The sequence below is a fragment of the Acidobacteriota bacterium genome (assembly GCA_004299485.1).
In the GTDB taxonomy this organism is placed as follows: domain Bacteria; phylum Acidobacteriota; class Terriglobia; order Terriglobales; family SCQP01; genus SCQP01.
The window spans coordinates 56,324-112,593 of sequence record SCQP01000018.1; the positions used below are offsets into that span (position 1 = coordinate 56,324).

Below are 56,270 nucleotides of genomic sequence, written 5' to 3' on the forward strand. Positions count from 1 at the left end.
ACGATGCGCTCGGGCCGCTCCATGAAGCCGACCTTGCAGCTTTTGATGGTGTTTTCGGCACGGGCGCGGGCGTAGCTGACCATCACCGAGCCGGTCATGACGATGGCGGTGAGCACCACGTAGAGTTCGCGATTGGAGCGCGAGTAGTAGACCAGCAGGCCGAAGTAGAGCGCGAGGTCGGAATAGCGGTCGAGGACGGAATCAAAGAATCCGCCAAATTGGCTGACAGTGTTGGTATAGCGGGCGACACGGCCGTCGACCATGTCGAAAATGCCGGCGCCGATGATCACCAGGCCGGCCTGCCAGAACAGGCCGTAGCCGAATAAGACAGCGGCGATCAGGTTAATGACAAGGCCAATGAAGGTGAGGACGTTGGGGTTGATGCGCGCCAGGGCGAGCGAACGGACGATCTTGTCCAGAATGTATTTGCAACCCACCCCGATGGCGCGCGTGTAGGTCACAGGGTGGAATCTCCGGCTGCTTCGAGTTCGTAAATGGTCTGCAATTTGAGCACTTCGTACTCCCGCACACCGTTAGGAGTTTGGATGCGCACCTCATCGCCGGGCCGTTTGCCCAAAATGCCACGGCCGATAGGCGAAGAAGTGGAAATCCTTCCCTGAGCGACGTCCGCCTCCTCGCTCGTGACCAAACGATACTCTACATCTTCGCCTTTGTCCAAATCATGGAGCAGGACGATGGAGCCGTAGGCGGCACGGTCGCGCGGGATGTTGTCGACGTTGACCAGGGCGAGTTCGGAAAGGCGCTTTTTGAGCTGGCCGAGCCGGGCGTTGACGAATTCCTGCCGCTGTTTGGCCATGTGATATTCGGCGTTCTCGCTCAGGTCGCCCAGGGCGACGGCGCGCTTCAGCTCCGCGGGGAGCTCGATGGCGAGCTCGTGTTCAAGCTGTTTGATTTCGGTTTCCAATTTTGCACGAATATTGACGGCCATCCCTTAGTCCTCTAGTCCTCGATTGCTGGGCTTCCCGACATTTTGTCATACTGGAGCTACAGTTTGCCGTATGAGCGCCCCTCGTTATTTTCAACCCGGTGACCAGGTCGTTTACCCCAACCACGGCGTGGGCGTCATCGAGGCGATCGGGCAGGCGGGCAACGGCGAGGGCGACTACTACCTGCTGACGATAGCCGCGAGCAACCTGCGGGTGATGGTGCCGCAAGCGAATGCCGCTCACGTGGGATTGAGACCGATCAGCGCGGCGGCGGATGCGGCGCAGGTGCTGGGCTATCTGGAAGATGCGGTCCCGGCTCCAGCGGCGTCGCGGCCGGGCGACTGGAAAGCGCGCTTCCGGGAAAACGCGGACAAACTACGGCGGGGATCGCTGGCGGAAGTAGCGGAGGTGCTCAAGGCCCTGGTGCAGCTACACCAGTCGAAGCGGCTATCCTTCCGCGAAAAGAAGATGCTGGACCGCGCCGCGCTGCTACTGGCGAGCGAGCTGGCCTCGGCGCAGGAGCTGAGCTTGGCCGACGCGTTGGCGCGCATTGCAGCCGCACTCGAAAAGGCAGCGCTGGAGCTCCCGCCGCTGGACGAGGACACCGCAATCGCCGGTTGAGGGCGCACCCCGGTTCTGCCAGCTCACCGCACGCCCTTGCAGCCCAGCGCAACTGGCCTTGCTCGAGCGGCCCGGCATGGCCTTGGATTAGCGCTGTTCCTGGGCGAGGCGGACTTTGACGGCGTCCAGCTTTTTCTGAATGTCTTTGCGCTGGGTGGCGTTGGCGGCGTCGGGGTCGCCGTCGAGATCGGCGAGGGCCTGGGTCCAACTGCTGGCGGCCTGTTGCAGTTTACCGTCGCCTTCGTAGGCCTGGGCCAAGTGGTCGAGGATGGCGGGATCGTGGCGGTCGAAATGGACCGCTTGCTCGAGGTTGGTAATGGCGTCGGGCAGGCGCTTCATCTTGTAGTAAATCCAACCCAGGCTGTCGAGATAGGCGCCATTGTGGGCATCCTGCGCGAGCGCCTGCTGCACATAACGCAAGGCTTCGGGTAGGCGGACGCCCTGCTGCGCCAGCACGTACGCAAGAGCGTTGAGGGTGTCGGCATTTTCGGGCTCGAGTGACAGCGACTGACGATAGCTGTGCTCGGCGGCGGCGTAATGAGTTTGTTTGGCCTGGATGAGTCCGATTTGGCGCTCGGCGCGTGCACGGCCGGCCGGAGAGGCGGCCAGCTTGCCGGCCTGCTGAGAATCGCGCAACGCCTGCGGCCACTGCCGCGCCTGCATTTCGATCCCGCCGAGAGCAAGATAGAGATCCCAATCCTGACTGCCTCCGTGCATGAGCTTGCGAACGGCGGCCTGGGCGGCGGCGGTTTGCCCGGTGGCCGCGAGCAGGTTGGCCCGCGTCAACTGCAGAGAGCGAGAGTCGGGCTGCAGCTTCAAGGCGGATTCAGTCGCGGTCAGCGCGGGGGTGAATTCGCGCTGGCCGGCGTAGATCTCGATTTCGAGGCGCAGCGCCTGGTCGCGATAGGCTGAGCCGAGGCCGGCCAACTGCTGCGCATGGGCGAGCGCGGGCGCGTTCTGGCCGAGTTGCATTTCGAGACGCGCCAGTTGCGCCAGAAAAATGCTTTGCGTCGCAGGCTGGGTTTTGCGCTTTATCAGCGCCTGCAGCCCGGCCACCGCCGCCTGATCGTGATGCTGGCTTTGGTCGAGCAGGGCTTTGGCGTAGGCGACCTCGAGGTCACTGCTGGGCAGCAGCTTGGCCGCGGCGTCGAGACTGACGCGAGCGGCGTCGAGCTGACCCATCTGCATCTGGAGCTGGCCGAGGCGCAGGGCGGCGCGGCCGTCTTCGGGCGCTTCCTGGCGCAATTGCGTATAAGCCTTCAATGCCGCGGGATATTCGCCGGCCTCCATGAGCGCGCTGGCCAGGGCTTTTTGCAGATCGGCATCCTGCGGATCGGCGGCGACGGCCTGTTGATAAGCCTTGGCGGCGTCGGCGTAGCGATGGCGGTTGGCGTAGGCATCACCCAGAGTGATGTAGACTTGAGCGCCGCGGGCGACCAGCGGCAGGGCGTCGATTTCCTTTTGCGCCTCGTCGAGGCGGTTCTGGCTGGCAAGGGACTGCACCAGACTGGCGACTGCATCCATATTGGTCGGGGCGATAGCAAGGGCAGCGCGGAATTGCTGCTCGGCGGCGGCGGCATTGCCTTCGGCGCCGTAGAGCTTGCCCAGCACCACAATGTAGGTGGCGTCGTGGGGATCGAGACGGAGCAGATCCTGATAGTTGGCAATGGCGGCCGACATGGCGCCGCCGGAGCTGGCGTCGGTGATGGGCTGCGGGGCCCGGCCCAGCTCGCGCAGGTAGATTTCGCCCAGAGTTTTATGAGCGATGATGCTTTGGGGATGCTGCTGGACGGTCTTTTTCGCCAGCTCCAGGGCCTGGGGGGCGCGGCCGAGGCGGGACAGCAAGTCCGCCAACTGGGAGGCAAGATAGGCGGAACTGGGGTTGGCGGCGATGGCGGCGCGGAAGTGCAGCAGGGCTCCCTCCGCATAATTTTGACCACCGTGGGCTTCGGCTTGGAGCTCGTCCCACTTACCCAGGACAAATTCGGTGCTGCTTTTCAGGCGTGCGGCGCTGGCGGCGTCGGAGGCAGCGGCGGAGGTGGCGGTGGGAGCGGCGGCGGTGTTCTGCTGTTGGCCGACGATCTGAGCGCCCAGGGGCAGCGAGACAGCCAAGGCAAGCGCAGCAACCCACGGAACGCGGGGCAGGAAAACGGACATCTTGTCCAAAGGGTAGCATCATTTATTGGTCGCGGGCGCCCAGCGCGGCTCCGCCGCGCGGCCCGCTCTCTTAGGTCGCCAGACCGCTCCGCTGGGGGCCCCTACGCCCCGGCTCCGCTGCCGCCTTCGCCCTCCACGCGCGGGCGCCCAGCGCGGCTCCGCCGCGCGCCCGCTCTCTAAGGTCGTTAATCCGCTGCGCGTGCGCGGCGAAAGGGACGTGGGTAGCTGATAGGATAGAAGACCGAAATGAAGACGCGCAGTGCCAAACGCGGCAACCTGGAGGCGCCCGAAGCGGCGCCGGCAGCGGTCGGAGAGCGGCCGACGCGGCACCGGGGCGACTACAAGCGGCCCGGGCTACCCTCGATTCTGGAGGAGATCGTACAAGAGCAGCGGGTGCAAAGCGCGCTGCGGCGCACGATGATGCGTGGGACGCATGCACAATTGCGGCAGGCGCTGGCTGGACGCGCGGACCGGCGCCATTTCGTGGTGGCCTTGCGGGAGGCGCGGCGGCCGGCGGTGATTGCCGAGCTGAAGCGGGCGTCGCCGTCGCGTGGACGGATCCGGGAATCGTTTCCGGTGGCGGAGCTGGCGCGGGGCTATGAGAGGGCCGGGGCCACGGCGCTTTCGGTCCTTACCGAGGAAAAGCATTTCGAGGGGCGGCTGGAGTATCTCGAACAAGTCCGGCAGGCGACCTCACTGCCGATTCTGCGCAAGGACTTCATTGTCAGCGATTTTCAGGTCTATGAATCGGCGGCGGCCGGCGCGGATGCGGTGTTGCTGATTGCCGCGATCCAGAACGGCACCATGCTGCATCGGCTGGTGCATGCGGCGAAGAAAGCGGAAATTGCGACCCTGTGCGAGGTGCACAATGAGCGCGAACTAAAGATGGCGATGGGCGCGGGGGTGGATTGTATCGGGGTCAACCACCGCGACCTGCACACGTTTGCCGTCGATCTGGGAGTGGGCGAAGAACTGGGGCCACAGTTGACCCGCGACGTGGTGGGGGTGGCGGAAAGCGGTCTGCGGACGGCGGAAGACCTGGTGCGGATGTCGACGGCGGGATTCCGGGCGTTTTTGATCGGAGAGAGCTTCATGCAAGCGCCGGATCCGGGAGAGGCGCTGGCGCAACTGCTGAGTGGCGTGCAGATGCCGCTGATCAAGATTTGCGGCATCACCAACCGCGACGATGCCCTGCAAGCGGCGGCGGCAGGAGCGAGCGCCGTGGGATTCGTGTTTGCGCCCTCGCCGCGGCGGGTGCGGCGGGAGGTGGTGCGCGATCTGGCGCCGCTGCTGCCGGCGGAGGTGCTGCGCGTCGGCGTCTTTTCCGGCGCACCGCTCGACGAAATTGCGCAAACGGTGGAGGCGTGCGGCCTGCATGCGGTGCAGCTTCACGGCAACTACACGCCTGCTGATGGACGACGGTTGCGGGATCGCGCCCAGGTGGCGGTGTGGCGGGCGGTGAGCATGCCCAAAGGCGCCGAGGCGGGGCTGGAGTGGGCCGATGTCGCCGAGCGTTTTCTGCTGGATCACGCCGGCAAGGATGGCGTCTCCGGCGGCAGCGGACAGAGCTTCGATTGGGCGCAGGCGCGGGTGTTCGCGCGCGAGCTGGCGGCGCGCGTGCGAACGGGCGCGCCGGTTCCGGGCATCGTGATTGCCGGCGGACTGAAAGCGAAAAATGTCGCCGAAGCCTTGCGGAAGTCGGGAGCCGAGGGCGCCGATACGTCGTCGGGCGTGGAGAGCAAGGCCGGAAAGAAAGATCCGGAGGCGGTGCAGGCGTTCTGTCACGCGGCGCGGGGCGTGCTGCTGCTGCGTCGCAATGCCGTGCCGGTGCCGGCAAATACTTCCGGCGCGGCGGGAGCGGCGCCGGGGCGGTTCGGCCGCTACGGCGGACGCTATGTGCCGGAAACGCTGGTGCATCCGCTGGACGAGCTGGTGTCGGCCTACGAAGAGGCCAAGCGCGACCCTTCCTTTACCGCCGAGCTGAACGAGCTGCTGCAGAAATTCGCCGGGCGGCCGACACCGCTGACGTTTGCGCCCCGCCTGACGGCGGAGCTGGGCGGCGCCCGGATCTATCTCAAGCGCGAAGACCTGCTGCACACCGGCGCGCACAAGATCAACAACTGCCTGGGGCAGGCGCTGCTGGCGCGGCGGATGGGCAAGCGGCGCATCATTGCCGAGACCGGCGCGGGCCAGCACGGCGTGGCGACGGCAACGGTGTGCGCGCATTTCGGGATGGAATGCGTCGTGTACATGGGCGCCGACGACATGGCGCGGCAGGCGCTGAACGTGGCGCGCATGCGGCTGCTGGGGGCGGAAGTGCGGGCGGTGAACTCAGGAAGCCGCACGCTCAAGGACGCAATCAATGAGGCCATGCGCGACTGGGTGAGCCGCTGCACGGACACACATTACTTGTTGGGGTCGGTGCTGGGCGCACATCCGTATCCGGCCATGGTGCGGGATTTTCACATCTGCATCGGGCGGGAGGCGCGGCAGCAGATTCTGGCGGCGGAGGGACGGCTGCCGGCGGCGCTGATCGCCTGCGTGGGCGGAGGGTCAAACGCCATCGGGCTGTTTCACGCGTTTCTCAACGACCCCGGCGTAGCGCTGATTGGTGTGGAAGCAGGCGGCCGGGGGACGGCCTTGGGCCAGCATGCCGCGCGCTTTCAGGCAGGTGAGGGCGGCGGGACGCCGGGCGTGCTGCAAGGGACATTCTCCTACCTGCTGCAGGATGCCTACGGACAGGTGGCGCCGACACACTCGATATCGGCGGGCCTGGATTATCCTTCGGTGGGGCCGGAGCACGCGGAGCTGCACGACCGGCGGCGCGCGGAGTACGTGGCTGCGGATGATGCCGCAGCGCTCGAAGCGTGTCAGCGATTGTCACGGTTGGAAGGCATCATTCCGGCGCTGGAATCGGCCCATGCGGTGGCCGAGGCCTGCCGGCGCGCGCCACAGATGGAACTGGACAGCGCGATGATCATCAATATCTCCGGGCGCGGCGATAAGGACATGGACATTCTCACGCGGGAGCTCAAACTGAACGCATGAGCCGGCTGGAGCGTATCTTTGCCGAAAGCCAGACGCAACCGCGGGCGCTGATCCCCTACCTGACGATCGGCGATCCGACGCTCGACGCCAGCCGCGCGATTGCGCTGGCGCTGGCGGAAGCGGGCGCCGACATTATCGAGCTGGGCGTGCCCTTCAGCGACCCGGTGGCGGATGGGCCGGTGATTCAGGCCGCAAGCCAGCGCGCGCTGGCACAGGGCGTGCATTTGAGCGACGTGCTGGCGACGGCGCGCGCGATCCGCGATCGATCCAAGGTAGGACTGCTGCTGTTCAGCTATTACAACCCCATCCTGCGCTATGGCCTGGAGCCGTTCGCACGGGATGCGGCGGCAGCCGGATGCGACGGCGTGCTGGTGACGGATTTAATTCCCGAGGAAGCCGGCGATTACCGCCGCATTCTGCAGGCGGCGGGACTGGACACGGTCTTTCTGGTGGCGCCGACTTCGCCGCCGGAGCGGCTGGGAGCGATCGCGGCGGCGAGCAGCGGATTCATCTACGCGGTTTCGCGGCTGGGAGTAACCGGCGGCAGCACCAGTGCCGGCAGCAGCCGGGATTTGATTGCGGAGCTGCGGCGGCATACCAAGCTGCCGGTCGCGGTTGGGTTTGGCATCGCCAGCGCGGAACAGGTGAGCGCGGTCGCGGCATATGCGGATGGCGCGGTAGTGGGTTCGGCGCTGGTGAGCGCGATCGCCGCAGCGGCGCCGGGAACCGAGGCGGCGGCGGCGGCGCGGTTCTTGAAAGGCCTGAGAAATGGACATCGCTGAATGGCGCAAGCAAATTGACACGCTGGATCAGCAACTGGTGGCGCTGCTGAACCAGCGCTGTCGCTGCGCCCTGGCGATCGGCGAGCTGAAGCAGGCGCAGGGCCTGCCGATTGCCGAGCAGGAACGCGAAGAACGGGTGCTGGCCAATATCCGGGCGGCCAACCGGGATTGCGGCGGGCCGATCGATGATGCCGCGCTGGAACGCATCTTTAACTGCATCATGGCGGAAATGCGGCGCTTGCAAGGGACGGGAAGCTAGCGCGCGAGCGCCGCGAGCAAAGCCCCAACCACCAGGGCCAGGGCACCGATGAGGAAGATGGGCTCGTAGCGGCTGGCGTGGGCGTAGATGCCGGAAAAGGCCATGGCGGCGGCGGCGTAGGCGCTGGAAAAGGCGAGCGTCATCACGCCCCAGGCGCGGGTGCGGCGGGCAGGCGGGGTCAGCTCGACCGTGCGCGCGGCAAATAGGGTGGTGGCGCCCATGCCGGCGGCGCCGACTAGCAGCGAGGAAATCACCAGCGGACCGGTCGTGGTCGCCCAGAGCGGCAGCGCCAAGCCCAGCGCCTCGATGACCATGCCGGCTGCGAGACTGCGGCGGACACCGAACCGGTCACCCAGCCAGCCGGCGGCGAGCGGACCGAAGGTGACGCCGATGCCAAATAAGAGGTAATCGTGACCACCGGCCTGCAAGCCGCGACTGAGCTGGCGGGCGATGAAATCGACCCAAAAGAGCGAGTGCGGAGCAAAGCCGACGGCGTTGCAGCAGTAGGCGGCGAACAGCCATACGAACGCCCAGGCGCCGGCGTCGCGCACTCGCGCTCCCCCGGGCATTGACTGGCGCCTGGCACCGAGTGGTGGAGGCGGGGCAACCTCAGCCGGGGCAACCGCCATTACGCTCCAACCGCTCCAGACGATGGCGGTGAGCACAAAGCCGAGTAGTGCGAGCAAGAGCCAGGCGGCGGGCAAGCCCAGACGCACAAGCGCCGGGATGGCTTCGCCGGAAAAAATCATGCCCACGCCGACCCCGCCGAAGATCAAGCCGCCGACTACGCCGCGGGTGCGCGCCGGCACGAGAGCCAGAATGCTGGGCACCGCCAACACCATGAGCACGCCAGCGGCAACGCCGGCCAGCAGGCGCCAAACGGCGTACCAGGCAAATCCCCAATTCAGGGAGCAGGCGGCAAGGCTTCCGGAAGCCACCAGCATGGCCGCGCGCAGCCAGGGAGCGGGAGCACGATGGGCCAGCCAAGTGCCGGTGATGACCGCGCCAATGAGATAGCCCACCAGGTTGACAGAGGCCAGAAAGTCCGCAACCCCGGGCGTGAACCAGCGCGCGTGCACCAACGCGGGAATCAACGGAGAGTAGCCAAAACGGGCAATGCCGAGACCTACGAACAGGGCCACCGCACCCAGCATTGCAGTCCGCCAGGGGGAGAGAATGGGCGCGGTCAGGCGCGAGGTGGGTTCCGGCATGAGGAATCTCATTTTCCCATGCGCGGCTGCCTACTCTGCGATACAGTGGCGCCTGAGGAACCAGATATGCGCCGTTATTTACCGTTTTTGCTGCTGAGCGTGATTGCCGTTGTCGCCTGCTCGTCGGCCGGATCGAAAGCCGCCAAGCCGGATCCGCGCCTGACCGGAGCGTATATGAGGCCGGCGCAGCAAGGCTGGTATTTTGTGCATCTGCAAGGGCCGCCGGGCACGATCGGCTACCAGAACGGCTATTTACTGGCGCCGCGAATTGAGGATTTGCTGCAGGTGGTAGAGCTGGAACAGACGCACGACAGCCACCGGCCCTGGAGTTTTTTCCGGACCGAAGCGAAAGCAGAGATGTGGCCGCACATCGAGGCGGAATACCAGCAGGAGTTGCAAGGAATTGCCGACGGCGTGAACGCCCACGGCGGGCACGTGGACGTGTGGGATATCACGGCCCTGAACGCGCTGGAGGAGTGGAGCTACTTCATTGAGCAGTGGGACAAGAACCATCCGCAACAGAAAGTGGCGCAGGCGCAGCACCGGACTGGGGCTACGGGCCCCCAGCCCGGTGCGGGCATAAGCGGGTCGCTCGGCGCAGCCGAGCGCGGCCCCGCGCCAATCAAAGCCCACTATCCCGGTGCGGGCGAACACTGCAGCGCCTTTGTGGCGACGGGCGCGTATACGAAAGACGGCAAGATCGTGCTTGCCCATAACGACTGGGCCAATTACCTGGACGGGGAACGCTGGAACATCATCTACGACATCGCGCCGGAGCACGGCTATCACTTCGTCATGGACGGGCTGCCAGGCGTCATTCACAGCGCCGACGATTTCGGCGAAAACGCCGGCGGCATCATCATCACCGAAACCACCATCAGCGATTTTCATGGTTACGCGTTCAACAAGATTCCGGAATTCGTGCGGGCACGCAAGGCGATGCAGTACGCCTCGTCGATCCAGCAGTTTGCCCAGATCATGGAGGGCGGCAACAACGGCGGCTACGCCAACAACTGGCTGGTGGGCGACACCAAGACGAACGAGATTGCCGATTTGGAGCTGGGACTGAAGGTGGTGACGCTGTCTACGTCGAAGAGCGGCTTCTTCGTGGGCTCGAATTTCCCGGTCAGCCCCAAGCTGGCCAGGGAAGAGACGACCTTCAACCGGAAGGATCCGGCCAACAGCGAAAACGCGCGGCATACGCGCTGGCTGCAGTTGATGAAGCAGTACAAGGGCAAGATCGACGTCGCAGATGCGAAGAAGTTTGAGAGCGATCACTACGACGCGATTTTGCACAAAATCAACCCGGACTACCGGACACTGTGCGGACACGGAGAAGGGCAACCGACCGGGGACATTCCTCTGGATATGGGAGCGGTCGAAGGCAAGGCCACGGACGCGGCGCTGGCGGCCAATTTGTCGTTCTGGGCGGTGGAGGGGCGGCCGTGCGGCGAAAGTTTTGTGGCGGCCACGTTTTTGAAGACCCACCCGCAATTTGCCTGGGAAGCGCCGGAGCTGCACGACATGCCTGGCCATGCCTGGATCGAAATTAAAACCGGCGGAAAATAGCCGCTTTTTTCGTGGTGCGGCCTTGCGGGTTCGGGGTATAGTGGCGGCTGAGGAGCGAGATATGCGCCGTTACCTACCCTTATTGCTACTGGGAGTGATTGCCGTCGTGGCCTGCTCGTCGGCAGGTTCGAAAGCGGCCAAGCCGGATCCGCGCCTGGCCGGGGCGTACATGAAACCGGCGCAGGATGGCTGGTATCTGGTCCACCTGCAGGGCACGCCCAGCGACATTGGCTTCCAGAACGGCTATTTGCTCGCCCCGCGCATCGAGGATTTCCTGCAAGTGGTCGAGCTGGAGCAGACGCATAACGGTCATCGGCCCTGGAGCTTTTTCCGCACCGAAGCCAAGCAGGTGATGTGGCCCTATATTGAGCCGGAATATCAGCAGGAGCTGCAAGGCATCGCCGACGGCGTCGATGCGCACGGCGGCCACGTGGACGTGTGGGATATCACGGCCATGAACGCGTTCGAGGAGTGGAGCTACTTCCTGGAGCAGTGGGACAAAGATCATCCGCAACAGAAGGTTGCCAAGCTGGATTATCCCGATGTGGGCGATCACTGCAGCGCCTTTGTCGCTACCGGCGCCTATACCAGCGACGGCAAAATCGTGCTGGCGCACAACAACTGGTCACCCTACATGCAGGGCTCACGCTGGAACATTATTTATGACATTACGCCGCAGCACGGCTATCACTTTGCGATGGACGGACTGCCGGGCGTGATTCACAGCGCCGACGATTTCGGCATCAATTCCGCCGGCATCATCATCACCGAGACCACCATCAGCGACTTCCATGGCTACAACTTCAACGGCGTGCCTGAGTTTGAGCGCGCGCGCAAGGCGATGCAGTATGCGTCGTCGATCAAGCAGTTCGCGCAGATCATGGAAGACGGCAACAACGGCGGTTATGCCAACAACTGGCTGGTGGGCGACACCAAGAACAACGAGATTGCCGACCTGGAACTGGGGCTGAAGGTGGTGACGCTGTCTACGTCCAAGAACGGCTTCTTCGTGGGCTCGAATTTTCCGGTCAGCCCCAAGCTGGCGAAGGAAGAAACGACCTTTAACCTGAAAGACCCGGCCAATAGCGCCGACGCCCGGCATACGCGCTGGCTGGAGTTGATGAAGCAGTACAAGGGCAAGATCAACGTCGCCGCGGCGGAAAAGTTTGAGAGCGATCACTACGACGTGATTCTGAAGAAGATCAACCCGGATTCCCGCTCGCTATGCGGGCATGGCGACACCCATCCGCCGTTCCATGATTCCGGCGCGGTCGAGGGCAAAGTGACGGACGCGGCGCTGGCGAACCATCTGTCGTTCTGGGCGGTGCAGGGGCACCCGTGCGGGGAGAGCTTCAACGCGGCGGCGTATCTGAAGGCACATCCGCAGTACGACTGGCAGGCGCCGGAACTGCGCGACATGCCGGGGCACTCCTGGACGGAATTCACGCTGGGCCTCAAGAGCAACTGACGCTCAGCCGCGGATGCGGCACTTGCCCCACTGAGCAAAGTGATGGTCGTAAGTAAACGCCTCCTGGATGTTTTGTACCTCCAGCAAGGCGAAACTCATCGCATCACACAGTGACCAGTCTTTATCGCGGTAGCGTGCCAGGATGGAGCGCGCCCTCTCTTCTTCTCCACGGGTCAGGCGCACCACCGTCAATGGGCGCCGCTGCAGCCAGGCCCATGCGGCATTCCGGCCAAGCCGCGACAGCAGAAGTGCATGCGCTTCCGCCTCGATATAATTCGTGATGATCCCTGCCCGACGCTCTGAAGCCAGAGCACCGGATGCTGCCATAGCCGCGGCATGGTGCTCATCGTCCGCATCAAGCCACGCCAGAATCGCGCTCGAGTCCCAGAGGACAGAAGGCGTCATTTCCAATGTGGCTGCCCGAGGATGGCGTATTTATCGCCCGAGCCCGGTCCCTTGCCTCCGCTGCGGTACTTGCCCAGCAGCTCGAACATCGGGTTATCGAAAGTAAACGGCGGCAGGTTGGCAAACCTTAGGTCCACACGGGAGCGGGGGCGCCGCACTGCGGAGGCGGGGATGCGGCGGCGGCCATGCGTACGGACACTTCTCAAACTACCGCGTTGCAACATGCGGTAAACCGTGGCGCGAGACACGCCCAGCCGGCGGCCGGCCTCTTCCACGCTCAACAACTCCTGCGCCATAGGCTTACTGTATCATGCGACACTCGAATTCTCATTTTTCTCACACCTATTCCGCGCGCAGGGCGGTGAGGGGATCGGTGCGGGTGGCGCGATGGGCGGGCCAGAGGCAGGCGATCACGGCCGCGGCAATGACCGCGGCGGCGACCACGGCCAGCACGAGTGGGCTGGCGGGGCTGACGTTGAACAGGAAGGAAGCGAGCAGGCGGCCGGCGAGCAGGGCGACGATCAGGCCCGCGACCACGCCGGCGAGGACGGGCGCGAGGGCCTGGCGCACGACGAGGCCCCAAATATCGCCGCCGCCAGCACCCATAGTCATGCGGATGGCCAGCTCCTTGCTGCGCTGCGCCACGTTATGCGACACCAGCGCGTACACGCCGATGGCGGCGAGGATAAGCGCCATGATGGCGAACAGCAGCAGCAGCGAAAACTGGTAATGCTGCGGCGCGACAGCCTGGGTCGTGAGCGCCGCGAGCGGACGAATTTTGGGCACGGGCGCCAGCGGGGCGACACTCGCGATGGCCTGGCGCAACGCGGCATCGAGCGAAGCTGCGGGCAGCGTGGTGCGGACCACCAGCGCGACCGAGCCGAGCGGAAAGCCGCCCACGATGGGAGCGTAGAGCACCGCCGGGGGCTTGGTCTTGAGTGACGCCCGGACATCGCCGACCACGCCTACGATCTGGGCGGGGTGGTCATTGTGAATCAGCGCGCGTCCGACCGCAGCCGCCGGATCGCGGGTGAGATCAGGCCAGAGCGCTCGCACTGCAGCGAGGGAGAGGATAACAGGCTCAATCTTGTTGTCGTCATGGTCGTCCGGAGCGATATCGCGGCCGCGCAGCAACGGAATGCCGGCGGCGGCGAAATAGCCGGGGCTGACGAAACGGACGTTCACCGTCGGCTGTGTGCCGGGTGCATAGGTTTGGCCGATGACGCCCATGCTGTCGATCCAGGTCTCGCCGCTGAGCGGCAGATGCGAGGTTTCGGCCGCGACGCTAACCCCGGGAATCGCCGCCGCCGCGGCGGGCAGGCGGGCGAAAATCTGCTCCCGCTGCTGGCTGCTGTACGCGCTCATCACCACGTCGGCGGCGACGGCGTGACTGGCGTCAAAGCCGGTCGGCTGATGAATCAGTTTGTAAAAGCTGAGACCGAGCAGGCCGACGGCGACGAGCAGGATGGTCGAAAGCGCCGCCTGCACGGCGATCAGGCTCTGGCGCGAGCGCAGGCTGGAACGGTCGGCAGTGGTGGCGGCACCGGAGGCCTTGAGGTAGCTGTGGGGATCGGAACGGGCAAGGCGCAAGGCAGGCACCAGGCCGGTGAGGAGACCGGCAACGACAGAAAGTGCCAGGCCAAAGGCGATGACGCGCCAGTCGAGATGAACCTGATCGAGACGCGGAATATCGGCGGGCGCCACGGCGATTAGGAAGCGCAGCGAGAGAGCGGCACAAACAATGCCCAGAATGCCGCCAAGGAGGGCCAGCAGAATGCTCTCCTGCAGCACCTGTCGGACGAGCCGGCCGGGCGCGGCGCCGAGGGCGATGCGGATGGACCAATCGCGCCGGCGGTCGGCAATGCGGGTGACCCACAGACCCCCCAGGTTGACACAGACCACCAGCAGGACGGCGAGCACGCCGGCGAGGAGAATCCAAAGCTGCTGCTGGGCCTCGGCCACGGTATAGTCGCGCAGGGTGGTGATTTTGGCGATCAGGGTGAGATTGCCCTGATGCGCGGCGCGGGCGACATCAGCCTGGATGGTATTCAGTTGCGCCAGCGCCATGGCAGGCGTGACGCCCGGCTTGAGGCGGCCGACGACGCTGAAGTTGAAGTTGCTGAAGGGATCAGTGAACGAACCATAGAGCTTGAACGCCTGAAAGTACTGAACCGGCTCGGCGGCGGTCATGGTGCCAAGCGAGCGGCCGTCCACGTGGAAGCTGGACGGCAGCACGCCGATGATGAGGGCGGGATGACTGAGTGAGCCGACGGTGCGGCCAATGACATCGGGGTTAGCGGCAAACTGCGTGCGCCAGACCTGATCGGTAATGACGGTGGGATTGAGATTGCTGTTCGCATCTGCCGCAATGAAGTTGCGGCCCAGCTCGGGATGAACTTCAAGCATGGAGAAAAAATTGGGCGTGACCGCGGCGCCGTGCAGCAGCAGGGGGCGACCGCTCTGCTGCAGCGCCATGGAGCGGCCTTGCAGAGCGGAAAGCGCCTGAAAATCGGTGGCTTGGGCCGTCCAGGCGTTAAATGAGGCAGGCGTGCAGAGCCACGCGAGATCGAGTGCGGCGGCCTGCGGGACATTCGGAATCGCCTCGCCGAGCATCACCAACTGGCCGGGGCGCGGCAAGCGCAAAGGCGTCAGCAGCACGCCGTTGACGACCGAAAACATGGCCGTGGTGGCGCCGATGCCGAGGGCCATGAGCAGGATCATCGTCCAGGCCAGGCCGGAGCCAAAAGAGCCCTTTCGAAGTCGCATAAATCCTTATACTGCCGCGGCAAGCAAAAGTTTCAGGGATTTTTCGTCTGCAGTTTAGGAATGCCGAGGTTGCCCCCCAACTGCGTCAGCTCGTGCGGCGTAATCGCGCCGACGATATTGACCACAGTGAGCTCGTAAGGCTCGCGGCAGAGGATGGCCATGCCCAGAATGCTTCCGTCGTTGGCGGTAGAGACGTAGACTTCGGTGTTCTGGTGGTCGCGGTCGCGGCCGGTGGTGCGAACCGTGGCGATGCGCGTCCAGCCGGGGGCGCGTAACTGCTTGCGAATGCCCGCTAGCGCCGGATCGGTGAGGCGCGGAGCATGATCGAACTCGAAGCTTTTGACATAGATGCCCTTGAGCTTGGAGAGCATGGCGCGATCCTCGGCGTTGAGGCCACCCTCGCCGTGATTCAGAAACGCCAGGCCCAGCTTGAGCACCGTGCCATCGAGAGTCACGTCGCTGACCTGACTGGCGCGCGCGGCGAGACCGGGAAGATTCATTTGCAGGCGCGGCTGCTGCGCCCTAAGGGGCAGCAGCCAAATGGGGAGCAGGAGCAACCAAAGGGAGCGTCGCATATTTGCCTTCACACGGAACATACGCACCGGCGCTTAGGGCGCACGCACCACTTTCGCGCGCACGGCAGCCAGTTCGCTGGACGCCAGGTGGAGGGCGGCAACGAGCTGTTGAGCGGCGGTTCGGGCGCGCTGATGCTGCACCCGCTGATAGCGGAAGAGGCCGAAAGCAGCAAAGATTACGACAACCGCGAGCGCAGTGCGCAGACGCCAGGGGCCAGGGGCCAGGGACCAGGGGCGCTTCGGCGAGGCTGGCGGTAGGGCGCGCAGGCGGGCCAGAACTTTAGGCGCCAGATCCTCGCGCGGAGGCTGGCGGCGGAGGGCAGCTTGGAGTTCGTCATCGAGGTTCATGAGATGACGATCCTTTCTACTGGGCGCGCATCGAGCTCAGCACGGAGACGGCGCAGGGCGCGCTGGAGCTGGCTCTTGACGGTAAACAACGGCCGCCGCAGCACGCGGGCAATTTCGGCCGGGTCGAGGCCTTCCTGATAGCGCAGTACGACCACGGCCCGCTGATGCGCCGGCAGGCGGGCGACGGCGGCGCGGAGCGCCTGAGTGCGCCAGGGATCGGATGCGTGAGGCAGAACCGAAGGTTCGGGAGCATCCTCCAGGCCGAGGCGCGGACGTAGCTTGCGGCGGCGGTAACGATCGAGCGCCTGGCGTGTGGCCACCTGGCGCAGCCAAAACAATACGTGGCGGTCGGATTCCAGCTCCCGGCCGTGCTGGAACAGTTTGCAGAACACTTCTTGCGCCACCTCCTCGGCGTCGGCCTCATCCCCCAAAAGGCGCCGCGCCAGGCTGACAACCATCGCCTGGTGCTCGCGCACCAGGGCCGTAAAACGCTCTGGATCGCTCGTCAGGTCCAAGGCAGGGGTTCCCTGCTCGTTATATACGCGCCGGTCGCTAACCGCGAGTGCATAATTTTGAGCTACACTGATGCGCATGAAGAAGCTGCTGGCACTTGTGGCGTTCTTGTCGGCGTTCGGCATGGTCTTGACGGCGCTGGCGCAACAGAAACCGCTAAGCCCTCCCGAGCAGGCGCAGGTGACGGTCGGGGGCAAGACGATCTCCATCAAATATTCTGCGCCCTCGGTGCGCGGGCGCAAGATCTTTGGACCGGGCGGGTTGCTGTCGCATGATCCGACCTACCCGGTGTGGCGGGCGGGAGCCAATGCCGCCACGGCGTTCCACACGGACGCAAACCTGAAGCTGGGTAACCTGAACGTGCCGGCGGGAAATTACACGCTGTACGTGCTGGTGAAGGATCCCGATCACTGGCAGCTCATCGTCAACAAGCAGACCGGACAGTGGGGACTGACCTATAAGCCAAACCAGGACCTGGGGCGCATTCCCATGGAGATGAGCGTGCCCGGCCAGGTGATTGAACGGCTGCGCTACGTCCTCAGTCCGGCGAAGCTGACGCTGGAATGGGACAAGCACATCGCCTCAGTGCCCATGCAGATCCGCTAACGCAGTTTTAGCATCACTGTAGCCCGCGCCAACCATCCCGCACCACGGTAAACGACGCACGTGCCGTCGTTCGTACGGGTGGCAAGCCACATTTGCTATGCTGAAGCGGTGAAGCAGTTGCGGCATTGGCTGGCGGTCACAGTTGCCATAGGGGTTCTGGCTCCGGTGCTTTGTTTGGCGCTCACGTGCCAAACGCCGGGCCCCGGCGCGATGGCGGCGATGAATTGCTGCCGGAAAATGCATAGCTCCTGTATGCGAGGCGAGCTCGCGGGCACGGAATCGTGCTGCCGGAAGGTAGAGGCGCAGCCGCTGGCAGCATTGCACGCGGCCAACGCCGAGTATGGCGCCCCGGCCCTGATGCCGCTTACCGCAGCCATGCCGGCGGTGGTCGCAGTACCGCCGTGCGGGTGCATGCCGGAGGCGAACGTTTCCCCGACACCACCCGTTTCGCTGTACGCGCTGCACGCCAGCCTGCAGATCTAAAGCCACAACCCCGCAACCTTCCTATTCACCGTTCTCAACGGGAGGAGATCCCATGCGTGTGTTTTGGCTTTTTTGCGCCCTGAGCGTAGCCGCTCTGGGGCAAGCGCCCATTCCGCTGGCGCAACTGCAGGCGGAGGCACGGGCGCACAATCCGGGATTGCAAGCGGCGCGGCAGCAGTGGCGGGCGGCGCAGGCGGCGATTGCGCCCGCGGGCGCGCTGCCCGACCCCAGCGCCGTGGTGCAGCAAATGACGGTCGCGGTGCCGGCGCCGTTTACCGGCCTGCGGGGCAATATGATGTCGGCGATCGGGGTGGGGGCGATGCAGGCGCTTCCCTACCCCGGCAAGTTGAAGCTGCGGGCGGGCGTGGCCCGCGGTCAAGCGCAGGCGCAGCGGCAGCACTGGGAACAGGCCGCGCGGCAGCTCGACCTGCAGGTCGCCGGCGCCTATATCGGGTTGCAGCAGTCGCGGGCACTCGAGACGGTGCTGCGGCAGCAGCAGCAGGTGCTGGCGCTGGCGGAAAAGCTGGCAGAGGTCCATTACCGTACCGCGCAGGGCCCGCAGGCGGATGTGCTGGAAGCACAACTGCAGCAGACCACGCTGCTGCGGGATCTGGACAGCAATCAGGAAATGCAGCAGGCGGCACAGGCGGAGCTGCAGGCGCTGCTGAACCGGCCGGCAAGTACCCCGGCGATCGTGCCGGAACCGCTGCATGAGACGCGGTTGCCAGCCGCGGCGGCGCAGCTCGCTGCGGCGCTGGCGGCCAGCCCGGCGCAGGCGGCGCAACGGGCGCGCCTGCAGGGAGCGGAGACGGCAGTGGCGCTGGCGCGCAAGAACTTCAAGCCGGACTTCACAGTGCAATACATGTTCGAGGAAACGGCGTCGGGTTTTCCTGACCGGTACGAGCTGTCGCTGGGGATGACGTTGCCGTGGTTTCACCGCCGTAGCCGGCAGGAGCCGGAACTGGAGCAAGCCGCAGCCGAGCGGCTGGCGGCACAGGCCGGGCTGGAAGAGCTCGCGCAGCAGCAGCGTTACCAGCTCACGCGGGCGCTGCTGGAGGCGCAGAACGAAACGCGCCTGCTCACCATCGACCAGCAGGGCGCGCTGCCGCAGGCGCAGGCGGCAGCGCAAGCCACGCTGACGGCCTATGGCAGTGGAAAGTCCGACTTCAACAGTTACCTCACGGCATGGCGGGAAACGCTGGCCGTCGAGCAGCAGTACTGGAACACCCTCGCAGCGCACGAGACGGCGCTCGCGACGGTGACGGAATTGACGGGGGTGAAGCATGAATAACGGAAAGCGGTTTTTGCTGCTGCTGGGACTGTTCGCTTTGGCGGCGGGCGCGCAGCAGCGGGTGCAGGCGATTGGGACCCCTACCGCCGTAGTGCGGGTACAGGCGCTGGCGAATCCGATAAGCACGGTGGCGACGGTGGCCACGGACGAAGCGACGATCACCACCGTCACGGCACGCTTTAGCGGCTGGATCGTGAGCATGAACGCCAACACGCGCTATCAGCACGTGAACCGGGGGGAGGTGCTGTGCACCATCTATAGCCCGGAAATCTACGCCGCCGAGCGGGACTATCTGTTCGCGGCGCAGAATGCGCAGACGCTGGCGGCGAGTCCGGTGGCGGGCGTGGCTGCGGGAGCCAAAGCGCTGGTAGCCGATGCCCGCGAGCGGTTGGCGCAGTTGCAGGTGCCGGGACAGGAGATCGCGCGGCTGGAACGCACGGGCGTGGCCAAGCAGCGTTTTGCGCTGCGGGCGCCGGAGACAGGGATTGTGAGCGAGCGGGAGGCACTGCCGAACGAACAGGTGACGGCAGGAATGCGGCTGTACACGCTGACGGCGCTGCAGCCAATTTGGGTGAATGCACAGGTAGAAGAAAGCGCCCTGGGGCGCATTCACGCGGGGCAGCGGGCGACAGTGCGGATGGACGCCTATCCGGGCCGGACCTTTACAGGACGCGTCGACTTCATCAATCCGCAGGTAAACGAGACGAGCCGGACCGCCAGCGTGCGCCTGGTGCTGCCGAACGCAAGCCAGGAACTGACGCCGGGCATGTACGGCAGCGCGACGGTCGAGGTGCCGCTGGGACGGCGGCTGGTGGTACCGGCGAGCGCCGTCCTGCAGACCGGAACCGGGGCGCTGGCGTTTGTGGCGGAAGGCGGCGGGCGGTTTGACCCGCGGCCGGTGGAAACGGGACCGCAGGTGGGGCAGCAGATCGTCATCCGCAAGGGCTTGCGGGCGGGCGAACGGGTGGCGACCGGGGCGAACTTTCTGATCGCTTCGGAAGCGCAGTTGTCGGCGGCGGCGGGCAGCTACGCGCCCCCGCCGCCGGGCGTCAGCGGGTCGGGGGCCAGCGGTCAGGGGACCAGCAACGCAGCACAGGTCGCGCTGACGAGCGATCCCAGCCCGGCGCGCAAGGGCGCCAACACCTTTCGCGCGCTGCTGACCACCGCGGCCGGCCGGCCCATCACGGGCGCCCAGGTGGAGCTGACGCTGAGCATGCCGGCCATGCCGGCAATGGGCATGGCAGGGATGACCGTGCGCGTGGCGATGCAGGAAGTCGGCGGCGGGCGCTATCGCGGCCAGGGCACGCTGGGCAGCGGTGGCAATTGGCACGTGAGCCTTGTGGCCCGCAAGAACGGCAAGATTGTGGCCCAGGCGCAAACCTCGCTGCGCGCCGGAGGTGGAATGTGATCGAGCGGCTAATCGCTGTCTGCGCCCGCAACCGCTTCCTGGTTCTGGCGATTGCGGTACTGCTGTTGCTGGCGGGGACTTACTCCATCGGGCGGATTCCGCTGGATGCGCTGCCCGACATCAGCGATGTGCAGGTGGTGGTGCATACGCAATGGCTGGGCGAGCCTCCCAACGTGATTGAAGACCAGGTCACCTATCCGCTGGTGACCGCGATGCTGGGCACGCCGAAGGTGACCGACGTGCGGGCGCAAACTATGGAAGGCGACTCCTATGTGACGGTTGTGTTCCAGGACGGCACCGACCTGTATTGGGCGCGGGCGCGGGTGCTGGAGTCGCTCGAGCGCGAGCAGGCGCTGCTGCCGCCGGACGTCCACCCAGCGCTGGGGCCGGATGCCACCGGCGCGGGATGGGTGTACGAGTACGCCCTGGTCGACCGGACGCACCCGCAGAGCCTAGCGGATCTGCGGGCGCTGCAGGATTGGTTTCTGCGCTACCAACTGGAGACGGTGCCGGGCGTGGCCGAGGTGGCGACCATCGGCGGGTTCGAGCGCCAGTATCAGGTGAACCTGATGCCGGACAAGCTACGGCAGTACGGGGTAAGCCTGGAACAGGTGATTGCGGCGGTGCGCGCCAGTACGAATGAAGTGGGCGGCAGCACGCTGGAGCTGAGCGGGGCGCGCTACATGGTGCGCGGACTCGGCTACGTCCACTCGCTGAGCGATTTGCGGGCGGTATCGGTCGGCGAGCGCGGCGGCGTGCCCATCACCCTGGCGCAGCTCGGGACGGTGGCGTTCGGGCCGGAACCGCGCACCGGCATCGCCGACTGGAATGGCGCAGGCGAGACCGTCGGCGGCATCGTGATGGCGCGCTCGGGCAGCAACGCGCTGGAGGTGATTCAGGGGGTCAAGGCGAAACTGCAGGCGCTGGCGCCATCACTGCCCGCGGGCGTGCAAGTCGAATCCGGCTATGACCGCTCGGGGCTGATCAATCAATCGGTAACGACGCTGCGTGACGCACTGATTGAGGAAGTGATCGTGGTCAGTTTGGTGATTATTTTCTTCCTGTGGCATTTCCGCTCGGCGCTGGTCGCGGTGCTGACCCTGCCGGTGGTGCTGGTGGTGACGTTTTTGCCGATGGCGTATCTGCACGTAAGCGCCAACATCATGAGCCTGGGCGGGCTGGCGCTGGCCATCGGAGAACTGGTGGACGCCGCCATTGTGATGGTGGAGAACGGGCACCGGCGGCTGGCGGATCATCCCGAGGCGCAAGGGCGCGAGCGCGCGCGCATCCTGCTGGAAGCAGCGCAACAGGTGGGGCCGGCGCTGTTTTTCTCGCTGCTCATCATCGTGGCGTCGTTTCTGCCGGTGTTTCTGCTGGGTTCGCAGGCGGGGCGGCTGTTCCGGCCGCTGGCGTGGACGAAAACGCTGGCCATCGCCATCTCGTCGATTCTGGCAGTCACGCTGGTGCCGGTGCTGATGCCGCTGCTGATCCGGGGCAAGCTGCGGCCGGAGAGCCGCAACCCCATCTCGCGGGCTACGCAGGCCGTGTATCATCCCACGCTGCGCTGGTGCCTGCGGCATCCGGCGTGGACCATTCTCTTCAACGTGATCTTCTTTGCCGCCACGTTGCCGTTGGCGTTCCATCTGGGCAGCCAGTTCATGCCGCCGCTGTTTGAAGGCTCCAGCGTCTACATGCCCACCGGACTGCCGGGGCTGGGGGTGACGCCGGCGGCGCGGCTGCTGCAAGCGCAGGATCAGATCATCCGCGGCTTCCCCGAGGTCAAAAGCGTATTTGGAACCGCGGGCCGTTCCAACAGCGCCACCGACAACGCCCCGCTGTCGATGTACGACACCACCATCACGCTCAAGCCGCGTTCAAGCTGGCCCGCGGACATGACCTATAGCAAGCTGATCGCGGCGATGGACGCTAAGCTGCAGTTCCCGGGACTGACCAACAACTGGACCATGCCCGTGGCCAACCGCATGGATATGGAGCTCACCGGAATCAAGACACCGGTGGGGATGAAGATCTACGGCCCCAGCCTCGATGGCATTCAGGCGCTGGGAGTGAAAATCGAGGGCATTCTGGCGGGCGTGCCGGGCGTGACTTCGACATTTGCCGAACACGTGGCGGATGGGCTATACATCAACATCACGCCGCGGCGGGCGCAGATTGCCCGCTTTGGCCTGAGCGTCGCGGCGGTGCAGCAGGCGGTGACGAGTGCCATTGGCGGCATGGACGTGGCGGAGACGCTGGACGGAAGGCAGGTGATTCCGATCAACGTCCGCTATGCACGCGACTTTCGCAGTGATCTGCCGGCGCTTCAGCAGGTGCAGATCGCGACGCCCAGCGGGGCGCAGATTCCGCTGGCGCAGGTAGCGCAGATCAGCTTTAACCGCGGGCCGGCGATGATCCGGGATGAAAACGGCGTGCTGACGGGATATTTATACCTGGACGTGGCCGGACATGATTACGGCGGCCTGGTAGCGCGCGCCAACCAGGCCTTGCAGGCCGGGCTGAAGCTGCCGGCGGGCTACAGCTACACGTGGTCGGGTGAATATGCGTTTCAGCAGCGCGCCGACCGGCGGCTGGAGATGGTGGTCCCGATCGTGTTTTTCATCATCTTCCTGCTGTTGTACATGATCTTTCACTCGGTGATGGAGTCGGTGATGCTGATGATTCCCACCTTCTATGCGCTCAGCGGCGGCTTGCTGCTGCAGTGGTGGCTGGGGTATGAGTTCAGCGTGGCGGTGTGGGTAGGCTACATTGCGCTGTTCGGTATAGCGGTCGAGACCGCGGTGGTGATGCTGGTCTATTTGCGCGAGGCCTGGGAAGAGCGGCGGAAGACCGGCCAAGGGAGCCTGGAAGATGCGGTGATGGCAGGCGCGGTGCTGCGGCTGCGGCCCAAACTGATGACCGTGGCGGCGGTGCTGGCGAGCCTGATTCCGATTCTGGCGTCGTCGGGCATCGGCTCGGACGTGATGAAGCCAATTGCCGCGCCGATTGTGGGTGGCATGGCGACGTCGGCGGTCAATGTACTGATTCTGGTGCCGCTGCTGTACGCGATGCTGAAGCGGTGGGAAGAACGGCGAGAGTTGCGGTCACGCTGAGCGTGCCCTTAAGGGAGTCCTGCCAAAGCAGGAGCGTCGGCCTGCGCTAAGGTAAAGGAACGTGACGCCTGTAGGCTTGCAGCCGCTGCTCAGCCTGTTTCTGCTGTTTGTCGCCGCCAAGATCGGCGAGGAGGTATTCGAGCGTCTGCGGCAGCCGGGGCTGATCGGGCAGATCGTCGCCGGTTTCCTCATTGGCCCGGGACTGATGCACTGGGTGCAGCCGTCGGCAACGCTGGACTTCATGGCGGAAGTGGGCGTCATTTTTCTGCTGTTCGAGACGGGCCTGAAAACGCAGCCGGAAGAGATGACCGAGCACGGCTTCGTCAGCGTGGGCGTGGGGTTTTTTGGCGTGATCACGCCGCTGGCGCTGGGCTGGGCGTTTGCCGCTTCGATTGGCGAGAATGCCGTTACCGCGCGCTTTGTGGGCACGCTGCTGGTGGCCACCAGCATCGGGATTACCGCCAAGATCCTGACGGATTTTGGCGCGCTGAACACGACCTTCGGGCGCGTCATTCTGGGCGCGGCCGTGCTGGACGACATTCTCGGCCTGCTGGCGCTCTCGATGCTCACCAGCTTCAGCAGCACGCAGTCGCACTGGCTGAACCTGCTGCTGACGGTGGTATTCGTGGCGTTGTTTTTCGTGGTGGTGCTGTTTTTGCGGCGGCAGGCGTTTCCGCACCTGCGGCCGCGGCTGGGGAAATTACGCACGGCGGCGCCGCAATGGACGTTTGCGCTCATCATCCTGCTGGGCTTTTCGGCGATGTCAGCCTATATCGGCCTGGCCGCCATCATCGGATCGTTTCTGGCCGGCCTGTTCGTGAGTGAGTCGGAAGAGATTGCGCCGGCGCTGCGCGCCAAGGCGGAAGCGGTGAGCAGCTTTGTGGTGCCGTTCTTTCTGGCTAACATCGGCCTCAAACTCAGTCCGTCGGCGTTGACGCGGCCGCACGATCTGGAGCTGATCGCCGCGCTCACGCTGATCGCCATCGTCACCAAACTGTTCGCCTGCGGCATCGCGGCGCTGCCGCTGGGGCGGCGCTCGGCGCTGCTGGTGGGACTGGGAATGATTCCGCGCGGCGAGGTGGGCATCGTGGTCGCCAACGAGAGCCTGCGGATTCCGGCGATTCCGAATGCGTATTACTCGATCGGCATTGCCATGGCGGTGCTGACCAGCCTGATCGGGCCGCTGTTGCTGCGGCTGGTGCTGCGGCCCGAGCGGCCGCTGGCGGAGGCCGAGGCGGTCAAGCCGGCGGCGGGTTAGGTCAAGCCGCCGGACGCGTGCAACGGACGTACATGCTGGCTGAGATCGGGCGCTTTGCGCGCCAGCAGCTTCAGGAGGCGGCTATCAGCAGTGACATAGGCAGCACCGGAGTCGACAGCGAGAGCGAGATAGAAGCAATCGTACGCCGGGTGATCCAGGCGACAGGCGATTCGGGTTGCTGCCGCGATCAGTGGCCGAGAGGGAATGATCTCAACTTCCACGAGGAGCAGAAGTTCGACCGCAAGCGCGGCCTCCTTACTGCTGAGTTCGCCGCGATGGTGCTTTTTCCAAATAGAGTTCGCGCACTCCGGAAGTAGCAAATCAGGCGCAACCAGTTGGTTCGGAAGCAATTCCAGCGCCGCGTCCGCATCCACTTCCGGCACGATCCACTTGATGGCGACGCTGGCGTCAACTACGAGCCGTCTCATCGTTCACGGCGCGATTCGCGCAACAACTGTTCGGAAGGCGTGTGATGGCGACCGGCGAGGCGGCGGCGAAACGCGCGTGCCAGATCTTCAAAGGAAGATGAGGTTGACCCCAGCGCCTGGCGGAGGATTTCGCGGTGTTCGGCCTCGGCGGAGCGGCCGTGACGGGCGGCGCGCAGCTTGAGACGCTTCACCAGATCCTCGTCGAGATTGCGGACGTGCAGGCTCGCCATACCCCAATGCTAGCATTGCTGGCATTGCTGGCATTTTGGGGTCAAGAATACGCCGGCCCGGCAAAGGCGCCGTTGTTACTCGCCTTTGACGCCGGAAGACCCGCCGTGTTCACGGCTGTTGAAGATGCGTGCGGGATAGCCGCCCCACGCGAGCATATGCAGCAACGCATCCCGCAATGGTCCCCGCTGCATAGTGCCCGAGTGGATCAGCGCCGCGACCATGTCCAGCGCGCGGTCCGGCTCCGCGGCGAGGAAGGCGGTCATTAGGGTGCGGTCCTGGTACGCATGGCGCATGGCGCGCGCCATGTTGGGCCAGATCCCCAGTTGCAAATTGATGGCGCTGGGGTTGTTCACGAAACGGCTATTCAAACCCCGCCCCCCGGCGCCGCACCAAAACCATATAATGTCGCCATTCGGCCGGATGTAACAGCCGTGCAGCACGCTGCCCGACAACGCATGAAAATACTCCGTGCGTGCCAGGAACGTAGTCAGCGTCCCGTTCCCGCCGAAGGTACGCCGCGGCCGGCTGAGCTCGACCTGGTCCCGTCCCGAAGTCAGCACCCCATGGCCGATGCGCCGCTGCAAGGTGTCCGCCTCGACCTCGTGGCGCAGGTCCTCCAGCACGCCGGGGAACAATGAAACATCGGCGCCGCCCGCCATCATGCTGCCCGCCCACGTCGCCATCATGTGCGGCATGGACGACAACCGGCCGCGCACGAACTCCGGCGAAGTTCCGGTCATCTCCGCAATCCGATATATATTGCCGGCATTCGTGGCCACCAGATAGAAATGAGCGTCTGGAGGACCGTTGTACAGCCCCGGGTTAACCACGCCGGTCACAATTCCCCCTTCCTCCAGGGAATATTGCTGCGCCAGTCTTTCCACGTCGCCTATTTGAATCCCCAATTGCGGGCATTCCGGCGCCGTCTGCGGGTCGAAACCGAACTCCCTCATGATCGTCGGCGGTAGCTGACTGGGCTGATCCGATCCAAAAATATATGCGAAGATGCCGACTACGGCTACACCCACCGCCGCGACCGCCGCCAGGGTGTTGAAGTTGCGCCGCTGGTTACCCCCTCTACCGCTGCCTTGCCCGCCACCGTGCCACTGCCGGCGCGGTGGCTGAATCTGAAGCTGCCGGGGATTGAAGCGCGGGGACGGCGGGACATACCTGATGGGCGGGGGCGGGAGATATATGATCGGCGGGGGCGGGGGCGGGAACCATGCCGGCTGCGGAATTCGCAGGCGCAGCCGGACGGCAAACCCGCGAAAGAATCCGAATTGCAAGAACGACACTTCTGCCTCCAGTCTCAACTGACCATGACATAACAGCACCGGAAAACAAACCGACTATAACACCCCGATCCGCTTCAGGAACAGGTTAGGGAGCGAGTAACACGCCGGCGCCGGCGATGGCGTCGTTTTTCAAGGCCGCAAGAGCTTCGTTCGCCTGGGCGAAGGGGAAGGTGCGGGTGCGGCTGGTGACGCCGGCGCGATGGGCTTCGGCGAGGAAGTCACGGCCGTCCGCGCGGGTGTTGTTGGCGACGCTGCGGATGACACGCTCGCGGTACAGCCAGTCGTAGTTGAGGGCGGGAATCGGGCTCATGTGAATGCCGCCAAGGACGAGCGTGGCCCCGGGGGCGAGGGCGCGCAGCGCGGGGGGGACGAGCTCGCCGGCGGGAGCAAACATGAGGGCGGCGTCGAGCGGCGCCGGCGGCGCGGCGGCAGCATCGCCGACCCAGACGGCGCCCAGCTCGCGCGCCAGCTTCTGGTGGCGCTCGTGATCGCGGGTGCAGACGTAAACTTCGGCGCCGCGAGCGCGGGCGATCTGGATGGCAATGTGGCCCGCCGCGCCAAAGCCGTAAATGCCGAGACGCGCGCCCGGCCAGGCGTCGGCAGCGATGCCGCTGAGACGCAGGCAACGGTAGCCAATGATGCCGGCGCAAAGGAGCGGGGCGGCTTGCATGTCATCCAGGGCGTCGGGGATCGGGTAGACGAAATCTGCGGAGGCGAGGAGAGCCTCGGCGTAGCCGCCCGGAACCGTCCAGCCCGTAAACTCAGCGTGTTCGCAGAGATTTTCGCGGCCGCTGCGGCAGAACGGACAGGTGCCGTCGGTGTGGTGTAACCAGGCGACACCGACCCGCTGGCCAGTCCGGAGGTTCGAGACGCCCGAACCCAAAACCGCAATTTCACCGACAACCTGATGGCCGGGTGTGATGTTGGGACGGCGAACGGGCAGCTCGCCCTCGACGACATGCAGGTCGGTGCGGCAGATTCCACAGACATGAACCCGCACCAGAACTTCACCCGCGCCGGGCGTGGGCTCCGGCACCTCGGCGAGTTGCAACGGGTGTTGGCCGATGGGCTGCGGATGTGGCAATATCCAAGCTTGCACTCTGAAACGCCCCTCTCAGCCATCGTAACGCGGGGGTCGCGCCGTTTGCCCCCAAGGCAGAACCGGCGCGGCAAGGCCGCGAAACTCGGCAAGCCAGCTCGCCCCAGTGGAACGAAGAGGCGCGGCCCCGGCGGGGCTGGGCCGCGGGCCCCAGCCCTGCCGAGCGTAAGCGGGTCGCTCGGCGCAGCCGAGCGCGGCCCCGCGCCAGTCAATGAAGCCCGCTTCCAGCGCGTCGTCGAGATCATGCGCCGGCTGCGCGCGCCCAACGGCTGCCCCTGGGACCGCGAGCAGACCTTTGACAGCATCCGGGCGAATACGCTGGAGGAAGCCTACGAGGTGCTGGAGGCGATTGGCGAGCGCGACTGGGAAGGCCTCCGCGAAGAGCTCGGGGATTTGCTGCTGCAGGTGGTGTTCTACGCCGAAATGGCCGAGGAGGAAGGCAAGTTCACGATTGCCGGCGTGCTGGAAGAGCTAGCTGACAAGCTGGTGCGGCGGCATCCACACGTGTTCGGGAAAGAGAAAGCGGCCAACGCCGACGCCGCGCTGGCGCGCTGGAATGCAGCCAAGGCGGCGGAAGGCAAGCGCGAAGACCGCTCGGCGCTGGCGGGCATTCCCCGGGCGCTGCCGGGACTGGCAGAAGCGCAAAAGATGGGGCAGCGGGCGGCGCGGCAGGGCTTTGACTGGGACAATGTCGAGGGCGTGTGGCGGAAGCTGGACGAAGAGTTGGCCGAACTGCGGACCGCGGAAACGCGGGAAACGCGGGAAGAAGAAATGGGCGACGTATTGTTTACGGCCGCCAATCTCGCCCGGCACATGGGCGTGGATCCGGAAGCGGCGCTGAAGCACGCCAACCAGAAGTTCGCCCGCCGCTATCGGGCGATGGAAGCGCTGGCGCCGGATGCGCGCGGGCGCACAGCACAACAGTGGGAGGAACTATGGCAACGGGCGAAGCGCGCGGAAGCGCAGGAGTAGAACCAGAGACAGTCATCCGGGAGCTGGAAACCCCGGCGGAAATGGAAGCCTGCGTGGAACTGCAGCGCCAGGCCTGGGGGTTCAGCGACCTCGACTTGATCCCGCGACGGGTGTTTGTAGTGGCGCGCAAGATCGGAGGGCAGATGCTGGGGGCGTGGGAAGGCGAGCATCTGGTGGGATTTTCGATGGCGCTGCCCGGCCATCGGCCGGGGCAGTCGTTCTGGCATTCGCACATGCTGGCGGTGGCGGCCTCGCACCGCAACCGGGGACTGGGACGGCGGCTGAAGCTGAAGCAGCGGGAGACGGCGCTGGCGGTGGGCATTGAGGTGCTGGAATGGACCTTTGACCCGCTGGAGATCAAGAACTGTTACTTCAATCTGGCGGTACTGGGGGCGATCGCACGGCGCTATCACCCCAACTTGTATGGCATGACGAGCAGCAAGTTTCAAGCGGACCTGCCCAGCGACCGGTTGACGGCGGAGTGGTGGCTGCGTTCGGCGCGCGCGGAAGCGGCCGCCAAAGGCGAATCCCTGCCGGCGGCCGAAGTCAGCAGCGAAGTGGTGGTCCCCGGCGAGATTGACGCCTGGAAGCAGCAGCGCGACGAGCGCGCCGCAGCGACACAAGCGCGGGTGCGGGAAGCGCTCACGGCCGCCTTCGCCAATGGCCAGGCGGTGGTGGGCTACCGCGTCGAAGCGGGCGAGGGCCGGTTTCTGCTGGGCGCGGCCATGCAGGCGGGAGTAGCCGCATGAAGATCGAACAAATTACACTGCGGGAAATCCGGATGCCGCTGGTCACGTTTTTTGAGACCAGCTTTGCACGCATGCGCGAGCGGCGGATTCTGCTAGTCGAAGTGCGTGTCGATGGCGTCGTGGGCTGGGGCGAGTGCACCTGCGGCGAAGCTCCCTATTACAACCACGAAAGCACCGACATTGCGGCCGTGGTGCTGAAGGAGTTTGCGATTCCGCTGGTGCTGGGCAAGGAGTTCGCCACGCCGGGCGAAGTGGGGCAGGCGATGGAGCGCATCCGGGGACACCGGATGGCGCGGGCGGCGATCGAGGATGCCGTCTGGGCGGCGCAGGCCGAGCGCGAAAGCAAGCCGCTGTGGCAACTACTGGGCGGTACGCAGCGCGAGATTGCCTGCGGGGTTTCGATTGGGATTAAAGACTCGGTGGAAGAGCTGCTGGAAACCATCGCCAAGGAACTCGCGGCCGGTTACCAGCGGGTGAAGATCAAGATCAAGCCGGGCTGGGATGCGGCGGTGGTCGAGCAGGTGCGGGAACGATTTCCCGGCATCGCGCTGACCGCCGACGCCAACTCGGCGTATACGCTGGCCGATGCCGCCATGCTCCGCGGCCTGGACCGGTTTCACCTGATGCTGCTGGAGCAGCCGCTCTGGCACGACGACATCCGGCTGCATGCGCAGTTGCAGCGGGAAATGACGACCCCGCTGTGCCTCGACGAGAGCATTCACCATGCGCGCGACGTGGAGACGGCGGCGGCGCTGGGGGCCTGCCGCATCATCAACATCAAGCTCGGGCGCGTGGGCGGGTTCAGCTCAGCGATCGCGGTACACGACGCCGCGCAGAAGGCCGGAATGCCGGTGTGGTGTGGCGGCATGCTGGAGTCGGGCGTGGGGCGGGCGCACAACATTGCGCTCTCCACGCTGCCGAATTTTTCGCTGCCGGGAGACGTGAGCGCCAGCCAGCGGTACTGGACGGAAGACATTATCGAGCCGGAAGTCACGGTGACGGCGCGAGGAACCATCGCGGTTCCGGACCGCGCGGGAACGGGCTACGCCGTGCGGCGGGAGCGGGTGGAGAAGTTGACCGCCTGGAAAGAGAACTTCAAGGCCTGAGAGGCCCTGCTTCGCGCTGACGCGCTTCGCAGGGCGGCCGAAAGCAAAATCAGCATCGCTGTGGCCCGGCGGATCGAACCGCCTGCGGCTTTGACATCAGGAAAAGCCGCACGCCTCAGCCCGATGCGGGATACGCCAACGCTGATTTTGCTTTAGCGGCGCAGCCGCTAGGCCGGGGGCAGGGTTTTCCAGCCCTGGAAAGAGCGGCCAGCGGTCGAGCCACGCTGGGCTTGTTCGGGATAGACGGTCTCGGGACGGGGGCCGGGCTTGATTTTGGCAAGGACGTCGGCGACGAGCTTTTCCAGCTTGTGATTGAAGCGGAAGCGCGTCGTGGCGTCGATCTCGTAGGGCAGGGTGATGAGCTGGTCCTGCGGATTGTAAGGGCTGAGGACTTTGTGGATCACCAGACCCTTGAGGTCCAGCCACGTTGTGGGCTGGCCGTAGGCGGTGGCAAAGGCCTCGGCGGTGAGCCGGTCGTCGGGATGCTCGTGAAACCAGCGCGAGATTTTCTTGAGGGCCGGATGCGTGGTCAGAAAATTATCCAGCGAAATCCAGTCCATGCGTTCGTATTGCCCGGATTCGTCCATCGTTCTCAGTCTAGAGGAAGTTAGACTAGAACAGCAACATGGCCGAGTTTATTCCACCATTTTCTCTGGCACGCCAAGCCACTACAGTCGGCCCCGCCGTAGCGGCGGCCGTGGAACGCGTGCTCGCCTCCGGGCGTTATGTGCAAGGGCCGGAATGCGCGGCCTTCGAGGCCGAGGTGGCCGCGGCGGAGTTGGGTGGGCCGCCGACCGCAGCCGTGACCTGCTCGAGCGGCACCGATGCCCTCCATTTGGCGCTGCGGGCGGCAGGTGTGGGCGCGGGGGACGTGGTGTTGACGACGGCCTTCAGCTTTTTTGCCACCGCGGGCGCGATTCTGCTGGCGGGCGCGCGACCGGAGTTCGTGGACATTGATCCGGTCAGTTTCAATCTCGACCCCGAGGCACTGCGCGAGGCACTGGCAAGGAAGCGGACGGGGCGCGTGGCCGCTATTTTGCCGGTACACCTCTACGGGCGCGTGGCGGACATGCCCGCGATCCTGGCCCTGGCGGCCAAGCAGGGAATTCCGGTAGTCGAGGATGCGGCGCAGGCACTCGGCTCGTCGCTGGATGGACGTCCGGCGGGGACGTGGGGGGCAGCAGCCAGCTTCAGTTTCTACCCCACCAAGAATTTGGGTGCGATGGGCGAGGGCGGGCTGGTGAGCGCAAGCGATACGGAGATTCTCGACCGGCTGCGGCTGTTGCGCGCGCACGGCAGCCGCAAGCGCTACGAGCACGAAACCATGGGCTGGAATGGACGCATGCACGAGCTGCAGGCGGCGATTCTGCGGACGAAGTTGCCGCACTTGCGTGACTGGATCGCGGCACGGCGGCAGGTAGCGGCACAGTATGAAGCCGGCTTACGCGGACTGAAGACAGTGACGCTGCCCGAGCGGGTGGCCGGGCACGGATTTCATCAGTACGTCATCCGCGTGCCCGAACGCGACCGCGTGCGCAAGGCGCTGGCCAACCGCCAGATTGGAACCGAAGTCTATTACCCGATTCCGCTGCACCAGCAGCCGGCGCTGCGGGCGTACGCTCCGGCCGAACCGCTGCCGGAGTCGGAGCGTGCCAGCCGCGAGGTGCTGGCGCTGCCCATGTATCCGGAATTGTCGGCGGCGGAAATCGAGCGCGTGGTCACAGCCTTGCGCGCGTGCTGCGAGTAAGATCATGCCGGGCATGATTAATCGCATGATTGTCTCGAACCTGCGGCGGCGGCCGATGCGCAGCCTGGTCAGCGTGCTCGCCGTGGCGATCGAGGTGATCCTGATTCTGATGGTGGTGGGGCTGGTGAACGGCATGATCAACGACCAGCGCGCGCGGGTACACGGCATCGGCGCCGACATCATCGTCTACAGCGGCTCCGGATCGATCATCACCCAGCTCACCGGCAACACGCTGCCGCTGAAAATGGGCGAAGTGTTCGCCCGGGTTCCCGGCGTCGAGGCGGTCGCGCCGGTGGCGTACATGCTCAACCAGGCGACGCAGACGATTGGCGGAGTAAACCTGGAGCAGTTCCGGGCGGTGAGCGGCGGCTTCCGGTTTCTGCACGGACACGCCTTCCAGCCCGATAGTCACGAAATGATTGTGGACGATCTGGAAGCCGCGTCGCGGCATTACCACATTGGCGAGCAGGTAGAGCTCCTGGGCCAGACGTTCACGCTGACCGGCATCTTTGAGCACGGCATGGGCTCGCGGACCTTCGTGCCGTTGCAAACCCTGGATAAGCTTGCGGGTTCCCCGAACCGTGCGGCGACGTTTTACATCAAAGTTACGCCGGGCGTGCCGGTGGCAACCGTGGTCGAGCGGTTGCGGAAGCTGGCGCCGGCCGTGAAGGTCGATTCGCTGCAGCAATATCTGTCCCTGTTTACGGCCAATACCATTTCGCCGGTCATCGACGTGTTCCAACGCGTGATTGTAGGCATTGCGATGGCGATCGGCTTCCTGGTGATCTTTCTTTCCCTCTACACCACGGTACTGGAACGCACGCGGGAAATCGGCATTCTGAAGGCGTTGGGGGCCTCGCGCAGCTACATCGTCAAGGTGATTCTGCGGGAAAGCGAGCTGCTGGCCATTGTGGGCATCGTTGCCGGCGTGATTCTCGCCTACGGATTGTGGCGCTTTCTCGAGTATGCCTATCCCACGCTGAGCATGCAGATGTCCTGGCCCTGGGTGATTTACGCGGCGGCGGTTTCCCTCGTCTCCAGCGCGCTGGGGGCGCTGTATCCGGCGGTCAAGGCCGCGGGGCAGGACGCGATTGCTGCCTTGGCGTATGAGTAAGCGCTATTTCGGCACCGACGGCATCCGGGGAGTGGCGGGCGAGCCGCCGCTCGATGCGGCGACCGTGTACGCCATCGGGCTGGCGCTGGGGGATGATTTGCAGGGCGGCACGGTGGTGCTGGGCGAAGATACGCGGGAAAGCAGCCCGGCCATTGCGGCGCAGTTAGCCGCCGGGTTGTCGGCACGCGGCGTCGAAGTAGCCCACGCGGGAGTGCTGCCGACGCCGGGCGTGGCCTTTCTGGCGGCAACGGGGAAATTTCGCGCTGGAGTGATGATCTCGGCGTCGCATAATCCCTGGCAGGACAATGGCATCAAGATCTTTGGCGCGAGCGGCTACAAACTGCCCGACGAGGAAGAAGCGGCCATCGAAGCCGCAATTGAGAAGTATCGGCCTCTGCCCGCGGCCGCACCCGAGCGCTTGCGCACGTCGCCGGAATTGCGCGCCGCCTACGCCACCTCGCTGGCGGAGCGGTTCCGGGACACCAACTTTCGCGGCTTGCGCTTCGTCATCGACTGCGGCAACGGGGCCGCCAGCAGCGTGGTGGGCGAGCTGTGCGCGCGGCTGAACATCCGGGCGGAGATCATCGCGGCCACGCCGGATGGACGCAACATCAACGCCGGGGTGGGCGCGCTCCATCCGCAGGCAATGACCGAACAGGTGCGCCAGAGCGGAGCGGATGCGGGGGTGGCGCTGGATGGCGACGCCGACCGCGCCATCCTCGCGGATGCCCAGGGCGGACAGATCGACGGCGATTGCGTGCTCTGGATGATGGCGCACGAGCTGCACCTGCCGCACGTTGTCGGTACCGTGATGACCAATCTGGGACTGGAGCTGGCGCTGCGGCGCGACGGCATCGCACTGGAGCGGACGCAGGTCGGCGACAAATATGTGTTGGAGCGAATGCAGCAGCGCGGTGTCGCTTTGGGCGGCGAGCCCAGCGGCCATGTGATTTTTGCCAACGAGGCGACCACTGGCGATGGCTTGCGCACCGCGCTCCACTGCTTTGCCTTGATGGCACGGAAGCGGCAACCGCTGCGGGCGCTGTGCGCGGGCTGGCAGGCGCTGCCACAAAAAATCGTGAATGTGCGCGTGGACAGGAAGCAGCCGCTGGAGGAACTGCGCGGTACACAAGCTGCCATTCACACCGCCGAGCGGGAATTCAACGGCGCCGGGCGCGTGCTGGTGCGCTACTCGGGGACGGAAATGCTGGCGCGGGTGATGGTGGAAGCGGCCGATGGCGGTCTGGTCGAGCGGCACGCGCAAGCCATCGCGCTGGCGCTGCAGCACGACTTGCGTGACCGCAATGCGGTGAGCGGCTAGCGAAGCGGCGCGGCCTTACGCCGAAGTCTTAAGGCCGTACTTACGCCGGAAGCGTTCGACGCGGCCGGCCGTATCCACGAGATGCTGCTTGCCGGTGTAGAAGGGATGGCACTGGGAGCAGATTTCCACGTGGATGTCGCCTTTGTGGGTCGAGCGGGTGGCAAAGGTATGGCCGCAGGCGCAGACGACGCGCACCGGGTTGTAGGCGGGATGGATCTTGTCCTTCATGCTGAGCTCTTAATTATACTGAGGTTTTCGATGGCGGCGCAAGGCACGCAGCCCCACGTGCAAAAAGCCGAAGACGAGGCCAATGGCGCAGTAGAGCAGGCCGTTTTCCACCGTAGACCAGAGCGCCAGGCGGCCCATAGTGCTCTGCGAGGCGCCCCCGGCGAGCATGAGATGGACCGAGGCCGGCCAGAGGCGCAGCCAGGTCTGGGCATCCACACGGAAATGGGTAAACAGCGACAGGATCAGCAGGAAGGCAACCAGTATGCCGGCGATGGCGAACCAGAACCCCCACTGCACGATGGTGACAATGGCCTGGGCCCGCGACGAGAGCTCCGGGACCACCGGTTCAGCCTCCAGCAGCCTGTAGTGGCGGCGCTTTTTGCGCATGCAGAATTTTAATACGCCTGAGAGGCGGCTTGCCTTTTCGTTGCGACCAACGGGAGCGACCAGGGCAAATGGCGAGCCAACCACGGTGGGCGGAGATTCAGAAGTAGTTGGTGAGCTCGGGCAGACGATGGAGGACCAGGAATTGGCAGCCGGCGGCGCAGGCCGAGTTGAGTTCTTCGTGTTCGAGGACCCAGGTGTGAGGGTGGGGGATGAGGACGGCGTTCATGCCGGCGGCGAGGGCGGGGTTGATATCGGATTTGGGGCTGTTGCCGATCATCCAGCAGGAGGCGGGCGCTACGGCGAGAGATTGCAAGCGCGCTTCATAGGCGGCGAGGTTTTTTTCGGCGAGCACGTGCACCTGTTCGAACAGAGCCGTGATGCCGGAGAGAGCGACTTTGCGGCTTTGCTCGGCATAATCGCCTTTCGTAAGCAGGAAGAGGCGATGACGAGGCGCGAGATAGGCGAGCGTTTCGAGCGCGCCGGGAAGAAATTCGATGGGCTCACTGGCGATAGCGGCGGTCAAATCGGCAATGGCCGCGGCCGCGGTTGGACTCCAGTTTTGCGGGGCAAGCGTCTGGAAGGCGCGCTCCAGGGCGAGCTGGAAAGTGGCGAGCCCGTAGCCAATTTCAGTAACGACCCGGCGCTCCTGGCGGTTGATTTCAGCGCGCGCGGCGATGCGGTCGCTGCAGGCCGGGGCGACCAGGTCGTAAAACCGCTCAATCGCCCGCTCGAAGTAGATATTGTTCTCCCAGAGCGTGTCGTCGGCGTCGAGAAAGAGTACCTGCCGGGTCATGACTGCAGCAGCTTTTCGATGCCGGCTTCGTCGAGGATGGGGATGCCGAGGGCGCGGGCTTTGTCGAGTTTGGAGCCGGCTTCCTCGCCGGCGACGACGTAGTCGGTTTTGGTGCTGACCGAACCGGAGACCTTGCCGCCGGCAGCTTCGATGCGGGCTTTCATTTCTTCGCGGGAGAAATGTGGGAGCGTGCCAGTAAGGACGAACTTCTTTCCCGCGAGCGGTTGCGGGCCGGTGCTGCGCGCCTGCTGCCGCGGATCAAGACCGAGCTTGCGCAGGCGCTCGACCAGGGCGCGGTTGGCGGCTTCGGCGAAAAAGTCGTGAATGGACTGGGCAATGCGCGGGCCAACTTCTTCGACCTGCTCCAGCTCGGCAGGATTGCGCTGCGCCGCCTCCATTAGAGCGCTCATAGAGCCAAAATGCTGGGCCAGGAGCTGGGCGGTGCGCTCCCCCACCATGCGGATGCCGAGGCCGTAGAGCAGGCGCCAGAGGTCATTCGAACGGCTGCGCTCGATCTGCGCGAGCAGGTTGCGGGCCGAGGTGGCGCCCATGCGCTCCAGCGCCGACAGATTTTCCTGGTTGAGGTTTTCGTAAATGTCGGCCAGATTTTTGACCAGCCCGGCAGCGGTCACTTGCTCGATCAGCGCCGGGCCGAGACCGCCGATGTTCATGACGCTGCGATGGCCGAAGTGGCGGAGTGATTCCTTGAGCTTCGCCGGACAATTCGCGTTGACGCAGCGCAGCACGACTTCGCCGGGTTCGCGATGGACGCCGCTGCCGCAGACGGGGCAATGCGTCGGCGCGATATAGGGTGCGCGGTGTTCGTGCTCAGCGTCGGGAACCACCCCCAGGACCTTGGGAATGACATCGCCGCTGCGCTCGATGCGGACGTTGTCGCCAATGCGAACATCGAGGCGGCCGATTTCGTCGAGATTGTGCAGCGTCGAGCGGCTGACGGTGACGCCGCCCAAGGCCACCGGATCCAGGTAGGCCGTGGGCGTCAGGGCGCCGGTGCGGCCGACGCTCATGACGATGTCGCGCAGGCGCGTCACCGCCTGGCGGGCGGGGAACTTGTAGGCGACCGCCCAGCGGGGAAATTTGTTGGTTGAGCCCAGGCGCTGGCGCAGGGCCTCGTCATCGACTTTGATCACCACCCCGTCGATTTCAAAGGGCAGGGCGTCGCGGTCGTGCTCGCAGTGCTGGATGAAGGCGCTCACGGCCTCAAAATCGGGGCAGAGCTGCCAGGGGCCGATTTTGAAGCTCAGTTTTTTCAGGGCCTCAAGCGTGACGGCCTGCGTGGCGTGAACGGACTGGCCGCCGGCGAGCAGGCTGTAGGCGTAAAAATCCAAACGCCGGGCGGCCGTGATGCGGGGATCAAGCACGCGCACCGCGCCCGCGGCGGCGTTGCGCGGGTTGGCAAAGCGGGGCTCGCCCTCGTCTTCGCGGTCCTGGTTCAACTTCTGGAAGGCGGCGCGCGGCAGCAGCACTTCCCCGCGCACTTCAAAATCACCGCCTCCAGCAACGGCCAGCGGCAGCGACCGGATGGTGCGGAGATTGTCGGTTACGTCTTCGCCCACCTGGCCGTCGCCGCGCGTCAGGCCCTGGGCGAGGTGGCCGTTTTCATACCGGATGGCCATGCTCAGGCCATCGAATTTCAGCTCGGCCACATAGCGCACCGGCTCGCCGCCAGCCGCCGCGCGCACGCGGCGGTCAAAATCAGCGAGTTCGGCGGCGTTATAGGCGTTGTCCAGGCTCTGCAGGGGCGAGCTGTGGCGGGCTTTGGCCAGACCGGCACGGGGCTCGCCGCCGACGCGCTGGCTGGGCGAGTCCGGCGTGACCCAATCCGGATGCGCTTGCTCCAGCGCCTGTAGGCGGCGCATGAGAAGATCGAAATCGGCGTCGCTAACCTCCGGGCGATCCTCGACGTAATAGAGGTGTTCGTGGCGGCGGATGTCGGCACGCAGGCGTTCCAGTTCGTCGCGCTCGTTGGATGTCCGCTGCGTCATTTCTTTACAATTGGGGCCAAGCCCTATGGATATTGTTACCAATACGCTGGTCGGCATTGCGCTGTCGCGCGTTTTTTTCAAGAAACGGGTGGCTTACGCCGCGCTGGGGCTGGTCGTAGCGGTCAACCTGCCCGATCTGGATGTGATCTACAGTTGGCCGGGAATCCGCTACGTGCAATTTCATGGTGGCATTCTGCACTCGGTCTGGATGCTGCCCCTCTGGGCGCTTCTGATCGCTTACGGCCTGCGGCGGCTGGCGCAATGGCGGAAGCGGCCGGTGCCGGGATGGGTGGCCGGATGGGCTCTGGGCGCGGTTGGCGTGGGCGCGCACCTCATTTTAGATTGGTGCGGCATCTACGGGGTGCGGCTGCTGGCGCCCTTCAGCCAGCACCGTTTCGCACTCGACTGGCTGCCCAGCTATGACCCCTGGCTGTTATTTATTCTGGCCGCGTTCCTGGGCTTTCCGATGCTGCTGGACCTGGTGACCGCTGAGGTGGGCGTGCAGCAGCGCTCGGCCCACCGCGTAAGCGCGCTGATCGCGCTGGTGCTCGCGGCGGGATGGATCGGACTGCGGGCGCGGCAACATCAGGCCGCGACCTCGATTCTGAACACCAAAGACATGGCGGAGATGTACGAGAGCCAGAAGCCGGCGAGCTGGGCGGCGTTTCCGATCGCCAACACGCCGTTTGCATGGAGTGCTGTAGTGGACCTGCCGCAAAATTATTTGATTGCCGCGGTCGCGGCGCCCTGGGACACCAATCAGACCGTGGTCAAGCCCATGCGCAGCTACATCAAGCCGCCGCAATCGCCGGCCATCGCGCGCGCGGCGGCTTCGCACACCGGCAAGATCTTTCTGGCCTTTGCCCAGTTTCCGTTTGCGAGCGATCAGCAGGAAGCGAACCTGTCGCTGATTTCGATGACCGACATGCGCTACGCGCAAGGCTACGACCAGCCCGGCCTGCACGCCGACATCACCCTGAACGACGCGATGAAGGTGGTCGGGCAGAGTTTCAGTTGGTAGCCCCGCGCCGGAGACGACGGGGAGCCGACCAGCGGGGTGAACGACGCAGCGCGTCGTTCACCGGGGCGCAGCCCCGAGTAAAGGCGGCGCGAGCCGCTATTCGCCGGGCTTGGCGGCCTTGGGTTCGTAGCCTTCAATGAGGCCGTCCTTCATGACCAGCATGAAGGGCTGGGACTCGTAGGCACTGGCGACGCCCTTAACCGTGACCTGCTGGCCGACCTTGGGCCGGCGTGCCTTCAGCGGCGAAAACAGATTCACCCGCACATCGCCCTGAGTGGCCGATGCGTCTTTGGCATACGCCGCAATCTCGATCGTTTTGGCCGTAATTTTGGTGACGATGCCGGGCAGCTCATACCCGACGCCTTTGACATTTTTCCATTCGGCGGCGGCGAGATTGGGCTTTTCCAGACGCGCCTTGATGCCCGGGAAACTGTCGGCCGGCGGCAAGGCGTTGGCCAACTCTTCCTTTTTCTTCTCGTAGGCCGCCATTTCCTGGCCGTACTGCACGTCGGACTTGCTCAGGACTTTGAAACCAGCCGGCGGAGCAGCGTTGCTCTTGGCGGTGGCAATCACATCCTGCAAGCCGTCGTTGGAGCCGTGGAAGCTGGTGTAGACGGTGTTCAGGTAGCTGGAAATCGCGCCGGTGCTGGGCGCCAGGACCGAGGCCTTGGCCAGGTCAAAAATGCCGGCATTGAAGTCGGGCGTGGTCTTGGTGACTTCGGCAATGCCCATCCAGTAGTAGGGCAGCGGGTCCTTGGGATTGTCCTGAGCCACCTTGCTGAGGGTAGTAATGGCAGCGTCGTACTGCTTCAGGTTCAACTGCGCGAAGCCCTTGGCCTTGGACAAAATAGCGGCAAACGCGGGCTGCTGAGCGGCCGAGGCGGCAGTCGGCAGCAACTGTTCGCCGCAGCCTGCGATGGCCAGCAGCTTATTGCTCTCCTCCTGCGCGCTGGGATCGGTCGATTTGATGAGGTTGGGCTGCAGGTAGGCAATGATCACGTCCGCCGACATGAGCTGGCTGGCGTTGGCGCCCGAGGTTTGGAGCAGTCCTTCGGCCGTCTTGACGGCTTCGGGCTGAAGCGAGGGCACGCCCGATTGGGCCTGCATTTCGACCTGAAGCGCCGTGATCTTGTAGTCGGAGTCGGGATATTTCTGCACGAATTCAGCCGCCAGCTTGGCCTGCTCGGCGCCGGTGGCCTTAGCGGCGGCGGTGAAGGCGTCGTATTCGGGCCGCCCATGTTTCCAGGATTTCTTGGCTTCCGTGCTCGCGGGCGTGGGGCAGGCCGCGCCCTGAAAGGCAGCAGCGGACGCCAAGGGAGCGGCCCCAGGGGCCGGCGGAACCGCGGCCCAACTGGAAACCGCAAGGGTTGCCGCGACAGCGAGGGTGGTAGACAGCTTCATGGTCTCTCCTTAAACAGGGCTCTACTTGATCGCAGGATTATAAAATAGTCAGAGGTCCCCGGGAAACGCAAAGTTTATCTTGAATTTGGATGCCCGGCAAGCCTATTGGTCGCACTATGCCAGATTCCCTATTGCAAGAGCAAGTGGCAATTGTTACCGGAGCCAGCCAGGGGGTGGGTCGGGCGATTGCCGTCCGGCTGGCCGATCTGGGGGCCAGTGTGGTCCTGGCCGCCCGCAGCCAGGCGCGCTTAGCCGAGGTCACGGCCGCCATTGAAGCCCAAAAAGGCCGGGCGCAAGCCGTGCCAACCGATGTGCGGAGCCAAGCCTCGATCGAGGCGCTGGTGCGGACCACCCTGGCCGCTTTCGGGCGAGTGGATATTTTGGTCAACAACGCGGGCATTGGCCGCTACGGCGCGCCGTTGCACGAAACCCCACCCGAGGTTTGGGCGGCCACCATGGAAACCAATGTCCGCTCGGTTTACTTTGCCATCCAGGCGGTGGCGCCGCATATGATTCAGCATCGGCGCGGGCAAATCGTCAACATTGCGTCGCTGGCGGCACACAATCCCTTCCCCGGAGGCGCGGTGTATGCGGCCAGCAAGGCGGCGCTGCATCAGTTGTCGGTTTCGGCCGCCGAGGAACTGCGCGGCTTGGGCATCCGGGTCAGCCTGATTTGCCCGGGTTCGGTAGATACCGATCTGTCGCCGGACATGGTGGGCAAAAAGGACCGCAGCAAGATGCTGCGGCCCGAAGACGTGGCCAACGTGGTCGCGATGCTGGTGACGCAGGGCCCGCAGTGCTTTGTCAGCGAAGTGCAGATGCGGCCGACGCAAAAGCCGTAGGCGCGGCTTTTCCGGGCGGGCACCAGCGCGGCTCCGCCGCGCGAGCCCCAACCCGGCGCTGCGCCTCCACCCCGGTCTAGGCTACACTCGCGGGCGTGGAAGTCTTGCTGGGAATTGACGGCGGGGGGACGAAGACCGAGCTGGTGGCGACGGCGCGGTGGGGCGGCGCGGTAGCGCGAGCGCGAGTGGGCGCCACCAGCCTGAGCCGGAAGGGCGCGGAAGCGGTGGGCGCGGAGCTGGAGCGGGGGTGCGGCGAGGTCCTGAGAGCGCTGGGCGCGGGCGCGGAAGAGTGCGCCGCCGTCTGCGCAGGGTTTGCGTCGGCCGGCCGCAATCAGGCGCAGTATGATGCCATGCTGGCGAAGCTGCTGCCGCGCGCACGGGTGCGGGTGATGACCGACGCCGAGCTGGCACTCTGGGCGGCGGTGGGCGAGGGCGACGGGATTGTGGTCATTGCCGGGACGGGATCAATCGCCTGGGGGCGGTACGAGGGCCGCGTGGCGCGCGCCGGCGGCACCGAGCCGGGCAATGACCCCGGGAGTGGGGACTGGATACGGCGCGAACTGGCTAGCGGCCAGGCATCGCCGGAGATCATTTACGAACGCGCCGGGACGGCGTTGGCTGAGCTGTTGCTGGCCTGCGCACGGGAGCTGCGCTGGAGCGCGCCGGCGGCGTTCTACACCGGCGGGGTGCTGACGCATGAGCCGCTGGTGCGGGCGGCGCTGGCGGCGGCCTGGCCGCATGCGCTGGCGGCGCTTCCCTATCCCCCGGCCGAAGCCGCTCTGGAACTGGCGCGGCGCGAGCTGGCCCGATAAACTACTTGCGCCATGCTGCATCCGCTGGACCTGTGGGTGATCGGGATCTACCTGGCCGCGATCACCGCATTCGGGATCGCGCTGCGGCGGCCGAACCCCTCGCTGCACGATTACTTTCTCGCCGGCGGACAGCTCCCCTGGTGGGCGATTTCGCTTTCCATCGTCGCCGCCGAAACCAGCGTACTCACCATCATCAGCACGCCAGGGCTGGCGTTTACGGGCGATCTGGGATTTCTGCAGCTCGTCTTCGGGTATCTCGTGGCGCGCGTGCTGATTAGCCTGATTCTGATTCCAGCCTATTTTCGCGGCAAGCTGCTGACGGCGTATGAACTGATCCAGCAGCGCTTTGGCTCGCGGGCGCGGACGGTGGCGGGGCTGATTTTTCTGGGCGGACGGTCGATGGCGGAAGGCGTGCGGCTGTACGCCGTGGCGATTGTTGTCGAGGTGATCTTGAACGGCCTGCCGGCAGGCTGGCATCTGCATCTCAGCCCGATTGCCGTCCTGGCGCTGGTCGCTGTGTTGACCCTGCTGTACACGCTCGAGGGCGGCCTGCGGGCCGTGGTCTGGACGGACTTCATCCAGATCTGCATCTATGTCGCCGGCGCGGTGCTCAGCCTGGTGCTATTGCTGCATGCCCTGCCCGGCGGCTGGCACACGGTCACCGCCATGGCCGCGAACCACGGCAACAAGCTGCGCATCTTTCATTTCAATTTTTCCTGGACCGAGACCTACACCTTCTGGTCGGGTCTGCTGGGCGGGACCTTCCTGACCATGGCGACCGACGGCACCGATCAGCTCATGGTGCAGCGCCTGCTGGCGGCGCGCAATCAGCGCGAGAGCACGGTGGCGCTGATGTCGAGCTGGCTGGTGATCTTTTTTCAGTTCGTGCTGTTTCTGGTGATTGGCGTTTCCCTCTACGCCTTCTATCAGACGCATGCCCTGCATTTGGCGGCGGGCGCCTTTGGGCGCTATGACAGCCTCTATCCGCAGTTTGTGGCGGATCACTTGCCGGTGGGCATCGCCGGGCTGGTGCTGGCCGCAATTCTGGCGGCCTCGATGTCGAACCTGAGCGCGGCGCTGAACGCGCTCAGCTCCAGCACCATCATTGACTTTTACCGGCCGATGTTTGGCGCCGACAAGAGCGAGCAGCACCTGATGTGGATGTCGCGGCTGGCCACGGTCGGGTGGCTGGTGGTGATGGGCTTTGTCGCCTATGCGAGCCGGCACTCCCGCTCGGTGCTGGAATCCGGCCTGGCGATTATTTCCTACCCCTTCAGCGGGCTGCTGGGCATGTTCCTGCTGGGAACGCTGACGAAGCGTGCCACCCAAACCGGCGCGATTGTGGGCCTGGTGACCGGCATTGCCGTCACCCTGGAGCTGTCGCACCTGGGGGTGGCCTACACCTGGTTTGTGGTGGCGGGCACAATCGTGACGTTTGCGGTAGGGTATGGTATCAGTTGCTTCGATCACCCAAGGCCCCATGAACACGCCCTCAAGCAGTCCACGTTTAGCGGCAGCTAGCGCCACCAGCGACGGCTTAGTCCGCGCGCTGGGCCCGTGGCAGAGCCTCGCCATGGTGGTGGGAACGCTGATCGGCACCGGAATCTTCTTCGTCAGCCAGGAGATGATCCAGGAAGTCCACAGCATCGGCTGGATCCTGCTGGCCTGGGTGGTGGGCGGATTTTTGTCGCTGGCGGGGGCGCTGGCTTACGCCGAGTTGGGTACGCTGCGGCCGCAGGCAGGCGGCGAATACGCCTACATGCGCGACGGCCTGGGGCCCCTGTTCGGCTTTCTGTTCGGCTGGGGGATGTTCTGGATCGTGCGGCCGGTTTCGGTCGCCACCATCGGAGCAGGCTTTGCGCTGGCGGCGGAAACGCTCTGGCCGGCGCTGCAGCAGCCGGTAATCGGCAGCTCGGGCGTGTTTACCGGCCTGCATCTCGTAGCGGCCGGGGTAATCGCGCTGGTCACGCTGATCAATTTTTATGGCGTGCGCCATGGCGGCCAGGTGCAGGCGTTGTTCACGGCGCTCAAGCTCGTCCTGGTGGCGGGGCTGACGAGCGCGGCTTTCGCGTGGGGCCAGGGGAGCTGGTCACACTTTTCGCAGCAGTTGCCGGCTTCTCTGGGCGCCAGCGGCGGGTTTGCCGCGGCGCTGGTGGCCGCGCTGTGGGCCTACGACGGCTGGAATGACCTGACCCTGGCGGGCAGTGAAATCCGTGATCCGGGCAAGACGATTCCGCGCGCCATGATCGGCGGCATTGCTGTAGTTTTCGTCTTTTATGCCGGTATCAACCTGGCGTACCTGTACGTGCTGACGCCGGCGCAGATTGCCGCTTCGGGCAACGTCGCCTCCAGCATGGTGGCGCATTTCTGGGGCAGTGCCGGCGGCGCCCTGGTCGCCATCGCCATCATGGTGAGCGCCTTTGCGACGCTTAACAGCTCGATTCTGTCGGGGGCGCGGGTGCCGTTTGCCATGGCGCATGACGGCCTGTTTTTCAAGCGCCTGGCGCACGTGCACCCGCAGCATCGCACCCCCGACGTTTCGCTGCTGATTCAGGCGCTGTTTGCCATGGGCTTCGCGCTGGCCGCTTCCTTCAAATCGCTGTTCACGCTCACCATCTTTGCGGAGTGGCTGTTCTACATGCTGGCCATCGCTTCCCTGTTCGTCTTCCGGCGGCGGGGCGAACGCGCGCCGTATGCAAGTTGGGGTTACCCGGTGCTGCCTGGCATTTTCATCGCGGCGGCGGCGGTGATTCTGGTGCAGACCTACTGGCAGAACCTGGCCTACTCCAGCCTGGGATTAGCGATTATTCTGGCGGGCGTGCCCGCCTACTTCTACTTCGCGCGGCGCAAGCGTGAGGGGCAAACGCGAATGCTATCGTAACGCCGCGGCGGCGCGCTATACTTTGTTCGACCCCCGGGCATGCAAAAAGGGCGTGGAGCAACCGGAACAAGAGACAGCCAGTTCGACGCGCAAACGCTGCCACGTGCGAGACACGTTACACGTGCGCGTGCGTGAGGCTGAGGTCGAGATGTGGCAGGAGCGCCTCGACCAACGGCGTGCTGAGCTGGCCGAGGGCAGGCAGCTGAGCGCCGGACCAGGACAAGGGCCGGCTCGGCGGCGCTACTTGTACCTACTGGAAGAGTACCTCCGCCACATTCAGAAACACCGCTGTTGAACCTCAAGCGCCGGCCACCGTGGCGGCAGCGCGCACGTGCGCCAGCGGGAGGGTGAAATGGAAGAGCGAACCGCCGCCGGGGCGGGGCGCAGCCCAGATGCGGCCGCCGTGATGCTGACAGATTTCGCGGCAGATGGCCAAGCCCAAGCCGGCGCCTACGGGTTTCCCGGCGACGGCCTCGCCGCGCTGGTGGAACTTGTCGAAAATGCGCTCGGCATCGCCCGGAGGGAAACCGGCGCCGGTATCGGCCACGGTGATGAGCATTTCGCCTTTCTGAAGAGCCGCCGTAATTTCGATGCGGCCAGCGGCGGTGAACTTGAAGGCGTTGCTCAACAGGTTGGTGAAGACCTGGCGCAGGCGGTCAGGATCGGCCCAAACCCGCGGCAGATCGTCGGGCAGCGCGTAGCGTAGCTCCAGGCCCTGCTGCATGGCTAGAATCTGAAAGAGCTCGCTGGTTTCGTGAACCAGTTCGGGCAAGGCCACCGGCTGAGGGTGCAGTTGCAGATGTCCGGCCTCAATTTTGGCCAGATCCAGGACTTCGTCAATCAACCGCATCAGGCGGTCGCTCTCATTGCTGATAATGCTCAAAAATTCGGCGCGCGTCGCCGGATCCTCGTCGGGGTAGTGGAGCAAGAGCTCGGAAAAGGAGCGGATGGAGGTCAGCGGGGTGCGCAGCTCGTGGCTGACGTTGGCCAGAAAACTGGATTTCAGCTCGTTCAGCCGGCGCAGATCCGCATTGATGCCGCGCAAATCCTGGGTGGCGTGCTCGAGATCGACGGTGCGCTCGCGCACCAGATCCTCGAGATGATCGCGATGCATGCGCAGCTCCTCGGTGGTCGCCTGCAGGCGGTGATTGACCGCCTGCAGCGCCTCGGTCTGCCGCCGCAGCATGCGGGAGAACTGAGCCATGCTCAGGCCGGCGATGACAAACACCAGTACGCCGACGATGACCAGCGCGACCATCGCCACGATCGCCACGGGCGGCTGCAGCAGGCCGGCGCCCACCCCCACCAGGAACGCGAACCCGGCGGCCGCGAGCGCCGCCAGCAGCAGCGCCAGCCGGCGCGGCAGCACCATGTTGGCGTGCAGGATGGTGACCACGTAGAACAGCAGCGCCAGCCAGTGAAAGCCGGCGGGCAGGCAGTCGGCAATGGCGGTGATCAGGGCGAGCTCCGCCAGGAAGTACAAGCCCGCGGTCCAATAGAGCCGGCGTTCGCTGGAAGCGCGGACGCCAATCTGGACGAAGCCGCAAGCCAGCAGGAACCAGACGCCGAACAGCACCAGCGCGATATCGGGCAAGTGCCGGCCGAGGACGCGGGAACTCAGCAGCAGAATAAACAGCACGCCCAGCACCAGCTCGCGGTACTGGTTGATATAAGCGAGCCGCTGGCGGGCGTCGGCGAGGCCGAGGGGCATGCCTCAGCCCTCCGGGGCGGCAGGGCCGGCGGCGGCGGGGTCGTGGATCTTGACGGTCATCTTTTCGGCGGGATCGCGGAAGCGGTAGCCCACGCCGTAGACGGATTCCAGCCAGTCGGGCGGCTCGCCCGCCTGTTCGAGGAGTTTGATCTTGAGGCGGCTCATGTGGGCATCAATGGCGCGGTGATAGCCTTCGAAGGCAACGCCCCAGACCTGGGTGAGCAGATTCTCGCGGGTGAAGACCCGGCCGGGCGAGTTCATCAGCAGGCGCAGGATCTTCAGCTCCTTGGGGGTGAGGCGCACGACGGCGCCGCCGATCGTCAACTGATATTTGGTGCAGTCCAGCACCATGCCGCCCGCGGCAATGGGTTCGGGTTCAAAACTGCCGGTGCGGCGGCGCAGGGCCCGCACGCGGGCTTCGAGCTCCGCCGGGCTGAAGGGCTTGGCGACGTAGTCGTCGGCGCCCAGGCCCAGGCCGGTGATCTTGTCGATGTCGGAGCCGCGCGCGGAGATGATGATGATGGGCAGATCTTTGCGGCTCTGGCGCAGTTGCTTACAAACGGTAAAGCCGTCGAGCTTGGGAAGCATGAGATCGAGGATGACGACGCAGTAGTTGTGCTTAAGCGCCTCCTCCAGGCCGGCCTCGCCATCCGCGCAGCACGTGACACGATAGCCCTGGCGATGGAACTGATAGACGATGCTGCGGCGGATGTGGGCATCATCCTCGATGAGGAGAACGGGAGCGGCGTCGGCCACCTGCGTCGGTTCTCCCGCGGCCAGCAGCGCCTCGAGATCGCCAAAGGTTGAAGCAAAATACGCCATGGCTCTTTACTTTCCACGACCTCCGCAGGGCGGAGGGTCGCGTGTCTAGGTTAGAGTAGTCCCGAATGAGGAGGGTTGTAAAATCCCTCGTCTGGGGGTGACTCAACAGAGAGGGTTACAAGTCAGGCTCCGGGATAAAGGGTAAGAAATGCCAGTTCGGGAGGGGCACCCACGCGCATAGGCAGGATGACCTTGCCCAGACCGCGCGAAACATACATCTGCGTGGCCTCCAGGCTAAGGAAGCCGGCCGGAAGGAAGCGCTGGTAGAGGGGTTCAGCAAAGGCGAATTTGATCTGCCCTCCGTGGGTATGGCCGGAGAGCACCAAATCCACCCCGCAGCGCGCGGCGGCGCCCAGTTCCATGGGATTATGCGCCAGCAGGAGGGTGAAGCGGCTGGCGGTCGGGCCCAGCGAGGCAGCCAGGTTGGGGTGCTGGCGGGAGTCGTCAATGCCGGCAATCTGGAAGGCGGCGCCGCGGTGGCGCACCAGCCGGTGCTGGTTGCGCAGCACCTTAAGGCCCTGCTGGCGCAGCACGTGGGTGAGCTGGTCGGCGCCGGCGCGGAAGTCGTGATTGCCGAGGACGGCATACACCCCCAGCGGGGCATGTAACCGGCCCAGCATTTCCCCCACCGGGTCGATAAAGACGGGTGACTGCGTCACAAAGTCGCCCGTAATACAGATGAGGTCGGGCCGCTGCGCCTGGGTAAGATCGAGAACCCGCAACAGCGACTCTCGGGATAGAAACAGGCCGTAGTGGATGTCCGACAGGTGGGCGATGCGCAGGCCGCTGAGCGAGACCGGAAGCCGGGGCAGCGGCACCTCGAGATGGCTGATCTGGGGATCGCGCGCCTGGCGGCGGCGCTCGTAGAGGATGGTCTGCACCCGCCGCCAGGAGTTTTGGCGGAGCAGGTGGGCGCGCTGGCGCGCGGTACCATGGCGGGCGGTCTTCACCGCGCCGGTACCGCCGAGCGTTCGCGTAGATAGGTGGCAGGATCGGGCAGCGGGGGCGTGCGGCCCGCAAATAGATCATTGAAGGCGGCGAGCAGCGTGGGATGCAAGCGGCCGTTGCTGGCCAGGATCTCGGGACTGTGGAGCTGGTGCGCGGCGCCGCGCATGTCGCTCACCCGGCCACCGGCTTCGGTGACGATCAGGGAGCCGGCCGCCACGTCCCACGGCTTGAGGCCAAACTCCCAATAGCCGCCGAAGCGGCCGCAGGCGGTGTAGCAGAGGTCGAGCGCGGCGGCGCCCAGGCGGCGCATGCCGTGGCTGTGCAGGCTGAAGTACTGGTAGAAGAGGATATTGGGGCTGGAATGGCGCTTGTGCGAGGGGAAACCCGTGGCCAGCAGGGCTTCGGCGATGTCGGCCGTCGCGGAGACGTGAATCGGATCGTGGTTCAGCCAGGCCCCGCGACCGCGCAATGCAGTGAACATTTCGTCGAGCGGAGGATTGTAGACAACCGCGGCGACAATCTGACCGGCGCGTTCGAGGCCGAGCGAGACGGCGAAGAACGGCAGGCCGTGGGCGAAATTGGTGGTGCCATCGAGCGGGTCCACGTACCAGACGGCGCCGCTGCGGCCCTCGGTGCGCGTGCCCTCTTCGGCGATGACGGCGTGATCGGGAAAAGCGGCGTGCAGGCGGGCAGCAATCAGCTTTTCACTGGCGCGGTCGGCGGCCGTGACCAGGTCGGCTTCGCCTTTGTATTCGATGCCGACGCGGCCGCGATGGTCGAGCAGCAGGCGGCCCGCTTCGCGCGCAATGCTCTCGGTCTCGGCGAGCAGGACTTCATCGGTGATCTCAGCCGGCATGAGACTCCGCCGTGCTCTTGCCGGCTTTGGCTCCGGCCGCCTCTGTTTCCAACGCGGCTAAGGTGCGCTTGAGGCGGCGCTGGCGCGCGGCCAGCGTGAACACGTACACCATCAGCACTACCCAGGCCACCGTATATGCGGCCACCAGACTTCCCATACCTTAAACCTCCTCCGCCAGCAGTTGGTGCTGGCGCAGTTTGACGAGACGATTGCGCGTCAGTTCCTGGTGATAGCGCAACCACACCAGGCAGCCCATCAGCGCCAAAAACGCCACCATCGAAATCAGAAAGGCGATCAACATGCGCGGCGCCAAGCCCGAATTCGGGCCGCCCATGAGCACCGGCGCCGGATGCTGCGTCCGCCACCAGCGGATGGCCATGTAATCAATGGGCACATCCACGGCAAAGAAGACCGAGAGCGCCGCGGCCAGACGCGGCTGCAGCGAACCGGGCGGCGTAAGCTGGCGCAGGATCAAATAGCTGGCGAACATCACCCACAACGCCAGCGTCAACGTCAGGCGCGGCCCCCACACCCACCACACGCCCCAGACCGGATGCGCCCAGATGGGTCCGGTGATCAGGTTAATCGTCAGAAACGCCAGGCCAACTTCGGCACAGGACACCGCCAGCGCATCGGCTGGCTCGGAGCGGCGAACCAGATAGGCAATGCTGGCGATGGCGTTGATGATGAAGGCGACAAAAGCGGTGAGCGCCGCGGGAGCGTGATAGTAGAAGATCCGCTGGATGGTGCCCATGGTGGATTCCGTGGGCGCACCCACCAGCGCCCACCACAGGGCGACAAGCAGCAGCGCCAGCGTTGCGGCGAAGACCCAACTCGAGCGGGCGCGCAAGAACGAAGAATCAGAAGGCATGCTACTCAATTTCCAGTACCGTATCCGCCAGCAGAAGGCCGAGGCAGGAGAAAACCACGTCGTAGCCGATCAGCAGCTTCAACCAATAGTTTGCCACGCCTGAGCCGGCGAGAAAAACCTGCGTGGCTTCCACCATGGCCAGAATCGCCGGGATGGAAATGGGCAATAGCAAGAGTGGCAGCAGCAGGCCGCGCTGGCGCGAGTGCGCGCTCATGGCGGAAAAATAGGTGCCATTGGCGGCCAGCGCCCAGGTACCCAGCACGCACGTGGCAGCAATGCCCCACCACTCGGTACGCGGCGGCGCGTTGAACAGAATGGCGAACAACGGCACCAGGATGACCTCGAGCGCGAGAATGACCGCGAGGCTGGCGAAGAACTTGCCGGCCAGCATCGCCGAGCGCGAGGCGGGGCTGATTTGCAGGCCCATCAAGCTGGCCTCGCCGGTCTCGCGCAGGAACGCACGATCGAGCGCTACCAGCGCGGCAAACAGAAAGGCGATCCACAGCAGCGCGCCGCCGGCGCGGAGGGTGAGCGCGGCATCGGCATTGAAGGCGAAGCTGAAAACCACGATCACCAGCAGTGCATAGAAGCCCATGGCGAGCAGGGCTTCGCGGGTGCGCAGCTCGATGCGCAGGTCGCGCGCGGCGACGGCGGCGGCGATCTTGAGGGAGTTAGCCAACCGCAACTCCTTGCCGCCCGGCCACGGTCAACCGGCCGCGCGCGAGCGTCAGTTCGCCATCGGCCAGGCCGGCGACCTGCTCGGGATTGTGGCTGCTGAGCAGCAGGGTCATGCCGCCGTCGCGCAGTTCGGTGAGGCAGGCACGCATTTCCGCCACCGTCTGCTGGTCCAGACTGGCGAAGGGTTCGTCCAGCAGCAGCAGCGCGGGTTGATGCAGCAGGCAGCGGGCGAGCGCGGCTTTCTGGCGCATGCCCTGGGAGAGTTCGGCCACGCGGCGCGGACCGAGCGCGGGGCCGCGCACCTGATCAAGGGCGCGGACGACGGCGGCATCGCCGTCCGAAAGGCCATAAAGGGTAGCGTAAAAGCGCAGGTTCTCGGCTACGGTGAGATGAGGATGCAGCAGGCTCTGATGCGAGAGAAACCCGGTCTGGCGGCGCGCCGCGGCGGAACCGGCGCCCGCGCCCTCGACGGTCACGCTGCCGTCGGTCGGCCGCAGCGCGCCCGCCAGGATGCGCAGCAAGGTCGATTTGCCCGCGCCGTTGGCGCCCCAGAGGGTAAGCAGACGGCCGCGCTCACAGGAAAAGCTGACGTGGCGCAAGACCACGGCGTCGCCAAAAAAGCGGCTGACGCGGTTGCATTCTAAAAACGGCACACGAGGACTATAGGTTAATTCATCATGCCCGCGCTGGTGCGCGGCGCGCGGCCCGCGGCGCGCGCGTACTTGGGCTCATACTTCGAGGCGCACTTCGCCTGCACGCCGGAGGCGCGGAAGGTTCCGTCCGCCAGCCAGCGGCCCGAGGCGACGGCTTGGGCATTGTTCACGAAGGTGTCGGGCAGCGGATCGGTGCCCACATAAGCGACCGGCAGGACATGACCGCCCTGGCTGATCTCAAACGTGGTCTGCAGCATGCCCTGGCGCATGATGTCTTTGCGGATGCTGCCCGGAACCACATCGCCGGAAACGCGGAGATTGACCGCATGCGCCTGCGCCGGCGGCATCTGCTCCAACTCGGTGACGGTAACGAAGTAGGCCTTGGTGTCGCGCACCGCGGTAAACGCCAGCCAGGCGATTGCCGCCAGCATGATGGCGATCAGCAGTCCGAATTTCCAGGTGACCTTGCGCATCCGAGTACCTTTCAGTATAGCTAGCGGCGGGCGAGCGTGTCCATGCGGGCGTTGAGGGCGGCGCGGGACTGGGCGTATTCGGCGTCGGAAATGTGGCCGGTGTGGTGGCGGACTTCGAGCAGGAAGAGGTCGTCCTTTAGGCGTGCCAGCTCATCACCCATGGGCGGCGCCGAGGGTGAAGGCGCTGCTGCGGCGGGCGCGACGCCGGCGGCTGCGACTACGGGCTGTTTTTCCGAGCGCGAAAGCAGTATGCCGAAGCCGGCGGCGGCGAGGAGGGCGAGGACGATGAAGACCGTCCATTTGTTGCGCTCCAGCAGCGTCGGCATCGGAACGGCGCCGGAAGCCGCTGCGGGCACGGGCGCGGCGGCCGCTTCCGGTCCAGTGCTCGCCGAGCTTGCCGGAGGCGCGGCGCCCGCGGAGGAGCCATTGGTCACCTCGCTGGGCAGGGGTGCGTTGCCGGAGACAGCAAAGCTGACGGATTTGGGTACCGCCGCGGCTGTGACGCCGTAGACGTTATAACCCTGCTGCGCGCCGACCTGCACGAAGCCCGCGCCCGAGAACTGCATGGGCTGGGGGACGTAGACCTCGAAATGCGCCGGCACGAAAACCGGTGCCTCGGTGATCGCGGCTTTGGCGCCGGCGTAAGGGATGCGGTAGGAGATTTGAATTTTGGTCTCGCCGGGCCGCAGCGGCGTATCCACACTGTAGACGCTGTGATCGGCCGTGGGCAGCGCGGAGTGGGCCAGCGGCATTTCATTGGGCGCCACCACGCGGACCATGTCCACATGCGCGCCGGCGGGCACGCGGAAGCGGAACATGCCGCCCTTGGCCGCCAGCGTGCGCATGGGCTGCAAGCCATTTTCGACGCGATATTCGTTCACCACGGCAAGCTGGCCCTGATCGGGCTGCAAGACCATGATTTCCGCATCCACGCGCAGCAGCGTCGCGTCGCTGCTGACGCTGTAGACGCTGACGTTGGTTTCCGACTGGCCGGTGGCGACCTTGGCGAAGTAGGGCACGCCCTGATAGTCGACGCGCACCATGAACGGTCCGGGGATGTTTTCGCTGAAGCGATAGTGGCCGGAAGCGCCGGTGGTGGTCTGGCCGACGTTGTTCATGTTGCCCTGGAGCTGAACCAGCGTGACCTTGGCGTTGGCGAGCGGCGAGCCGGTGGTGAGGTTGAGGACCGTACCCACCACATTCTGGCCGGCCTGCGCGGCCGCAGCTATGGCCAAGGCGAAAAAGAGAAAAACCAGCTTACGCATTTTTGAGAGCCGTGGTGACATCGGCGGCTTCGCGTTCGAGCATGGCGCGGCTGCGCTGGAAGTCGGCATCGGAGAGCTTGCCCGCCAGGTGTTCGAAGTGCAAATCCTTGAGATTTTCGTAAACCGCCTTCTTGCGCTCTTCCAGCGCCTGGCGCATGGCTTCGCGCGGGCCGCCATCGGGCGCGTCGGGCTGGGCGGTAAAGATCCAGTAGCCTACGGCCAAGGTCAGAATGAGGCAACAGGCGGCAATCAGGGGCATTTACGGCTTCCCGATCTCGCGCTCCAGCTCGGCCGCCACCTGCGCCCGAATGCCGGCGGTGTCCGGAGCCGGTGGTTCGGCGGGCGCGGGCGCGGTTTGCTGCCGCACGCGAAAGCGATTGATGAAAAACAGCACCAGCACCAGGCCCACGGCAAGGATGATCCAGGGCATCACCCACGCGGTCTCGTTAAAGCCCTGATGTGTCGGGTTGGCCAGCACCTCGGTGCCGTACTCCTGCACGAAGGATTGCAGCACCAGCGAATCGGCTTCGGGCAGCAGCGAACGCTGGCGGACTTCCGCCTGCATCTGGAGCTTGACGGTGCAGTTGAGGGTGGTGCAGACGAGTGCGCCCTGCTGGCAGCTGCAGGTGCAGATCAACTGCTTGCCGATGCGCTCAGCACGGGGAGAAAACGTGCCGTCGCCGCGCAGCGCGACGCTGCCGGCAAACAAGAAAAGCACCACAAAAAGGACCGAACATTTACTGCGCAAGCGACACCTCGCGAGGCTCGGCGTCCGGCTCGGGTTGATCAACGCGATCGAGCGCGCGCACGGGCTCGGGGCGTGTGCCGGAATCGGATTTGCGGCTGGGCAGCAAAGCGATCAGGGTTCCGAAGATCACGACGATGGTTCCGACCCAGATCCACATGATCAGCGGACGGATGTAGGCGTGCAGGATGGGCACGTGGGTATTGGGATCGTCGCCGGCATAGACCAGGTAAAGGTCGCCGGAGGGTTCCGAGCGGATGGCCACCATGGACTGCGCCTGATTGCTGGCCTTGTAGAAGCGGCGCGAGGGATACAGGGTATCGACCACGCGGCCGTTCTGGCGGACCTGAATGATTTCGGCTTCGGTCGAGTAGTTGGGGTTGTCGTCCTGCGTGTAGGATTCGGAGACGAGCTGGTAAGAGCCGATCTGAATTTTTCCCTGGTACGGCATGGGCGCCTCGACGCTCTGGTTGAAGGCCGCGCCGGTGATGCCGATCGCCATCAGGATGATGCCGATGTGAATGATGTAGCCGCCGTAGCGGCGGGTGTTGCGCGAAGTCAGGTGCACGACGGCGCCGGGCCACGATCGGCCGCGTTTGACCAGCACGCGCGCCCCCCGGCCAAATTCCATGGCGATGGTCACGAGCACGAAGGCGCAGAGGCCGAACGCGACCAGCGGGTAAGGATCGTGCAGGCCCTTCAGGACCAGCACAATCGCGGTGGCCACGCCGCACAACGCGGGGTTCAGGAAGTTGCGGCGCAGGCTGCCGAGCGAAGTCCGCCGCCAGGCCAGCAGCGGCCCGACGCCGGTGAGGAAGAGCAAAAACAGGAACAGCGGAATGTTGATGCGGTCGAAGAACTCCCGGCCGACGGTGATCTTTTCGCCCTGGATCGCCTCCGAAAGCACCGGGAAGATGGTGCCCCAAAGAATCGCCAGCGCCGCCACCAGCAGCACGAAGTTATTGAACAGGAAGCCGCTCTCGCGCGAAACCGTGGATTCAAGCTGATTGTCGCCGCCCAGCGCCGAACGGTTGCGGAAGAAGACGTACAGACACACGACCGCAATCGCGACCAGAAAGACGACGAAGTAGTTGCCAATCGCCGATTGCGCGAAGGCGTGTACGGAGCTGACGATGCCGCTGCGCACCAGAAAATCGCCGAAGATGGTCAGGAAGAAAGTAAGGAAGATGAGGCCGATGTTCCAGACCTTCAGCATGCCGCGCTTCTCCTGCATCATCACCGAGTGCAGGAAGGCGGTGCCGGTGAGCCAGGGCAGGAAGGCGGCGTTTTCAACCGGATCCCACTCCCAATAGCCCCCCCACCCCAGAACTTTGTAGGCCCAGTAGCCGCCGAGGACGATGCCCACGGTGAGGAACGCCCAGGCGATCATGGTCCACAGGCGGGTAACGCGAATCCAGCGGTCGCCGGGCATGCGCTTGATGAGCGCGGCGAGCGCGAAGGCAAACGGGATCGCAAAGCCGATGTAGCCGAGATACAGGATGGGCGGATGCACATCCATCTGGGAGTATTGCAGCAGTGGGTTGAGGCCGCTGCCGTCGGCGGGCGTGCCCACGGGCAGGGTGGTGAAGGGCGAGGCGACGAAATTGTTCAGCAGCAGGAAGAACGAGGTGATGGCGGCCAGGATGACCGCGACCGTGGGGCGCAGTTGCGGATGCTTGCGGCCGCTGGTGAGCAGCGCCACGAAGCCGTAGCCGCTGAGCAGCATGGACCAGAACAGCAGCGAGCCTTCCTGGCCGGACCAGAGCACGGCAAACTTGTAGTACAGCGGCAGGGCGCGGTTGCTGTGCTCGGCGACGTAGGCGACGCTGAAAGTGTCGTGAAAAATCAGGCCCAGCAGGCAGATGACGGCGGCCAGCACCGCCGGGAAAATCATCAGGTAGGCGCGCTCGGCGCTGGCGATCATGCGCGGCCGGTGCGAACTGAGGCCAACCACGCCGGCGAGCACGGCATAGCAGGCGAGCACGAAGGC

55 protein-coding genes (2 of these 55 running past the window's edge) are annotated in these 56,270 nt (G+C 65.1%); 23 read left to right on the forward strand and 32 right to left on the reverse strand.

Annotated elements, in window-relative coordinates:
* Positions 1-461 carry the 5' portion of a CDP-alcohol phosphatidyltransferase family protein gene (locus tag EPN33_13710; protein ID TAN20837.1) on the reverse strand. The gene continues 163 nt to the left of window position 1, outside the view, so 461 of the gene's 624 nt are visible here — the first part of the coding sequence; its start codon is at positions 459-461; its stop codon lies beyond the left edge, outside the window.
* Positions 458-949 (reverse strand): transcription elongation factor GreA, encoded by a 492-nt coding sequence (locus tag EPN33_13715; GenBank protein ID TAN20838.1) that lies wholly within the window; start codon positions 947-949, stop codon positions 458-460. The genes EPN33_13710 and EPN33_13715 overlap by 4 nt, the downstream gene beginning before the upstream one ends.
* 70 nt (positions 950-1,019) lie before the next feature.
* On the opposite strand from EPN33_13715, the gene EPN33_13720 reads away from it, so the two are divergent.
* Positions 1,020-1,568, forward strand: coding sequence for a CarD family transcriptional regulator (locus EPN33_13720; protein TAN20839.1), 549 nt, complete (start codon positions 1,020-1,022; stop codon positions 1,566-1,568).
* 87 nt (positions 1,569-1,655) lie between these two features.
* On the opposite strand, the gene EPN33_13725 is transcribed toward EPN33_13720, so the two are convergent.
* The gene (locus EPN33_13725) at positions 1,656-3,725 is read right to left on the reverse strand and encodes a tetratricopeptide repeat protein (protein TAN20840.1); all 2,070 of its coding nucleotides are present in this window, start codon (positions 3,723-3,725) and stop codon (positions 1,656-1,658) included.
* Positions 3,726-3,971: 246 nt separating this feature from the next.
* Here EPN33_13725 and trpB point away from each other — a divergent pair, with 246 nt between their 5' ends.
* Genes trpB through EPN33_13740 form a run of 3 tightly spaced genes read left to right on the forward strand, consistent with a single transcriptional unit; the run spans position 3,972 to position 7,814 of the window.
* The gene (gene trpB / locus EPN33_13730) at positions 3,972-6,773 is read left to right on the forward strand and encodes a tryptophan synthase subunit beta (protein ID TAN20841.1); all 2,802 of its coding nucleotides are present in this window, start codon (positions 3,972-3,974) and stop codon (positions 6,771-6,773) included.
* Positions 6,770-7,555, forward strand: coding sequence for a tryptophan synthase subunit alpha (locus EPN33_13735; protein ID TAN20842.1), 786 nt, complete (start codon positions 6,770-6,772; stop codon positions 7,553-7,555). The genes trpB and EPN33_13735 overlap by 4 nt, the downstream gene beginning before the upstream one ends.
* The gene (locus EPN33_13740; GenBank protein TAN20843.1) at positions 7,542-7,814 is read left to right on the forward strand and encodes a chorismate mutase; all 273 of its coding nucleotides are present in this window, start codon (positions 7,542-7,544) and stop codon (positions 7,812-7,814) included. The genes EPN33_13735 and EPN33_13740 overlap by 14 nt, the downstream gene beginning before the upstream one ends.
* Here the strand turns inward: EPN33_13740 and EPN33_13745 are convergent.
* Positions 7,811-9,037 (reverse strand): YbfB/YjiJ family MFS transporter, encoded by a 1,227-nt coding sequence (locus EPN33_13745; GenBank protein TAN20844.1) that lies wholly within the window; start codon positions 9,035-9,037, stop codon positions 7,811-7,813. The genes EPN33_13740 and EPN33_13745 overlap by 4 nt on opposite strands.
* A gap of 54 nt (positions 9,038-9,091) precedes the next feature.
* Here EPN33_13745 and EPN33_13750 point away from each other — a divergent pair, with 54 nt between their 5' ends.
* Positions 9,092-10,594, forward strand: a complete 1,503-nt coding sequence (locus tag EPN33_13750; GenBank protein TAN20845.1) for a peptidase C45 — start codon at positions 9,092-9,094, stop codon at positions 10,592-10,594.
* 61 nt (positions 10,595-10,655) lie between these two features.
* Entirely contained in the window at positions 10,656-12,062 is a 1,407-nt protein-coding gene (locus EPN33_13755; GenBank protein TAN20846.1) for a peptidase C45, read from the forward strand.
* A gap of 3 nt (positions 12,063-12,065) precedes the next feature.
* On the opposite strand, the gene EPN33_13760 is transcribed toward EPN33_13755, so the two are convergent.
* The 6 genes from EPN33_13760 to EPN33_13785 are packed head-to-tail and all read right to left on the reverse strand — an operon-like array spanning position 12,066 to position 16,794.
* Positions 12,066-12,473: a PIN domain-containing protein gene (locus tag EPN33_13760; protein ID TAN20847.1), complete on the reverse strand. Its 408-nt coding sequence runs from the start codon at positions 12,471-12,473 to the stop codon at positions 12,066-12,068.
* On the reverse strand, positions 12,464-12,763 hold the full coding sequence (locus EPN33_13765; protein TAN20848.1) for a helix-turn-helix domain-containing protein: 300 nt from the start codon (positions 12,761-12,763) through the stop codon (positions 12,464-12,466). The genes EPN33_13760 and EPN33_13765 overlap by 10 nt, the downstream gene beginning before the upstream one ends.
* Positions 12,764-12,809: 46 nt before the next feature.
* Complete coding sequence (locus tag EPN33_13770; GenBank protein TAN20849.1) at positions 12,810-15,233, reverse strand: FtsX-like permease family protein; 2,424 nt, start codon at positions 15,231-15,233, stop codon at positions 12,810-12,812.
* Positions 15,234-15,265: 32 nt separating this feature from the next.
* Positions 15,266-15,829: a DUF4252 domain-containing protein gene (locus EPN33_13775; protein TAN20850.1), complete on the reverse strand. Its 564-nt coding sequence runs from the start codon at positions 15,827-15,829 to the stop codon at positions 15,266-15,268.
* 12 nt (positions 15,830-15,841) lie between these two features.
* On the reverse strand, positions 15,842-16,156 hold the full coding sequence (locus EPN33_13780; GenBank protein TAN20851.1) for a hypothetical protein: 315 nt from the start codon (positions 16,154-16,156) through the stop codon (positions 15,842-15,844).
* A complete protein-coding gene (locus EPN33_13785; GenBank protein TAN20852.1) occupies positions 16,153-16,794 on the reverse strand; it encodes a sigma-70 family RNA polymerase sigma factor in 642 nt (213 codons plus the stop codon). Before EPN33_13785 ends, EPN33_13780 begins: the two co-directional genes overlap by 4 nt.
* On the opposite strand from EPN33_13785, the gene EPN33_13790 reads away from it, so the two are divergent.
* The 6 genes from EPN33_13790 (at position 16,748) to EPN33_13815 (ending at position 24,825) form a co-directional block, all read left to right on the forward strand.
* Positions 16,748-17,275, forward strand: a complete 528-nt coding sequence (locus tag EPN33_13790; GenBank protein TAN20853.1) for a DUF2911 domain-containing protein — start codon at positions 16,748-16,750, stop codon at positions 17,273-17,275. The two genes, EPN33_13785 and EPN33_13790, sit on opposite strands and share 47 nt — an antisense overlap.
* 252 nt (positions 17,276-17,527) lie before the next feature.
* Complete coding sequence (locus tag EPN33_13795; protein TAN20854.1) at positions 17,528-17,758, forward strand: hypothetical protein; 231 nt, start codon at positions 17,528-17,530, stop codon at positions 17,756-17,758.
* Between the two features lie 52 nt (positions 17,759-17,810).
* On the forward strand, positions 17,811-19,049 hold the full coding sequence (locus EPN33_13800) for a hypothetical protein (protein ID TAN20855.1): 1,239 nt from the start codon (positions 17,811-17,813) through the stop codon (positions 19,047-19,049).
* Positions 19,042-20,457 carry an efflux RND transporter periplasmic adaptor subunit gene (locus EPN33_13805; protein ID TAN20856.1) on the forward strand — a complete coding sequence of 472 codons (1,416 nt, stop codon included), beginning with the start codon at positions 19,042-19,044 and terminating at the stop codon, positions 20,455-20,457. Before EPN33_13800 ends, EPN33_13805 begins: the two co-directional genes overlap by 8 nt.
* Positions 20,454-23,567, forward strand: a complete 3,114-nt coding sequence (locus EPN33_13810; GenBank protein ID TAN20857.1) for an efflux RND transporter permease subunit — start codon at positions 20,454-20,456, stop codon at positions 23,565-23,567. Before EPN33_13805 ends, EPN33_13810 begins: the two co-directional genes overlap by 4 nt.
* A 61-nt stretch (positions 23,568-23,628) precedes the next feature.
* Entirely contained in the window at positions 23,629-24,825 is a 1,197-nt protein-coding gene (locus tag EPN33_13815) for a cation:proton antiporter (protein TAN20858.1), read from the forward strand.
* On the opposite strand, the gene EPN33_13820 is transcribed toward EPN33_13815, so the two are convergent.
* The 4 genes from EPN33_13820 to EPN33_13835 all read right to left on the reverse strand — a co-directional run bounded on the left by EPN33_13820 (position 24,822) and on the right by EPN33_13835 (position 27,878).
* Positions 24,822-25,253, reverse strand: coding sequence for a PIN domain-containing protein (locus tag EPN33_13820; GenBank protein TAN20859.1), 432 nt, complete (start codon positions 25,251-25,253; stop codon positions 24,822-24,824). The genes EPN33_13815 and EPN33_13820 overlap by 4 nt on opposite strands.
* A complete protein-coding gene (locus tag EPN33_13825) occupies positions 25,250-25,483 on the reverse strand; it encodes a hypothetical protein (GenBank protein ID TAN20860.1) in 234 nt (77 codons plus the stop codon). The genes EPN33_13820 and EPN33_13825 overlap by 4 nt, the downstream gene beginning before the upstream one ends.
* Before the next feature lie 75 nt (positions 25,484-25,558).
* Positions 25,559-26,779, reverse strand: coding sequence for a hypothetical protein (locus tag EPN33_13830; GenBank protein ID TAN20861.1), 1,221 nt, complete (start codon positions 26,777-26,779; stop codon positions 25,559-25,561).
* An 85-nt stretch (positions 26,780-26,864) separates the two neighbouring features.
* Positions 26,865-27,878: a zinc-binding alcohol dehydrogenase family protein gene (locus tag EPN33_13835; protein TAN20862.1), complete on the reverse strand. Its 1,014-nt coding sequence runs from the start codon at positions 27,876-27,878 to the stop codon at positions 26,865-26,867.
* Here EPN33_13835 and EPN33_13840 point away from each other — a divergent pair.
* From EPN33_13840 to menC, 3 genes are read left to right on the forward strand one after another with little or no spacing between them, the layout of a single operon-like run.
* On the forward strand, positions 27,855-28,850 hold the full coding sequence (locus EPN33_13840) for a nucleoside triphosphate pyrophosphohydrolase (protein TAN20863.1): 996 nt from the start codon (positions 27,855-27,857) through the stop codon (positions 28,848-28,850). The genes EPN33_13835 and EPN33_13840 overlap by 24 nt on opposite strands.
* Positions 28,814-29,599, forward strand: coding sequence for a GNAT family N-acetyltransferase (locus EPN33_13845; protein ID TAN20864.1), 786 nt, complete (start codon positions 28,814-28,816; stop codon positions 29,597-29,599). The genes EPN33_13840 and EPN33_13845 overlap by 37 nt, the downstream gene beginning before the upstream one ends.
* Entirely contained in the window at positions 29,596-30,705 is a 1,110-nt protein-coding gene (gene menC / locus EPN33_13850) for an o-succinylbenzoate synthase (GenBank protein TAN20865.1), read from the forward strand. Before EPN33_13845 ends, menC begins: the two co-directional genes overlap by 4 nt.
* 167 nt (positions 30,706-30,872) lie before the next feature.
* Here the strand turns inward: menC and EPN33_13855 are convergent, their stop codons facing one another.
* Positions 30,873-31,292 carry a hypothetical protein gene (locus tag EPN33_13855; protein ID TAN20866.1) on the reverse strand — a complete coding sequence of 140 codons (420 nt, stop codon included), beginning with the start codon at positions 31,290-31,292 and terminating at the stop codon, positions 30,873-30,875.
* 38 nt (positions 31,293-31,330) lie between these two features.
* On the opposite strand from EPN33_13855, the gene EPN33_13860 reads away from it, so the two are divergent.
* Genes EPN33_13860 through glmM form a run of 3 tightly spaced genes read left to right on the forward strand, consistent with a single transcriptional unit; the run spans position 31,331 to position 34,887 of the window.
* Positions 31,331-32,452 carry a DegT/DnrJ/EryC1/StrS family aminotransferase gene (locus EPN33_13860; GenBank protein ID TAN20867.1) on the forward strand — a complete coding sequence of 374 codons (1,122 nt, stop codon included), beginning with the start codon at positions 31,331-31,333 and terminating at the stop codon, positions 32,450-32,452.
* 4 nt (positions 32,453-32,456) lie between these two features.
* A complete protein-coding gene (locus tag EPN33_13865; GenBank protein TAN20868.1) occupies positions 32,457-33,566 on the forward strand; it encodes an ABC transporter permease in 1,110 nt (369 codons plus the stop codon).
* Entirely contained in the window at positions 33,559-34,887 is a 1,329-nt protein-coding gene (gene glmM, locus EPN33_13870; GenBank protein ID TAN20869.1) for a phosphoglucosamine mutase, read from the forward strand. Before EPN33_13865 ends, glmM begins: the two co-directional genes overlap by 8 nt.
* A gap of 15 nt (positions 34,888-34,902) precedes the next feature.
* Here the strand turns inward: glmM and EPN33_13875 are convergent, their stop codons facing one another.
* From EPN33_13875 to ligA, 4 genes are all read right to left on the reverse strand, one after another.
* Positions 34,903-35,115: a 50S ribosomal protein L31 gene (locus tag EPN33_13875; GenBank protein TAN20870.1), complete on the reverse strand. Its 213-nt coding sequence runs from the start codon at positions 35,113-35,115 to the stop codon at positions 34,903-34,905.
* 9 nt (positions 35,116-35,124) lie between these two features.
* Positions 35,125-35,502, reverse strand: a complete 378-nt coding sequence (locus EPN33_13880; GenBank protein TAN20871.1) for a hypothetical protein — start codon at positions 35,500-35,502, stop codon at positions 35,125-35,127.
* A gap of 97 nt (positions 35,503-35,599) precedes the next feature.
* Positions 35,600-36,295, reverse strand: coding sequence for an HAD family hydrolase (locus EPN33_13885; GenBank protein TAN20872.1), 696 nt, complete (start codon positions 36,293-36,295; stop codon positions 35,600-35,602).
* Entirely contained in the window at positions 36,292-38,301 is a 2,010-nt protein-coding gene (ligA, locus tag EPN33_13890; GenBank protein TAN20873.1) for an NAD-dependent DNA ligase LigA, read from the reverse strand. Before ligA ends, EPN33_13885 begins: the two co-directional genes overlap by 4 nt.
* Between ligA and EPN33_13895 the strand changes: the two genes are divergently transcribed.
* On the forward strand, positions 38,246-39,322 hold the full coding sequence (locus EPN33_13895) for a metal-dependent hydrolase (GenBank protein ID TAN20874.1): 1,077 nt from the start codon (positions 38,246-38,248) through the stop codon (positions 39,320-39,322). The two genes, ligA and EPN33_13895, sit on opposite strands and share 56 nt — an antisense overlap.
* A gap of 96 nt (positions 39,323-39,418) precedes the next feature.
* Here the strand turns inward: EPN33_13895 and EPN33_13900 are convergent, their stop codons facing one another.
* Positions 39,419-40,723, reverse strand: a complete 1,305-nt coding sequence (locus tag EPN33_13900; GenBank protein ID TAN20875.1) for a hypothetical protein — start codon at positions 40,721-40,723, stop codon at positions 39,419-39,421.
* A 116-nt stretch (positions 40,724-40,839) separates the two neighbouring features.
* Here EPN33_13900 and EPN33_13905 point away from each other — a divergent pair, with 116 nt between their 5' ends.
* The 4 genes from EPN33_13905 (at position 40,840) to EPN33_13920 (ending at position 45,258) form a co-directional block, all read left to right on the forward strand.
* Complete coding sequence (locus tag EPN33_13905) at positions 40,840-41,565, forward strand: SDR family oxidoreductase (GenBank protein TAN20876.1); 726 nt, start codon at positions 40,840-40,842, stop codon at positions 41,563-41,565.
* 95 nt (positions 41,566-41,660) lie between these two features.
* Positions 41,661-42,377 (forward strand): hypothetical protein, encoded by a 717-nt coding sequence (locus EPN33_13910; GenBank protein TAN20877.1) that lies wholly within the window; start codon positions 41,661-41,663, stop codon positions 42,375-42,377.
* 12 nt (positions 42,378-42,389) lie between these two features.
* Entirely contained in the window at positions 42,390-43,898 is a 1,509-nt protein-coding gene (locus tag EPN33_13915; GenBank protein ID TAN20878.1) for a sodium:solute symporter, read from the forward strand.
* Complete coding sequence (locus EPN33_13920) at positions 43,825-45,258, forward strand: amino acid permease (GenBank protein TAN20879.1); 1,434 nt, start codon at positions 43,825-43,827, stop codon at positions 45,256-45,258. Before EPN33_13915 ends, EPN33_13920 begins: the two co-directional genes overlap by 74 nt.
* Before the next feature lie 298 nt (positions 45,259-45,556).
* Here the strand turns inward: EPN33_13920 and EPN33_13925 are convergent, their stop codons facing one another.
* From EPN33_13925 to EPN33_13980, 12 genes are all read right to left on the reverse strand, one after another.
* Positions 45,557-46,969 carry a HAMP domain-containing histidine kinase gene (locus tag EPN33_13925; protein ID TAN20880.1) on the reverse strand — a complete coding sequence of 471 codons (1,413 nt, stop codon included), beginning with the start codon at positions 46,967-46,969 and terminating at the stop codon, positions 45,557-45,559.
* Positions 46,970-46,972: 3 nt separating this feature from the next.
* Positions 46,973-47,791: a response regulator transcription factor gene (locus tag EPN33_13930; GenBank protein TAN20881.1), complete on the reverse strand. Its 819-nt coding sequence runs from the start codon at positions 47,789-47,791 to the stop codon at positions 46,973-46,975.
* A gap of 122 nt (positions 47,792-47,913) precedes the next feature.
* Positions 47,914-48,813: a metallophosphoesterase gene (locus EPN33_13935; GenBank protein ID TAN20882.1), complete on the reverse strand. Its 900-nt coding sequence runs from the start codon at positions 48,811-48,813 to the stop codon at positions 47,914-47,916.
* Positions 48,738-49,595, reverse strand: coding sequence for an inositol monophosphatase (locus EPN33_13940; GenBank protein TAN20883.1), 858 nt, complete (start codon positions 49,593-49,595; stop codon positions 48,738-48,740). Before EPN33_13940 ends, EPN33_13935 begins: the two co-directional genes overlap by 76 nt.
* A complete protein-coding gene (locus tag EPN33_13945) occupies positions 49,585-49,752 on the reverse strand; it encodes a CcmD family protein (GenBank protein ID TAN20884.1) in 168 nt (55 codons plus the stop codon). Before EPN33_13945 ends, EPN33_13940 begins: the two co-directional genes overlap by 11 nt.
* A 3-nt stretch (positions 49,753-49,755) precedes the next feature.
* The gene (locus EPN33_13950) at positions 49,756-50,466 is read right to left on the reverse strand and encodes a cytochrome C assembly protein (protein ID TAN20885.1); all 711 of its coding nucleotides are present in this window, start codon (positions 50,464-50,466) and stop codon (positions 49,756-49,758) included.
* A gap of 1 nt (position 50,467) precedes the next feature.
* Positions 50,468-51,151, reverse strand: coding sequence for a heme ABC transporter permease CcmB (locus tag EPN33_13955; GenBank protein ID TAN20886.1), 684 nt, complete (start codon positions 51,149-51,151; stop codon positions 50,468-50,470).
* Positions 51,138-51,797, reverse strand: a complete 660-nt coding sequence (locus EPN33_13960) for an ABC transporter ATP-binding protein (GenBank protein TAN20887.1) — start codon at positions 51,795-51,797, stop codon at positions 51,138-51,140. The genes EPN33_13955 and EPN33_13960 overlap by 14 nt, the downstream gene beginning before the upstream one ends.
* 14 nt (positions 51,798-51,811) lie before the next feature.
* Positions 51,812-52,270 (reverse strand): cytochrome c maturation protein CcmE, encoded by a 459-nt coding sequence (locus tag EPN33_13965; GenBank protein ID TAN20888.1) that lies wholly within the window; start codon positions 52,268-52,270, stop codon positions 51,812-51,814.
* A 20-nt stretch (positions 52,271-52,290) separates the two neighbouring features.
* Positions 52,291-53,712: a carboxypeptidase regulatory-like domain-containing protein gene (locus tag EPN33_13970; GenBank protein ID TAN20889.1), complete on the reverse strand. Its 1,422-nt coding sequence runs from the start codon at positions 53,710-53,712 to the stop codon at positions 52,291-52,293.
* 82 nt (positions 53,713-53,794) lie between these two features.
* Entirely contained in the window at positions 53,795-54,367 is a 573-nt protein-coding gene (locus EPN33_13975) for a hypothetical protein (protein ID TAN20890.1), read from the reverse strand.
* Positions 54,273-56,270, reverse strand: partial view of a heme lyase CcmF/NrfE family subunit gene (locus EPN33_13980; protein TAN20891.1) — the 3' portion only. 33 nt of this gene lie beyond the right edge of the window; the window shows 1,998 of its 2,031 coding nt (coding positions 34-2,031); the start codon falls outside the window, past its right edge; it ends in the stop codon at positions 54,273-54,275. The genes EPN33_13975 and EPN33_13980 overlap by 95 nt, the downstream gene beginning before the upstream one ends.

Coding starts and splice junctions, on each gene's coding strand:
- EPN33_13715 (TAN20838.1), bottom strand. CDS start 949: ATGGCCGTCAATATTCGTGCAAAATTGGAAACCGAAATCAAACAGCTT.
- EPN33_13720 (TAN20839.1), top strand. CDS start 1,020: ATGAGCGCCCCTCGTTATTTTCAACCCGGTGACCAGGTCGTTTACCCC.
- EPN33_13725 (TAN20840.1), bottom strand. CDS start 3,725: ATGTCCGTTTTCCTGCCCCGCGTTCCGTGGGTTGCTGCGCTTGCCTTG.
- trpB (TAN20841.1), top strand. CDS start 3,972: ATGAAGACGCGCAGTGCCAAACGCGGCAACCTGGAGGCGCCCGAAGCG.
- EPN33_13735 (TAN20842.1), top strand. CDS start 6,770: ATGAGCCGGCTGGAGCGTATCTTTGCCGAAAGCCAGACGCAACCGCGG.
- EPN33_13740 (TAN20843.1), top strand. CDS start 7,542: ATGGACATCGCTGAATGGCGCAAGCAAATTGACACGCTGGATCAGCAA.
- EPN33_13745 (TAN20844.1), bottom strand. CDS start 9,037: ATGAGATTCCTCATGCCGGAACCCACCTCGCGCCTGACCGCGCCCATT.
- EPN33_13750 (TAN20845.1), top strand. CDS start 9,092: ATGCGCCGTTATTTACCGTTTTTGCTGCTGAGCGTGATTGCCGTTGTC.
- EPN33_13755 (TAN20846.1), top strand. CDS start 10,656: ATGCGCCGTTACCTACCCTTATTGCTACTGGGAGTGATTGCCGTCGTG.
- EPN33_13765 (TAN20848.1), bottom strand. CDS start 12,763: ATGGCGCAGGAGTTGTTGAGCGTGGAAGAGGCCGGCCGCCGGCTGGGC.
- EPN33_13770 (TAN20849.1), bottom strand. CDS start 15,233: ATGCGACTTCGAAAGGGCTCTTTTGGCTCCGGCCTGGCCTGGACGATG.
- EPN33_13775 (TAN20850.1), bottom strand. CDS start 15,829: ATGTTCCGTGTGAAGGCAAATATGCGACGCTCCCTTTGGTTGCTCCTG.
- EPN33_13780 (TAN20851.1), bottom strand. CDS start 16,156: ATGAACCTCGATGACGAACTCCAAGCTGCCCTCCGCCGCCAGCCTCCG.
- EPN33_13790 (TAN20853.1), top strand. CDS start 16,748: ATGAAGAAGCTGCTGGCACTTGTGGCGTTCTTGTCGGCGTTCGGCATG.
- EPN33_13785 (TAN20852.1), bottom strand. CDS start 16,794: ATGCCGAACGCCGACAAGAACGCCACAAGTGCCAGCAGCTTCTTCATG.
- EPN33_13795 (TAN20854.1), top strand. CDS start 17,528: ATGCGAGGCGAGCTCGCGGGCACGGAATCGTGCTGCCGGAAGGTAGAG.
- EPN33_13800 (TAN20855.1), top strand. CDS start 17,811: ATGCGTGTGTTTTGGCTTTTTTGCGCCCTGAGCGTAGCCGCTCTGGGG.
- EPN33_13805 (TAN20856.1), top strand. CDS start 19,042: ATGAATAACGGAAAGCGGTTTTTGCTGCTGCTGGGACTGTTCGCTTTG.
- EPN33_13820 (TAN20859.1), bottom strand. CDS start 25,253: ATGAGACGGCTCGTAGTTGACGCCAGCGTCGCCATCAAGTGGATCGTG.
- EPN33_13825 (TAN20860.1), bottom strand. CDS start 25,483: ATGGCGAGCCTGCACGTCCGCAATCTCGACGAGGATCTGGTGAAGCGT.
- EPN33_13840 (TAN20863.1), top strand. CDS start 27,855: ATGTGGCAATATCCAAGCTTGCACTCTGAAACGCCCCTCTCAGCCATC.
- EPN33_13845 (TAN20864.1), top strand. CDS start 28,814: ATGGCAACGGGCGAAGCGCGCGGAAGCGCAGGAGTAGAACCAGAGACA.
- menC (TAN20865.1), top strand. CDS start 29,596: ATGAAGATCGAACAAATTACACTGCGGGAAATCCGGATGCCGCTGGTC.
- EPN33_13855 (TAN20866.1), bottom strand. CDS start 31,292: ATGGACGAATCCGGGCAATACGAACGCATGGACTGGATTTCGCTGGAT.
- EPN33_13860 (TAN20867.1), top strand. CDS start 31,331: ATGGCCGAGTTTATTCCACCATTTTCTCTGGCACGCCAAGCCACTACA.
- EPN33_13865 (TAN20868.1), top strand. CDS start 32,457: ATGCCGGGCATGATTAATCGCATGATTGTCTCGAACCTGCGGCGGCGG.
- glmM (TAN20869.1), top strand. CDS start 33,559: ATGAGTAAGCGCTATTTCGGCACCGACGGCATCCGGGGAGTGGCGGGC.
- EPN33_13875 (TAN20870.1), bottom strand. CDS start 35,115: ATGAAGGACAAGATCCATCCCGCCTACAACCCGGTGCGCGTCGTCTGC.
- EPN33_13880 (TAN20871.1), bottom strand. CDS start 35,502: ATGCGCAAAAAGCGCCGCCACTACAGGCTGCTGGAGGCTGAACCGGTG.
- EPN33_13885 (TAN20872.1), bottom strand. CDS start 36,295: ATGACCCGGCAGGTACTCTTTCTCGACGCCGACGACACGCTCTGGGAG.
- EPN33_13895 (TAN20874.1), top strand. CDS start 38,246: ATGTCGGCACGCAGGCGTTCCAGTTCGTCGCGCTCGTTGGATGTCCGC.
- ligA (TAN20873.1), bottom strand. CDS start 38,301: ATGACGCAGCGGACATCCAACGAGCGCGACGAACTGGAACGCCTGCGT.
- EPN33_13900 (TAN20875.1), bottom strand. CDS start 40,723: ATGAAGCTGTCTACCACCCTCGCTGTCGCGGCAACCCTTGCGGTTTCC.
- EPN33_13905 (TAN20876.1), top strand. CDS start 40,840: ATGCCAGATTCCCTATTGCAAGAGCAAGTGGCAATTGTTACCGGAGCC.
- EPN33_13915 (TAN20878.1), top strand. CDS start 42,390: ATGCTGCATCCGCTGGACCTGTGGGTGATCGGGATCTACCTGGCCGCG.
- EPN33_13920 (TAN20879.1), top strand. CDS start 43,825: ATGGTATCAGTTGCTTCGATCACCCAAGGCCCCATGAACACGCCCTCA.
- EPN33_13925 (TAN20880.1), bottom strand. CDS start 46,969: ATGCCCCTCGGCCTCGCCGACGCCCGCCAGCGGCTCGCTTATATCAAC.
- EPN33_13930 (TAN20881.1), bottom strand. CDS start 47,791: ATGGCGTATTTTGCTTCAACCTTTGGCGATCTCGAGGCGCTGCTGGCC.
- EPN33_13940 (TAN20883.1), bottom strand. CDS start 49,595: ATGCCGGCTGAGATCACCGATGAAGTCCTGCTCGCCGAGACCGAGAGC.
- EPN33_13945 (TAN20884.1), bottom strand. CDS start 49,752: ATGGGAAGTCTGGTGGCCGCATATACGGTGGCCTGGGTAGTGCTGATG.
- EPN33_13950 (TAN20885.1), bottom strand. CDS start 50,466: ATGCCTTCTGATTCTTCGTTCTTGCGCGCCCGCTCGAGTTGGGTCTTC.
- EPN33_13965 (TAN20888.1), bottom strand. CDS start 52,270: ATGCGCAAGGTCACCTGGAAATTCGGACTGCTGATCGCCATCATGCTG.
- EPN33_13970 (TAN20889.1), bottom strand. CDS start 53,712: ATGGCGGCCCGCGCGAAGCCATGCGCCAGGCGCTGGAAGAGCGCAAGA.